A 56235-nucleotide genomic window follows, 5' to 3' on the forward strand; every position below is an offset into this window, starting at 1 on the left:
CGATCTCTCCAAGGGGCATGGTCTCGATCAAGGTCAGGTCGAAGCCCCGACCATGAGCCCACCGCAGCAAGTCTTCGAACTCGTCCTCGTTGACGTCGCGCAAGGCCACGGCGTTGATCTTGATCTTGAGCCCAGCACGGACGGCACGGTCGATGCCGCGCATGACTTGGTGAAAATCGCCCCAGCGCGTCAGGACGCGGAACTTGGCCGGATCGAGCGTGTCCAGGGAAACATTGATCCGCTCGACCCCGTGTTCAGCCAACTGGTCGGCGAAGCGGTAGAGCTGACTGCCGTTCGTGGTAAGCGTCAACTCGTCGAGTCCGCTGCCCAGATGCCGCGACAGGGATTCGATCAGGCTCATGACATTGCGCCGCACCAGCGGCTCTCCACCCGTGAGCCGCAATTTCCGCACGCCGCGCGTCACGAAGGCGCTGGCGAGCCGATCGATTTCTTCAAGCGTCAGCAAGTCCTTGCGCGGCAGGAAAGTCATGTCTTCCGCCATGCAATAGGTGCAGCGGAAGTCGCAGCGATCGGTCACCGATACGCGCAAGTAACTGATGGCGCGGCCAAACGGGTCGACCAGGTTGGACTGATAATCACTCATAAAGGCGTCTCTTCGAGCCTGTTCCTCGCAAGTCGGCACGTTGATTCGCGCCTATAATTCCATTAGGGCGCGTGCAGTGAGCCACGCAAAGCCGCGTGAGACATAGCATATCACGCGACCCCAAACTTCCGCCTCGATGGGGCAGGATCATCTAGAGTATATTGAATTTGCAGCCTTTCAATAGCGCCCAGGGCCGTCGGAGAGCGACGTGATACGGGCCAATATCAGCAAGGGAGACCCTCCATGGACGAACATCGGTTCAACATGTCGATGCGACGCTTCTTGAAGGAGGTCGGCGTCACCTCCCAACAGGCGATCGAGGCCATCGTCCGCGATTCTGATATGCAGGGGCACGGCAAGCTCAAAGTGAAAATGATTCTTACGGCGGACGGCACCCCCCTCAACCATGTAGTCGAAGGCGAAATCGATCTTGGCTGACACGAGTTGGACGACACGATGAATGCTCCGGCAGGCGGTGCGGCAACCTGGCCGACCGAGTTGAAACTCGACAAAGACAAGCGCGTCCTGACCGTTTCCTTTGACGATGGCGCGCGGTTCGCATTGCCGGCAGAACTCCTGCGGGTGCTCAGTCCGAGCGCCGAGGTCCAAGGCCATAGTCCGGAGCAGCGGGTGACGGTGCCGGGCAAGCAAAATGTCCGCATCGTGCAGTTGGAGCCGGTCGGAACATACGCCGTGCGCATCACCTTCGACGATGGCCACAATACAGGACTCTATATGTGGGACTATCTGCGCGACCTCGGCGAGAACCAGGAGGCGCGGTTCAGGGAATACTTGAACGAGCTCTCTGAGAAAGGGCTCTCGCGCTGAGTCCCGATCGCCGCTTCGGCAGTTGATGCCGCCTCAGCCTCTCTCCTTGTCGAGCAGGGCCCGCTTACGCGCCGGCCCCCAGCGATAGCCTGACAAGGAGCCATCGCGGCGCAAAACGCGATGGCACGGGATCGCCACGGCGAGCTTGTTGGCCGCGCAGGCGCCCGCCACGGCGCGGACCGCGCCGGGAGCTTCGATCGCGGCCGCGAGTTCGCTGTAGGACCGCGTTTCGCCGGCCGGGATCTTGCGCAGCGCCTCCCACACGCGCCGCTGGAATGCGGTGCCGCGAATATCGAGCGCGATGGCGTTTTGGCTTGCCGGCTGATCGACCAGGGCGACGACCGAGGCCGCCGTCTCGGCGAATGCCGCGTCCGCTTCGCTCAAGATCGCCTGAGGGAAGAGCGCGCGAAGGTCACGGGCAAGGCCATCGGCACTGTTGCCCAGCAATATAGCGCACACGCCCTTTGTGCTGGCCGCGACGAGGACATTGCCGAGGGAGCAGGGCATCGTGGCGAATATCAGTTGCTCGGATGCGCCGCCTTTACGGAACGATGTCGGCGCCATGCCGAGGGCATCCGAGGCGCCGGAGTAGAAGCGCCCCGACGAGCTGAACCCGGCCTCATAGAGTGCCTCCGTTACGCTCGCGCCGCGGGACAGGGCGCCGCGCACGCGGTCGTTCTGCAGCGCGGCTGCATACGCCTTCGGTGTGATGCCGAGCGCGGCTTTGAACCGACGATGGAAATGGTGGGCGCTCGAGTCCACGGCGCGGGCGAGATCTGCAAGCGAGATCGGGACGTCGGTTTCCTCCATGAGGCGGCAGGCCTTTTCGATCCGTCGAGCCCAGGCAGGTGTCGCGGCCGCTTCGGCCGGCTTGCAGCGCCTGCAGGCGCGGTAGCCGGCGCGCTCCGCAGCAGAGGGGCTCCCGAAAAAGACGACATTGGCCCGGTCCGGCTTCCGGGCCGGGCACGACGGTCGACAGTAGATCCCCGTAGTCTTGACCGCATAGTAGACGGCGCCGTCGAACTGGCGGTCACGCGTTTGGACGGCCTGCCACGCGCTGTCGTCGTCGAGGCGGCGTGATCGGGTGGCTTGGCTGGCAGAGCTAAGAGACATTGTTCCGAGGGTCGGTGTATCCGGGGCCAACGGCCGCGATTGGAGGATGTGCTATCGCGGGGATTGTGCCACTCGGACTGTGCGTGTGCACTCCGATCCTTGCCCCCGAATTCCACAAGTTGGCGCAAAGCCAAATTTGGACGCGGCGAGCGGTAAGCCGAGTGTCGTGCTGGCAATCCCGTTGAGTGCGACCAATATAGAATGGGAAGGGATCGATAGCGGCGCCGTAACGCTCCTCGCGGGTGACGATGGGTACAGCGCGGGTTTTCTTGGGGTTGGAGCGGCAGAATGTCGCGAAAAAGTGATAATTCGGGCGCACACAGGCGAATCATGATGCGGCGTGGCCCGCCAGCATCAAAAGTAGCGCGTGCGACCAGGAGAGCGCATTGACCGACCAAGCCGAACATGACGTGCGGGTGACGCAGCAGCGCCGCGCTTGGCGTGCGCGTCAGGTCGCCAAGCGTGGGCTTCACGCTCTGACGGCGAAGCTATGGTCGTCCTTCTGGCTGATCGTCATTGTCGCCGTGATAATGGCGAGCCTCGTGGCGCTGGGAGATCTGTCCGTCGGGTTGGCTCTGGCGTCCTTTGGCGGGTTCGTCGCGGCGGTGCTGCTGCTGCCTCTTCAGGATACGGACCAGGAGGAAGAAGCCGGCTTTGCCCCGTCGCCCACCGTCGACCGCAACCGCTCGCCCATGTCGGCGGTGATCGATGCTCTCCCAGACCCCGGCATCCTTCTGAGCCCAACAGGCCAAGTCGTCTTCTTCAATGCGCCGGCGAAGGGCCTCTTTTCATCCTTGCGCGAAGGCAACCATATTTCCTCGTTGATCCGCGCGCCCGAGTTTCTCGACGCCGTAAGCGCGGCGCCGCGGAGTGGCCGGGCGGTGTCGGTGGTGTACGCCGAACGCGTGCCGGTCGGCCGCCGTGTAGAAGCCACCGTGGCGCCGCTGGGCCGGAAGGGCGAGCCGGATAGGGATATTCTGGTCTTGTTGCGCGATTTCACCGAAGGCGACCGCATTAATCAGATGCGGACGGACTTTATCGCCAACGCCAGCCATGAAATGCGCACGCCGCTTGCCTCGCTGCGCGGGTTTATCGAGACTCTGCAGAGTACGGCCAAGGAAGACGAGGCGGCTCGCGAACGGTTTCTGCCCATCATGGCGGAGCAGGCCGCCCGCATGACCCGACTGATCGACGCTCTCCTGTCGTTGAGCCGGCTCGAAATGAACGCGCATGTCCCGCCGAGCGACCTTGTCGATCTGAACGACGTTTTGGGCCATGCCCGCGACACGCTGGAGCCGATCGCGGCGGACAGCAACATGAGCTTGGAGGTCGAGCGCTTCGCCAAGCCCGCGATCGTGCGGGGGGATCGCGACGAACTTCTGCAGGTGCTTCAGAACCTCGTGCAGAACGCGCTCAAATACGGCCGTCCAAACGGCAGTGTACGGATCGAGGCCAAACACATTCCATCGCTCAACCAGCACACGAGAGGACGCTTCGCGATCTCGGTGATCGACGATGGGCCCGGCATTTCGGCCGAACATCTGCCGCGCCTGACGGAGCGGTTCTACCGGGTCGATGTCGATTCGAGCCGTGAGAAGGGCGGAACGGGCCTGGGCCTTGCTATCGTGAAGCACATTCTCAATAGGCATCGCGGTGAATTGGCGATCGCCTCAAAGCCGGAGCAGGGCTCGACATTCACGGTCATGCTTAACGAGTCGCAGCCGGCCGGCGACATAGCGTCGTTGTCCACAGCCTCCAAATAGAAAATCTATTATAGAACAGCAACTTGAGCTGTCATAATAGAGAATCATCAGCGTCATAAAACAATGGTCGAGGGCAACTAGCGTGCCCATGAGCTGGCGGCGTAGGGCACGCTAGCGCAGGCGCTTATCCAAGCGCCGACATCCAAGCCAAGGGAGTTCTATTGTGAACAGGTTTGCTATCGCAGCGTCGACGCTCGCCGTCGCCGCTCTCTGCACGGGCGGCCCCGCGCTGGCCCGTGATCAGGTTCAGATCGCAGGATCCTCGACGGTTCTGCCGTACGCGCAGATCGTTGCCGAGGATTTCGGTAAGACCTACTCCAAGTTTAAGGCGCCGGTCGTCGAGTCCGGTGGTTCGTCCGCTGGCCTGAAGCAGTTCTGCAAGGGCGTCGGCGAGGCCACGATCGACATCGCCAATTCCTCGCGTCCGATCAAGGACAAGGAAATCGCGGCCTGTGCTGAAGCTGGCGTGAAGAACATCATGCCGGTCCGCTTCGGCTATGACGGCATCGTGTTCGCGACCGACGCCAAGTCGGACGCTTGGGCTCTCGAGCCGAAGGACGTTTACCTCGCTCTCGCCGAGGAAATCCCGGTCGACGGCAAGATGACGGCGAACCCGAACAAGACCTGGAAGGACGTGAACGACAAGCTTCCGGATTGGAAGATCGTTGCGTACATCCCGGGCGAGAAGCACGGCACCCGTGAAGTCTTCGAAGAGAAGGTTCTCGCGGTTGGTTGCGAAGCCGTTGGCGGCATGAAGGCGCATGAAGAAGCCGGCATGGACGAGAAGGCCGCTGAGAAAGCTTGCGTGAAGGTCCGCAAGGACGGCGGCGCGGTCGACATCGACGGTGACTACACCGAGACGCTGGCCCGCATTCAGTCCAATCCGGAAGGCGTCGGCGTCTTCGGTCTGTCGTTCTACGAGAACAACACCGACAAGCTGAATGTCGCCACCATGAGCGGCATTGCGCCGTCCGTGGAGACGATCTCCTCCGGTGAGTACCCGGTCTCCCGCCCGCTGTTCTTCTACGTCAAGAAGGACCACATCGGCGTGATCCCCGGTCTGAAGGAGTATGTCGAGTTCTTCACCAGCGAGAAGATGATCGGCCCAGACGGTCCGCTGGCCGACTACGGTCTCGTCCCGCTGCCTGAGAACGAGCTCGAGGCTCTTCAGGAAGAAATCGAGGAGGGCAAGGTCCTCAGCATGTAGTGCTGACGATCTCGCCTGACTAAAGCCAAGTCGGGGGAGCGGCGCGCAAGCGGTGCCGCTCCCCCGGCCGGCCCTTGAGACAGGGCTGCCTAGATCGAGAATTGCCGACCGAGGGGGGTCGCCGGGTGTCTACTCTTACGATACTTGCCATACTCATTGGTTTAGGCATCTTTGCCTATTTCATCGGCCGCATGCGCAGCATCCAGGTCTGTGGCGGTGAGCAGCGCACGCTCCACTCGCGTCCAACCTACCACGGGTACTACCTCGCCAGTCTGACCGTCCTGCCGGCAATTATCCTGCTTGCCGCCTGGGGCGTCGCGGAACGGCCCGCAACCCGGTACATCGCCATGCAGGAGCTCGGGCCGCAGGTGCTGAAGGGCACGGATGCCGAGAAGGCGCTGGCCATGAGCGTGGTCGATTCAATCGCCGACGGCCTGCCCGAGCTTACCCCCGAAGAAGATGAGGTCCTGCGCAAGGCCCGGCTCGGATTCGTCACCACCTCGGATGCGCGCGACGTTTTGGGCCGGCACGGCGTCGTTCTCGGGTCCGATCCCGGGCGGAACGTAATCGCGGCCGCCGACGAACTGGCTTCGGCGCGCGCGACCAGCCGCATCATGCTGCCTATCGCCTGTTTTGCTATCGCGGCGCTCGGTTTCGCCTGGGGCTACTCACGCATCCGTCCGGGGCTACGCGCCCGCAACATCACCGAGTCGGTGATGCGCTCGGGGCTATTCCTGGCATCGACCGTTGCGGTGCTCACGACCGTCGGCATCGTCCTGTCGGTGCTTTTCGAGACCATCCACTTCTTCCAATTCGTGTCGCCGTTCGACTACTTTTTCGGGACGGTTTGGGATCCCCGCTTCGCGACGGTCGGCAAGGCGGAAGGCCAGTTTGGCCTCCTCCCGCTCCTGTGGGGCACCCTGTTCATCTCGGCGGTCGCGCTCTTGGTCGCCGTGCCGGTCGGCCTCTTCGCCGCGATCTACATGTCCGAATATGCCGGATCGAAGGTGCGCGCCTTCGCCAAGCCCTTGCTTGAGATTCTCGCGGGTATCCCGACCATCGTGTACGGCTTCTTCGCCCTGACTGTCTTCGGTCCGCTGCTTCGCGACCTCGGGTTCAATATCGGGCTCGATATCTCAGCCTCCAGCGTGCTGACCGCCGGCATCGTCATGGGCGTCATGATCATCCCCTTTGTGTCCTCGCTGTCCGACGACATCATCAACGCGGTGCCGCAATCGCTCCGCGAGGGGTCCTACGGCCTCGGGGCGACTCAGTCGGAGACGATCAAGAAGGTCATCTTGCCGGCGGCGTTGCCCGGCATCGTCGGCGCCGTGCTCCTAGCGGCGTCACGCGCCATCGGCGAGACCATGATCGTCGTGCTGGCGGCCGGCATCGCCGCCAACCTGACGCTCAACCCACTCGAGCCGGTCACAACGATCACCGTGAAGATCGTCAGCCAGCTCACCGGCGACCTTGAGTTCAACAGCCCACAGACCCTGGTGGCCTTCGCCCTGGGCCTCACGCTGTTCGTCATCACCTTGGCGCTCAACGTCTACGCCCTCTACATCGTGCGCAAATATCGGGAGCAGTACGAATAATGACCGACCAGACCGCCTCCCTCGCGTCCTTCACGGGCGAAGAAGCTCAGAAGAAGCTGCGCAAGCGGCATCGGGCCGAACGCCGGTTTCGCGCCTACGGGATTGCCGCGATCCTGTTCGCCCTTGCCTTCTTGTGCTTCCTGTTCGGGTCGATCTTCAGCCAAGGCTGGTCCGCCTTCCTGCAGACCTCCATCAAGCTGCCGGTCCAGTTCAGCCAGGAGGTGATTAATCCCTCCGGCAATCCGGACGCAGAAGATGAGATCTTCCGCGCCAACTACGTCAAGCTGGCGCGTGTAGCGCTCTATAAGGAACTCGGCGTCGACGCCGACAATCGCAAGGAGCGCCGGGCCGCCAACGATCTCTTGTCCCGCGGCGTCGACGTCCAGCTTCGTGACATGGTCTTGCGCGACCCGTCGATCATCGGCAAGACCGAGGATGTCTGGCTCCTTGCAAGCGACAACGCCGACGCGCTGCTAAAGGGGTCAATCGACCGCGAGACGCCGAGCGATCGCCGCGCGATGAGCGATCAGCAGGTCGCATGGATCGACCAACTCGTCGACAACGGCGACATGAAGAAGCGCTTCAACACTGGCCTGTTCCTGAACGGCGCCTCGAGCAGCCCGGAGACCGCCGGTCTCGGCGTCGCGCTCATCGGCTCCTTCTTCATGATGCTCACGGTGGTTTTGCTGGCGGTGCCTTTGGGCGTGTGCGCGGCGCTCTACCTCGAGGAGTACGCCCCCAAGGGCAAGATCGCGGACACGATCGAGGTGAACATCAACAACCTCGCGGCCGTCCCGTCCATTGTGTTCGGTCTTCTCGGCCTCGCGGTGTTCATCAATTTCTTCGGACTACCGCGATCGGCGTCTCTTGTCGGCGGTCTCGTGCTGACGCTCATGACGCTGCCGACCATCATCATCACGACGCGCGCCGCCATTCGCGCGGTGCCCCCGTCGATCCGCGAGGCGGCGCTTGGCGTCGGCGCGTCCAAGATGCAGTTGATCGGACACCACGTCCTACCATTGTCCTTGCCAGGCATTCTGACCGGGACGATTATCGGACTCGTGCAAGCGTTGGGTGAAACCGCCCCGCTCCTGATGATCGGTATGGTCGCCTTCGTGGTGGAATACCCGACGACTCCCCTCGAACCCGCGACGGGCCTGCCGGTGCAGATCTACATGTGGGCATCGTCGGCGGAGCGCGGTTTCGTGGAGCGCACCGCCGGTGCGACCATGGTTTTGCTGGCCTTCCTGATCGTCATGAACAGTTTGGCTGTGTATCTACGCAACAGGTTCGAACGCAAATGGTAAAGGGGACCGAAGCTATGGAGGCGAAGGTGGAAGACAGGCCTGCTACGACGGTCGAGCAGCCCGCCGAGCCGAAGGAGATGGGCGACGCCGCTCCTTCCGCACTTGGTGAGCTGAAGATGAAGGCGACGGACGTCAACCTCTGGTACGGCGAGAAGCAGGCACTGTTCGACGTCAACCTCGAGATCTTCGGTCAGTCGGTGACGGCCCTGATCGGTCCCTCCGGTTGCGGCAAATCCACATTCCTGCGGTGCCTCAACCGCATGAACGATGTGATCGATATCTGTAAGGTGAAGGGCGACATTCGCCTCGACGGCGAAGACATCTATGCACCGGAGGTCGACCCGGTGCAGCTTCGCGCACGCGTCGGCATGGTGTTTCAAAAGCCGAACCCCTTCCCGAAGTCGATCTATGAGAACGTCGCCTACGCGCCGCGCCTGCACGGCCTTTGCGCCACCAAGGCTCAAATGGACGAGGTCGTCGAGACCAGCCTCATCAAGGCGGGTCTTTGGGAAGAAGTGAAGGATCGGCTGGACGCGCCGGGCACCGGCCTTTCGGGTGGTCAGCAGCAGCGTCTTTGCATCGCTCGGGCCATCTCCGTGAACCCGGAAGTCCTTCTGATGGACGAGCCTTGTTCCGCTCTCGACCCCATTGCGACGGCGACAATCGAAACGCTCATGGATGAGCTTAAGGAAAATCTCTGCATCGCGATCGTGACCCACTCGATGCAGCAGGCCGCACGTGTATCCCAGCGTACGGCATTCTTCCATCTCGGCAAGCTCGTCGAGGTGAATGATACGTCTACGATCTTCACCAATCCGTCCGATCAGCGCACCCAAGACTACGTCACTGGTCGCTTCGGTTGATATCGGCGCTCAGGAGTCCGCCCCCCATGGAACAACAGAACGAACATACCGTCCGGTCCTACGAGGAGGAACTGTCTCTCCTCAACAACAAGATCGCCAAGATGGGCGGGCTTGCGGAGAAAGTCCTCGGACAGTCCTTTGAAGCGTTGGACCGCCGCGATCCGGATCTCGCCGCCAATACGATCGGCGAGGACGAGGAGATCGATCAGCTACAGCGCGAGATCGAAGAGCAGGCGGTGATCATGATCGCCCGCCGGCAGCCGATGGCTTACGACCTCCGGCAGATCATGGCCGCCTTGCGGATCTCGACCGATCTGGAACGGATCGGCGACCTCGGCAAGAACATTGCCAAACGCGCGGTCGCGGTCGTGACCGAGCAGCAGCCCAAGCAGCTGATGCTGGGTTTGAAGCATATGGGTGAGCTCTCGCTGAGCCAGCTCAAGGACGTTCTGGACGCCTTCATCGAGCGCGACGCCGAACGCGCGCTGAACGTCTGGTACAAGGATGAAGAGATCGATTCGATGTACAACTCGCTGTTCCGCGAACTCCTCACCTACATGATGGAGGATCCGCGGAACATCGGACTTTGCACGCATCTGCTTTTCGGCGCGAAGAACATCGAACGGGTCGGCGACCATGCGACCAATATTGCGGAGACCGTGTACTATCTTGTGCATGGACGGCCGATCACGGATCAGCGTCCGAAAGGCGATACGACAAGTTCGACGGCGTACACGTCGTTGCGAAGCTCGACCTTCTAACTGGGGGTGTGCGTCATGAACGCGGGAGCAAAGGTGCTGGTTGTCGAGGATGAAGAGCCTCTTGCTCTTTTGCTTCGCTACAATTTGGAGGCCGAAGGCTTTTCCGTCGATGTCGTGCATCGCGGCGACGAGGCCGAAGTGGCGATTGCGGAAAATTCACCAGACCTCATTGTCCTCGATTGGATGCTGCCGGGCCTGTCCGGGCTCGAGCTTTGCAGGCGGCTGCGAACGGGCAAGGAGTCCCGAACGATACCGATCATTTTGTTGACGGCGCGCAGCGAAGAGAATGACCGTATCCGCGGCCTAACGACCGGCGCGGACGACTATGTGGTCAAGCCGTTCTCGCTGCCCGAATTGATGGCGCGCGTGCGGGCCATCCTCCGCCGGACCAACCCGGAGCGGATTGCCTCCGTGCTTTCCGTCGGCGATATCGAGCTCGATCGCGACTCTCACCGTGTCACGCGAAACGGCCGCCAGGTCCATCTGGGTCCGACGGAGTTCCGCCTCTTGGAGTTTCTCATGCAGAGCCCCGGCCGCGTCTTCAGCCGCGCGCAACTCCTGGATGGCGTTTGGGGGCGGAATGTCTATGTCGACGAACGCACGGTGGATGTGCATATCGGCCGCCTGCGCAAGGCCATGATGCGCGGAAGCGAGCGCGATCCGGTTCGCACCGTGCGGGGCGCGGGCTACGCATTTTCGGACAAGCTGGAAGAGACGGTTTAGGCCCGCACCGGTGTGCCGGGCGCTCCCGGAGCAATTGATAGCCGTGGCCGCCAAGAAGAAAGGCGCCGGTCGTCCCGGCGCCTTCTATCGAATCTCGAACAGAGATTGTTCTTGGAAGAGAGGCTCAGCCAGTGGCTGAGCGCTTCTCCCGCCGCCGCGATTGAACCGGCTGAAACGCCATGCGGGCATGATGCTCACAGTAAGGCGATAGGCCGGTCTTCTTGCGCCCGCAAAAGTGGAACCCTTCCTCGGTCGGGTCGCCGATTGGCCATTTGCACATCGACTCCTTCAGCGTGAGGATGGTGGCGCGCTCATGCAGCGGGATCACCAGTTCCTCGACAGGAGCCGGCGCAGGAGCCGCCTCGTATTCTTCTTCGTAGGTCGGCTTCAGCGCGACGTTGCCGCGCGTGCCGAAAGTGATGGAAGGCGCCCTGTTTTGCCGGGGTGCCTGCGTGCGTCTCGGGCGCGGAACGCTGGACCGCGAGCTGGTCGCGCGTCCCGACAATCCGAGCCGATGCACTTTGCCGATAACCGCATTCCGGGTCACTCCGCCTAAGCGCCCCGCAATCTGGCTCGCGCTCAGTCCTTCGGACCAGAGCTTCTTCAGCAGTTCAACTCTTTCGTCAGTCCAAGCCATAATTTCGGCCTCCTCAGTTTGGACTCAGATTCCACCCGTCGTTAGCGACGGCATTTTTTTTGCAATACTCGGATTTACTGCTGAGAAATGACCGCTCGGGAGTCCACCGTGCCTACGACATCTGGTAGCCGAACGATTATTACCCTACTAAGGCCGGTAGGAACCGACAAGCGTCCGCCACGCTTGTGTGCCTCGTTTTCCACCGGAACGATTGGATTCTGCCATCACTCCGCGCGAAGCACAAACCCGAGGCTGAATAGAAGCGTGGAGAACCGTTGGATAAGCGGGTCATAAGGACAGATTGACTCAAGTGTGGTGCAGACCTAACACTCTGACACTGCTTGCTGCCGCCCGTTGGCGGCACTTTTGTTTCAAGAACACGGAAGTTTCATGTCGGCTCTCCTTCCGACCTATGCCCGCAGCGGATTGACCTTCGCGCGGGGCGAAGGCGCCTTTCTCTTTGACGAGACCGGCGCGCGCTATCTCGACTTCTCGAGCGGGATCGCGGTGACCGCGCTCGGGCATGCGCATCCGCATCTGGTTGCCGCTTTGAACGAGCAGGCGCAGAAGGTCTGGCACGTCTCAAACTTGTACGGCATTCCCGATCAGGAGCGGCTTGGCCAGCGGCTGTGCGACGCGACATTTGCCGACCGCGTGTTCTTTGCCAACTCCGGCGCCGAGGCCGTGGAGGCCTCGATCAAGTGCGCTCGGCGCTACCACTTCGCCAACGGCGCGCCGGAGCGCTTCAGGCTCATCACCTTCGAGGGCGCCTTTCATGGGCGTACGCTGGCGACCATCGCCGCCGGCGGCCAGGCCAAGCATTTGGAGGGCTTCGGGCCGCCCGTGGGCGGGTTCGATCAGGTGGCGGGCTTCGACATCGACGCCATCGAGGAGGTGATCTCGGATGAGACAGCCGGCGTGCTGCTCGAGCCGATCATGGGCGAGGGCGGCATGCGCGAAGTGCCGTATCGCTTCCTGCAGGACTTAAGGGCGCTGTGCGATGAGAAGGGCCTGCTGCTGATCCTCGACGAGGTGCAGTCGGGCGTCGGCCGCACCGGCCGCTTCTACGCGCACGAATGGGCTGAGATCACACCGGACATCATGGCCTCGGCGAAAGGTCTCGGCGGCGGATTCCCCGTCGGCGCCTGCCTCACCACGGAAGCCGTTGGCCAGGCCATGGTGCCCGGCACGCATGGATCCACGTTCGGCGGCAATCCGCTTGCCATGGCGGTCGGCAATGCCGTGCTCGACGTCGTTCTGGAGCCCGGCTTTCTCGAACATGTCGCGCAAATGGGCTTAAGATTGAAGCAGCAACTCGCCGGGATTGCCGACGAGCACAGCGAAATCATCGCCGAGGTGCGGGGCCAGGGGCTCATGATGGGACTGCAATGCAAACCGGAAAACACCAAGCTTGTCGCGGCGCTGCGCGAGCGGGGCATGCTGACTGTGCCCGCCGGTGACAACGTCGTGCGGCTGCTTCCGCCCCTGATCGTCGACGAAGAGGAAATCGACCTCGCCAGCCGCACCATCGATGCCGCTTGCATCGCCCTGAAAGCGGGTGATGCCGGTTAGGGCCCCTTCGTTTCAGCCTCCCCAATTTCAAGACAATCCATTCATGCCTTCGACGCCTTCCCATTTTCTCGATATTGACGCGCTGGATACTCGGACGCTGCGTGCCATCCTCGATGCCGCCGCCGCACTGAAGAAGGCGCGCAAGGTCCCGAAAGGCCTTGCCGTTCCGAAAGGCGCGGTCCTGGCCATGATCTTCGAAAAGCCATCTACGCGGACGCGCGTCTCGTTCGAGATGGCCATGCACCAGCTCGGCGGTGCGGCCATCGTGCTGAATGCTCAGGACATGCAGCTCGGCCGTGGCGAAACCATCGGCGACACGGCGCGGGTGCTTTCGCGCTATGTGGATGCGATCATGCTGCGCACCGGTCCGCACCAGGGCCTACTGGACTTCGCCGCGTATGCCGACATCCCGGTCATCAATGCGCTCACGGCGCGGTCCCATCCCTGCCAGATCATGGCCGACGTCCTCACGTTCGAAGAGCATAAGGGCCCAATCAAGGGCCGCGTGGTCGCCTGGATTGGCGACGCGAACAACGTCGCGACCTCCTGGGTGCACGCCGCGGCGCGTTTCGGCTTCACCGTGCGCATTGCGTCGCCGGCAGATTTCGGCCCGGACCAGGACCTCTTGGCTTGGGCCCGTGCCGAGGGCGCGCAGATCGAGGTCATGGAGGACGCGCGCGCGGCCGCTAAGGACGCCGATTGCATCGTGACCGACACGTGGGTCTCCATGGGCGACAAGGATGTCGCTGCGCGCAAGAGCGCGCTCGAGCCGTTCCGGGTGGACGAGGCGCTGATGGCGCTCGCCAAGCCCGACGCGATCTTCATGCATTGCCTGCCGGCCCATCGCGGCGACGAGGTCACCGACGCGGTGATGGACGGCCCGCAGTCGGTCGTGTGGGACGAAGCTGAAAACAGGCTGCACGCGCAGAAGGCCATTCTGGTTTGGTGCTTGAACAAGGGCCGCTTGCCGGCGCGCGCAGCGGCAAAGAAGAAGCCGTCGCGCAAGGCCGCATCGGCCAAACGGAAGCTCCCCGCCAAGAAGGCTACTGCAAAAAAGAAGGCTGCTGCTAGCAAGAACGTGGCCCCCAAGAAAACACGCACGGCTAAGAAAAGTACTGCAAAGAAGCCAGCCAAGAAGCGGGCGGGTAAGCGCGGAGGCAAGCGGTGAGCGAAACCGCCGCCACCGAGGCGATCGACTTTGCGGTGCCCGCGGATGACGTCGTGCTGCCGTTCCAGGCCGAGCAAGCGGATGTTCTAGGCCGTCTCGTCAAACTCGGATCCACCGTCGACACGATCCTGTCCCGGCACGACTATCCGGAGCCCGTCTCACGCTTGCTGGCCGAAGCCGTGGCGCTGACGGCGATGCTGGGGGCTTCGCTCAAGTCCGATGGCAAGCTGATCCTGCAGGCCTCTACAGACGGCGCTGTCGATTTGCTCGTGGTCGACTTCGTGGTCCCCGGCTCGATGCGAGCTTATGCCCGGTTCGATGCTGAGAAGCTCGCGGCCCTCGATCACAGCGACGACGCGGCGCTGCTGGGCAAGGGCCACCTCGCAATGACCATCGATCGAGGTGTGGACGCCGAGCGCTATCAGGGCGTCGTGCCCCTGGAAGGCAGCAGCCTCGCCGAGGCCGCGGACACCTATTTCAAGCAGTCCGAGCAATTGCCGAGCTTCCTGCGGCTCGCCGTGGCGCGGCATTTCCAAGCCGCAGACAACGGCGAGGGGACGTGGACCTGGCGGGCCGGCGGGCTGCTCGTCCAGAAGCTGACCCGCGAAGGCGGCATCGTCAGTCCCAAACGGTTCGAGGAAGATTGGACCCGGGCCAAAAGCCTCGCGGAAACCGTCGAGGATCATGAGCTCCTCGATCCGACGCTGCCGCCCGAACGGCTCCTGTTCCGACTCTTCCACGAAGAACAGGTACGCGTCTATCACGCCATCGAGTTGACGACCTATTGCAGCTGTTCGCGCGAGCGCGTCGGCGAAATGCTGCAGCGGTTTTCCGGCGAAGAACTCTCGGACATGGTGGTCGACGGCCGGCTCTGGGTGAACTGCGAGTTCTGCAACGCCCGCTACGACTTCGACCCGAAAGATTTCGGCGCCGCGTAGGCGCCTTGGCCTGCCTCTCTACGCGCTCATCCGGTCTATCAGCTTCGCAAGGAACGTGAGGCAATCCTCCATCTGTGAGATCGCGACGAACTCATCCGCCGCGTGCGCCTGCGCGATGTCGCCGGGCCCACATACGACCGCGGGACAACCGGCGTCCTGGAAGAGCCCGGCCTCCGTGGCATAGGACACGCCGGAGGCCCGGTTGGCGCCGGTCAGCGTCATCGCCAACGATACGGCTTCGGAGTCAGGACCGGCCGAGAACGCGGGCACGGACGTTTCGGTTTTCGTATCGATTGACGCATCCGGCGCGACAGCGCGCATGCCGGGCAGCAGCGTTCTTTCCGCGAAAGCCTCGAGCCGTTCGGGCGAGTCCTTGGCCTTGCTGCCGGGCAACCCGCGAAGCTGCCACAGCACGTCGCAATTGCGCGGCACGATGTTCGGCGCCGTGCCGCCGTCGACCATAGCCACCATCACCGTGGAATAGGGCGGATCGAAATGCGGATCGCTCTCGGACGCAGCGACCTCGGCAGCCATGCGGTCGATTTCTTCGACGAGCTTGGAAGCGGCGGAGATCGCATTCACGCCGATCACGGGCATGCTCGAATGCGCTTCCTTGCCGGTCACGGTGGTGCGGAACACATCGATGCACTTGTGGCCGTCGATGACCTGCATGCCGGTGGGCTCCCCGACAATTACGACCCGGGGCCGCGGCAAGTCCTCGCCAAGCCGGGCGATCATCGGCCGGACGCCGACACAGCCCACCTCCTCGTCATAGGAAATGAGGATATGGATAGGCTCAGATAGCGGCGCGGACTTGAACAGGGGCACGGCGGCGAGCACGCAGGCGATGAACCCCTTCATGTCGCATGTGCCCCGGCCATAGAGCTTGCCGTCGCGCTCGGTGAGCGTGAACGGATCGGACGTCCAGGACTGCCCAATCACTGGCACGCAGTCACTATGGCCCGAAAGCCCGACGCCGCCTTCGCCTTCACCAATGGTGGCAAAAAGGCAAGCCTTCTTGCCGTCGCCGTCCGGCACCAAGGTCGAGGCGATCCCGTACCCATCCAGGTACTCCCGCACGAAGGCGATCAGATCGAGGTTCGATTTCGCACTCGTCGTATCGAAAGCGATGAGCTTTGCGAGAAGCCCGATTGCGTCCTGAGTGCTTGTCGGTGTCGGCATGCTGCTATGTCAATGTTGCGAGGGCTTGCTCGAGATCGGCTTCGAGGTCGCCGGCGTCCTCGAGCCCGATGGAAATCCGGATCGTGTTGTCGAAGATGCCGAGTTCCGCGCGGGCCTCGGGGCTGAGGCGCTGATGCGTGGTGGTGGCCGGATGCGTGGCCAGGCTCTTGGCGTCGCCGAGATTGTTGCTGATCCTGACGATCTCGAGCGCGTTCAGAACGGCGAAAGCGTCTTCCTTTCGCGATCCGACCTCGAGGGCGACGAGCGGCCCGCCGAACGCCATCTGCTTCTTGGCGATGTCGTGCTGCGGATGATCCGCGCGGCCCGGATAGTGGACCCGTGTGACAGCAGGGTTGTCCGCGAGAAAGTCAGCGATGCGGGCCGCGGACTCGCAATGACGCGCCACGCGCAAGGGCAAAGTCTCCAGCCCCTTGAGCAGGACCCACGCGTTGAACGGGCTCAGCGAAGGGCCGGTGTGCTTCAGGAACGTGTGCAAGGTCTCGTCGATGAATTCCTGGGGGCCCAAGACCACGCCGCCGAGGCACCGTCCTTGGCCGTCGATGTGCTTCGTCGCCGAGTAGACGACGATATCGGCGCCGAGCGCCAGGGGCTTCTGGCCGAGCGGCGTCGCGAACACATTGTCGACAATAGTGAGCGCGCCGCAGCCTTTGGCGATCTTGGCCACAGCCCCGATGTCGACCAGATCCAGAACCGGATTGGTCGGCGTCTCGAAGAAGAAGGCCTTTGTGTTCGGCGTGACGGCCGCCTCCCAGCCGCCGAGGTTGCCGCCGTCCACGAGGGTCGAGGTGATGCCGTAGCGCGGCAGCAGATCCTCGACGATATAGAGGCAGCTGCCGAACAGCGCCCGGCTGGCCACGACGTGGTCGCCCGCCTTGAGTTGGCATAGGAGCGAGGCCGCGACCGCAGCCATGCCGCTTGCCGTGCCGCGGGCGGCTTCGGCGCCTTCCAGGGCGCACATGCGTTGCTCGAACATGGAGACGGTCGGGTTCGCGTAGCGGCTGTAGACATAGCCGTCCGTCTCGCCCTTGAACCGTGCCTCGGCTTCCTCGGCGTTCTCGTAGACATAGCCCGAGTTGAGGAAGACCGCTTCCGAAGTCTCGCCAAACTGGCTGCGCAGCGTTCCCTCGTGCACCAGCTGCGTGGCGGGACGCCAACGATCGCGGCTCTTGTTCTTCCCGGCCATGACCAACACTCCTCGTACGTTCTTACTGGACGCGATTCTGGCCGGCGGCATAAAAAAACCCGGATCTGGCAAGCGCCAAAAGCCGGGAAGTGTCTCGTCCGCGGCCTTTTAGCGACTTGTTTTACGTGGCTGCAAGCCGGCCGGCCAAATCACCACAGGCGAATTAATGTCGCGTGGGGGAAGGGGCGTCAAGCAAAAGGGCGCCTTTACCCGTCCGTCGGCACGGATACGCCGAGCCGGCGGGCCACGTCCCGCGCCGTCTGTTCCCGCCGCGCGGTCAGTCCGGCGGTCGCATTTCGAACGGCCGAAACGGCGGCTTCCGGCGCAGTATCGGGACTGCCGGCGTCGAACGGCGGATCCGGCGCATACTGCATGGCGAGCTGGATTGTCTTCGCGGCCTCATCTCCCCGCAGTATCGCGGCGACGCGCAACGCCCCGTCGATCCCAGACGTGACGCCGCCCGCGCAGACCAGATTGCCGTCCACGACCACACGGGCATCCACCGGCGTCGCGCCGAACAAAGGCAGCAGATGCTGGACTGTCCAATAGGTCGTGGCCTTGCGCCCTTTCAAGAGACCCGCAGCCCCGCAGATCAGCGCGCCCGTGCAAACCGAGAACAGGATTTTCGCCCCTTCCGCCTGGCGGCGGATCCAATGGAGCAGGGCCTCATCCCGCATGAGGGCTTCCTGGCCCCCGCCGCCCGGAATGTGCAGCACGTCCAGCTGGGGCGCATCCAGGACCGATCCGTCAGGCGTGAGCCGCAAGCCGCCCACGTCCGTTACCGGCGCGTCCGTCAGGCCATAGAGGCGGGTGGTGGTGTTGGGCAGACGGGCAAACACCTCGAAAGGGCCCGTGAGGTCGATCTGGTCCAGCCCCTCGAACAGCAACGAGCCGATCTCGAGGGGCTGATCGTCTGGAATCCGGCCTTCCGGGATCATGGGATGCCCTCTGGTGTTCCTTGTGAATCCGGGGGAGAATCGCATTCCCAGGATGACCCGCCACGCGGCAAATGCAATGAAGATCGGTTATGAGCCAGCCCGACCCAGTTTTTGACGCGCCCTCCGGGGAGGCGGCCCCCACAGGCGCCGCAGACGGAGCGAGCCGTGCCCTGTCCCGGACCGGCGTCCTTCCGAGTCAGGCGCTCCGCGCTCTCATCGCCGCAGGTGAAGTCGGCGGGTCGACCCCAATTGAAGAAGCCCAGATTCAGCCCGCCAGTCTCGATCTTCGATTGGGCGAGGTGGCCTATCGCATCCGGGCGAGCTTTCTGCCCGGCACCAAGGCGACGGTTCGCGACAAGCTCGAAGGTCTCACCTTCCACGAGATCGATCTGACCAAGGGGGCCGTGCTCGAAGCAGGCTGCGTCTATCTCGTTCCCCTCCAAGAGCACCTCGCGCTGCGTCCGACCATCGCGGCATTTGCGAACCCTAAGAGTTCCACGGGCAGGCTCGACGTGTTCACCCGGCTGATCGCCGACTATCAAGAAAGCTTCGACTACGTGGGAGAGGGCTATCGGGGTCCGCTCTTCGCGGAGATCTGCCCCCGGACCTTCTCCGTCAAAGTGCGCACGGGCACGCGCCTCAATCAGATCCGTTTCCGCCGCCGAGTCAGTCAGCAGGCGGACGAAGCGCCCGGCAGGATCGGCGACAAGCACTTGCGGGCCATCCACTCCGATGTGGGGCTTGTCGAGGGCGAGGCCGCCATCCGCGATGGACTCAATCTCCGCATCAGCCTCGCGCCGGTCGAGCCGGGCGGTATCGTAGGCTATCGCGCCCGGCGCTATGCGGGCGTGATCGATATGGACAATGTCGGCGGCTACGACGTCGGGCAATACTGGGAGGCAGTTTATCTCGGCAGCGACCAGCGCCTCGTTCTGGACCCGCAGGAATTCTACATCCTTGCGTCCAAGGAAAGCGTGTCGGTGCCGCCGGAATATGTGGCGGAGATGGCCCCGTTCGACCCGATGATCGGCGAGTATCGGGTGCATTACGCCGGCTTCTTCGATCCGGGTTTCGGCTACGCGGCCGGCAAGGTGCCGGGTGCCAAGGCGGTGCTCGAAGTCCGCAGTCTCGATATCCCGTTCATCGTGGAGGACGGTCAGATCGTGGGCCGGCTCGTCTATGACCGGCTCACTGAAATCCCCGAGACCCTTTACGGCCAGGGCATCGGCTCGCATTATCAGGCGCAAGGGTTGAAGCTGTCGAAGCATTTTCGTCAGCCTTAGGCCTATGGGACATCTGGGGTAGGGCCCGCATCAGCAACGCGGCGGCCCGCAATGGGGATCGGGGGGAATATCGCCATGGAGACGCTGACGGCAGCCATCACGTGGCTGAGCGGGATCGTTTGGGGCGTGCCGATGCTGGTGCTCCTGCTGGGCGTCGGCCTCTATCTGACCTTTGGCCTGAATCTCCGCACGATCAGGAATATGCCGCTCGCCTTTTGGATGCTGTGGCGTGGCCGCGTGGCCGAAGGCAAGGGCGATATCACGCCGTTCAATGCCTTGATGACCGCTCTTGCGGCGACCATCGGCACAGGCAACATCGCCGGCGTCGCCGCGGCGATTTTCATCGGTGGACCGGGCGCGGTGTTCTGGATGTGGATGACGGCCCTTGTCGGGATGGCCACCAAGTTCGCCGAGGCCGTGCTGGCCGTGCGCTACCGCGAGGTCGACGAGGACGGCAACTATGTCGGCGGTCCCATGTATTACATCAAGAACGGCATGGGCGCTCGCTGGGCTTGGCTCGGCACCTGCTTTGCCTTGTTTGCGGGCTTTGCCGGGTTTGGCATCGGCAACATGGTCCAGGCCAACTCCGTGGCGGACGCGCTCGAAGCGGCGTTCGGCATGCCCTTTTGGGCGACGGGCGTGTTGCTCGCTCTTCTCACGGGCCTCGTCCTGGTAGGCGGCATTCACCGCATCGGTGCCGTCGCCGGAAAGCTCGTGCCGTTCATGGCTATCAGCTATATCGTCGCCGGCACCGCCGTGTTGATCCTCCATGCCGACGCGATTCCCGGAGCCTTCGGCCTCATACTGACCCACGCCTTCTCGCCGATCGCCGCGACCGGCGGTTTCGCCGGCGCTGCTGTATGGGCGGCGATCCGCTTCGGCGTGGCACGGGGCGTGTTCTCCAACGAGGCCGGGCTCGGTTCCGCGCCGATCGCGCACGCCGCGGCCGAGTGCAAGGGGCCTGTCAGTCAGGGCCTTGTCGCTATGCTCGGCACCTTCATCGATACGCTTATCGTCTGCACGTTCACCGCGCTGGTGATCCTGAGCACCGGCGCTTGGACCAGCGGCGAGACCGGAGCGGAGTTGACCTCGCTTGCCTTCGAGACCGGGCTGCCCGGAATCGGCAGTCTGATCACGTCGCTCGCTCTTGCCGTCTTCGCCTTCACCACTTTGGTCGGCTGGAGCTACTACAGCGAGCGCGCTTGGCAATATCTGCTTGGCGTGAAATCCATCGTGCCCTTCCGGGTTATCTGGTCGTTGGCTCCCATCGTAGGCGCCACGATGAAGCTGAGCTTCATTTGGCTGCTTGCTGACGTGCTGAACGCCATGATGGCGATCCCGAATTTGATCGCGTTGGCCGTGCTCAGCCCCGTGGTGTTTGCCGCGGCGCGGGAGTTCTTCGCCACGCGCGGCAAGTCCGAAGACAATCCCTTTTAGCCTTCGTGCCTAACCGCCAGCACTCTTGACCGTTTCGGCCCACATCAGGAAGCCGAGGGCGCCCGCGTTGACGACCATCCACAGCAGCGTAAGCAGCCCGACCCGAATGAGCATGGGCCGGTCGACGGTGCCTGCCTTGTCGCGCTGGCGGTACCACAGCCAGATCAGGACGAGCGGGAGGATCAGTAGGAGCAGCGAGAACGCCAGGTAGGCGCCTCGCAGGGCGGGATCGGAAAGCGCTTGGGCGAATGCATGCATGGCTGGACCCTAGATGGGAGTGCCCCAGTGGGCAATCCTGCCGTGGTGACGCAGCCTTGCAGTGGCGTAAGGCCTGTCCATATGCGATTGTCACGTATTCCAGCGGCAAACGACATTTCAGGGGTTCGGGGGAAGATGAGACACGTTGCGAGCGCATTCCTGGTGGCTGTCGTCATGAGCGTCAGCGCCGGACAGACCGGTCACGCCCAGAGCGTTCAGGAACTTGCGAAGAGTGCCGCGAGCGAGGCGAAGAAAGGCAACGATCTCGAGGCCTACAATACGATCCGCAAGGCAGCGCTGAGTATCTGGGAGCAAGGCCCGCTCATGTTCCGAGAGGCCCTCTTCGTGAAGTCTGCGCCGACCGGCTACGGCATCTACGATCCCCGTCCCAACGCCGTCTTTAAGCCGGGCGAAAAGCTGATCATCTATGTGGAGCCCGTGGGCTTCACCTGGAAGAAGCAGGGCGGCTTGAACCACGCGGAGCTCGTCTCCGACCTCATCCTGAAGGACAGCGAGGGAAAGGTGCTGGGCGAGCAGGAGGGCTTCGGGACCTTCACCTTCGACAGCCGCGACAACAATATGGAAGTAATGACGGCCCTCACGATCGATTTCACCGAGGCGCCGACCGGCAAGTACGTGGCGGAACTGAAATTCACCGACAAGCTTGGAAAGAAGTCCGCCTCCTTCGAACTTCCCTTTGAAATCAAGGCCGAGGACAGCGAGCCCGACAAGACCGATGACGGCAAGCCCGACAAGGCCGAGGACGGCGAGTCCGGCACGGATCAGTAGCCCGGCAGGCGGCGTCCGCGACGTGAGGTTCTCAGTGACTTCCGTTTTGGCCGAAAACGGGAGTGTTTTGTTGACTTGCAATTATTAGATGCAACAATTGCGCATCGCACTTATTTGTACGGGGCTCGCGCATTGGAGACGTCCGCTTCGCCATACGCCCATCGGCCGCTCGACTTTGTCGAGAAGATCGAGGGCCTAAAAGACTATGACGCCATTTGTGCTGCGATCTCCGAGGAGCTGGCCTGGTACGGCTTCACGTGCGTCACCAGCTTCATCATGCCCGGACCTGGTGAGCCCTTTAAGAAGGGCGTGCATCTCAATACCCGGCCCCAGGACTACGTCGATCACTACGAAGAAAAGAACTACATCCTGCGCGACCCCGTGGTCACGGAGTTGCGCGATTCGGTGCGGCCGTTCTCATGGAGCGATGTGGTGGAGCGCCGGGACCTGAGCCGGGCAGACAAGCGGATTATCGAGGAGGCGCGGGAGTTCGACGTCAATGACGGGCTGATCATCCCGATCGTGACCCTGTCCGGCGGGCTGTCCGTGTTCAGCCCGTGCGGCCGGAACCCGGATCTCTCCCAAGAAGCACGCCGCGCCGTTGAACTGATATCGCTGTACAGCCATCAAGCGCTCAAGCGTGTCCTTCTGGAGCAGGTTCGCGGCAGCGAAGCGCATACGCCGCTGACGCCCCGCGAGAAGGAGGTGATGCGCTGGATCGCCGCCGGGAAATCCGACCAGGAAATCGCCGGCATTCTGTCTATCTCGCCAGCCACCGTGACCGTGCATGTGGAGCGCGCCAAGCGCAAACTCGATGCATTCCGGCGCACTTTCGCCGTCGTAAAAGCCATCCGCTTTGGCGAAATCACGCTGTAATGCGCTGATTTATCTGAAAAATTTAGGCAATACAAAGAAACTAGGATAGTCCTGGCCCTCTTCTTTACGGCCTGATTGCCCCCGCGATTCAACTCGGGGGGCTTGACGATGGTCCAGGTCATTGAGGGTAAGGACAGGGCGCGCCACGCTAATCTGTTCGAGACGATTTTCCGCGCACGGTACGAGACATTCGTCGTCAATCGCTGCTGGTCTCTGCCCGCCCGAAATGGGCTTGAGATCGATCAGTACGACACCGAGCAAGCTGTTTACTTCGTCGACATCGACGAGACCGGGCATTTGCAGGGGGCTGTACGCCTGACGCCCACGACCGTCGCGTCGCTCACCGCCGACTACTATCCGCACCTGTCCGATGGCGGCACCGCCTTGCGCGATCCATTCGTGTATGAGGGGACCCGCTACATCGCATCGCCGCGGGAGAAGACGGCCGAGAGCAACCGGGTCGTGAAGGCCCGCATCCTCGGCGCCATGACCGAGTGGGCTTGGAGCTTCGGCATCCGGCATATCCAGACGGTCATCGATGCGCCGCTCCTAAGAAGCTTCAAAAAGGTCAATTCGCAGACCTTCGCACTCGGGTCCGCGCACCCTTACGGCGGCGGCAAGGGAGTGCCCGGCGGCGGCACCTGCATGGCCATCCGGCTTCCCGTGACCGAGCGCGCCATTACCGAGATTCGAAGCTACGGCGCGCTGGACTCATCGCCGGCGCCGGAACCCTTCGCTTATCCGAATACTGCTCCGCAGTTCAGAGACGTTGCCTAGCGCTGTTCATCAGAGGGAGTTGATCAGATGTCACACCACATCACACGAGCGGTGACGCAAGACGAAATTGCAGCCTACAAGCAGGCCGGGGTGGTTCTTCTAAAGGGCATTCTCAGCCTCGCGTCGGTCAATAGCTTGAGACGTTCCATCGATCTCACGGTGAACAAGCTCGACGATAGCCCGAGCGGATACGACTTCACCAAAATCCTGAAGGCCACGGCCGACAACGACTTCGATCAGCTCCGCGCCATGAGCGACGGTCAGTACGACCTCGAGGCGATCATGGATTACGTCAAATCGACCGGGAAGCCGCTTCTGGCCGATGAGGGTTCCGAAGCGCGCCAGGGGGCGTACTTCATCGATACTGGCGTCGCCGCGCGGCTCGACAGCTATCGCCAGCTTTGTACGCACGGCGCGCTGCCGGAGATCGCGGGACAGTTGCTGCAATCGGGCACGGTCCGGTTCTTCGGCGATCAGGTCTTTGTCAAGGAGCCCAACACGCCTGGCAAGACCGCCTTTCATCAGGATGCGACCTATTTCGAGATCGAAGGCGAGCAATGTTGCGTCATGTGGGTTCCCGCCGATCCGGTCACCTTGGAGACAGGCGCGATGATGTATGTGCGCGGCTCGCACCGCGACGGCACGCTCTACAAACCCAATGTCTTTATCTCGCAGGCGCCGCTGCCGGGATCGGAAGGCGCGGATCTGCCAGACATCGAGAACAATTTGGACGACTACGACATCGTCCACTTCGACGTGGAACCGGGCGATGTCCTTGTCCATCATTACCGGACCATCCACGGCACGGGCGGAAACCAAAGCCGCTACCAGGTCCGCCGGGCCGCGTCGATCCGCTACTGCGGTGACGACATTCGTTTCAAGGAACGTCCCTGGGCGCCGGCTCAGCTGCATCACACCAGCCGGCTGAAGACGGGCGATCCGCTAAGCGGTCCGGACTTCCCGATCGTCTGGGAGAGCAGCCCCGGCGATCCGATGGTTATGGACGCGGGAGCCGGAACGGCTGCGGATCAACTAGCCGGGACCCACGCGGCGTGAGGCGCCGCCCTACCAGTGCCGGCTGGCCGCCGCTGGAGAACGAGTCCATTGAGGCGAACGACGGTGGGATCGACGAAATTGCCGATCCCGATCCCACCGTGAATTTCCCACAATGGTCTCGGACCCTGCTGCTATTGCTCGACTACGCCATTATCGAGGGACTGCAGCACCGGCAGCACAATTTCGTGCACTACTTGAAGCTCGCGGAAGCTGAATTGAGCAAGGTCCTCGCCGACAGCGTGGAGTGCGAGGACTCCGACGTCGGAGAAGAAGCGCCTTCGCCGTCGAAGGCGCATTGAGTTGGCTCGACCTACTTGGCGCCGTTCTCTTCAGGCTGGCTGCCCGCGATACCTTCCACGAGGTTCACGACCGAGCGTCGCAGCGCTGCGTCGTCGATATCGGCGAAAGCGCGGACAAGGCGTAGAGCCTGTTGATCGCCGACGAACTTGATGGGCGACTCTGTTTCATCCGTCTGTGGGCCTGCTCCGTCAAAGAAGGCGTGGATCGGCACATCGAGAGCTGTGGCGATCTGCATGAGCCGGCTCGCACCTACGCGATTTGCACCGTTTTCGTACTTCTGAATTTGCTGGAAGGTCAGACCAAGAAGGTTGGCAAGATCGGTCTGTGACATCTTCCGCTCTAACCGCCAAAAACGGATGTTGTGTCCAACTACCACATCTGTCTGTTGCGGCGATTTCTTTCCCATATTCGCTCCTGTGATGCGCTGAGTGTCGATAACCAATTACAGTTGTTGGCCCCGGTTGCAATAGGGCTTAAGACAGAGCAGGCGCATAATTTAGAGTCATTATAGACTAGGGCGTAAGTCTCTGAAGTTGCGTGATAGGTTGGGTCTATCCAACCGGCCCTGCTGAGCATGATGCCCCGCCCAGCACGCAAAACCGCGCACAGTGCGGGTGGCAAAGTTTGACCGTACCCTGATCAAATAAGCCACCATCGGCCGCGGCCGCCTGCGCCAGCGTGGCGCCCATACCAAAACGTGGAACGTCCGTGAGCAGAGTGCAGGGCAGTACGACAGGGACTGTGTCGCCCCGCCTCTTCGCAACCATGCGGCTCGACGCGCACATCATTTTGCTGGGCGAAAGATTCAAGATGTCCCAGCACCCCTCGGTGATCTCAGGCACATCTTCTTGCGCATCCATTTCGGGAAACAGCACAAGCGCATCCGGCCGTTCAGCAGGAATGGGCCACGAGCGGGCTGCGATCAGCGCGGCATAACCGGCCCGCGCGGCTCGTTCTGATTCGCCCCAGCATGTCCGCCCGGCGAGCGCGATCGAAAAGCCCTCCGCCGCGAGCCAGTCGATCCCTTCCAGTGTCTTGTCGAATGTGCCGGCGCCGCGCTCTTCGTCGTGCAGCGCAGCCGTGTAGTGATCGAGACTTACGCGTAGAGTCAGCCGGTCGCCGTGCGCCTCCCGGAGCGCGAGCAGCCCGTCGCGCACATGCCGCCGCATCATCGGCTGCATGGCGTTCGTTAGGACGAGGGCGGAGAAATGCCGATCGAGCGCGTCCTCGAGCATCCCGAGCATGTCGGGGTTCATGAAAGGCTCACCGCCCGTGAACCCGATCTCCCTCACCGGCCAGCCGTCGTTCTCGATCTCGTCGAGGAACGCGGCTGCTTCCGCCCGGCTGATATAGACGAAGGCGTCGTTCGTCGGACTCGATTCGATGTAGCAGTTGCGGCAGGCGATGTTGCAAAGCGTGCCCGTATTGATCCACAGCGTACGCAGCTGCGCGAGCGGGACACGGGCGCGGCGTTTGCCGTCGGCGGTCAGGTCCGGATCGGAGAACTTTTGTGTCGGCGTAACGAGAGTAGCGTCAGTCATCGGCGCGGCGGCTCGATCCTCAGTGCTTTTGCGCGCATTAACCGATGCGGCCTGGCGAACCGCAAGCCCTACGATATTCACCCTTGCGTGAGGGCTGCTTGCTTTTCTGCCTTTCCAAGTCATTCTGCTCGGGCTACCCATGGTGGCCACGGGCGGGTGTAGCTCAGTGGTAGAGCAGTAGCTTCCCAAGCTACGTGTCGCGGGTTCGATTCCCGCTACCCGCTCCAATAAATCAATGACTTAGCAGACTTGGTACGCTGGCCGGTCTGGTACATCGTACATTATAGGTTACAAGTCAGGCACCGTAGCCTCCCCAGCTATTGCCCGTCGCGCTCTAATGCCCTGTCTAAGCGTGGTCCTGCGCGGTCAACCTTGAGTATCCTAGTCGCTAACTTGTGGAGCGATTCGGGCTGCTTAGGGACCAACGGGACGATGCTCAAGTTTTACCGGCGCTGGATTCACACTGCGGTTTTCCATTCGCTAGGACCCGTCGACCTGTGGACTGGCCTGATCGCGTCTGCCCTCGGCGTTCTGGATCACTTTCTGCCAGAGCTTGGCCTAATGACGACCTATGGCTGGCAGATACCAGTCTGGGCATTCGCAGCCGTGATCACGGTCCGGCTGCTCCTAGCTCCCTATTGGATGTGGCAAGAGAGCCAGAAGACTCTCCTAGTTTTGAGAGCAGCAGTCGATTCAAACCAGAACCGTGCTGAAGCGGCTGCCGCCAAGGCGGAGGGCTTCAAAACTCTAATAGCGCGCGGGAAGGAGTTGGCGCGTGAGGGTGTTCACTCGACTGAGGAGTACGCGGCATGGGACGCCAAATACGATTCTTGGGCGGAGGAAGCCAAGGAGTACATCAAGAACAATGAAGGGCATCGGGCGGCAGGTATTTTCCGGCGCGGCTCGATGATGGTTGTTCAGCGCATGCAGAACGCGTTTAACGATGACCACAACGCGCGTCTCAACATCCTTTGGGAGAAGATTTCCGATCTTACGACCCACTACGAAAATGCAATGGACGAGAAGCGTATATGGGCGGCGGACAAGTGAAGCTCGATAGAGATGCGTTCTAGGCGGCTTTTGGCTGTGGCTTGTTTTTGGGCTCTCGCCCGTCGTCGATTTCGGAAGACTCTTGCCCATCCTTCACAGCTATCGATGCGGCTATGCGATCGTCTGTGTAGTACATGAGCACCTCGGGTCGAACGTCAAAGGCCACGGCATATACGCGCACGATAATTGGAAGCGCACTGGCCTCAGAGTAGCAGTACAAATGAAGCCGATTCCCTCGCCGAAGTCTCACGCTGCCGCGCAGCGCAGGACGCCATAGCAGGAGCACAGGAGCGACGGGGTGCAGGTAGAACCTGCCAACGAGCATGCACCGGATCAGGTGGGCAGGACCTTCGACTTCCATGACATAGTCAACGAGAGAATCTTTCGGGATGCCACGAATTCTGTAGGCTTGGCCCGTTCCATTGTCGCTTGCTGACCATTCGTAAGTGAACAGGTGCTGTCGCTGGTGGTAGATGAACCGCGAGCCCTTCCAACATCCCTCGGCTCTCTCAGCGTAGTGGTTCCGAAAGGGTGCCAAGCAAATACTGATCAGTGCCCAGACGGGCAGTGTTGCCAGCAAGGCGAGGCCGCCAGCGCTAATCATGATCGATTGATCGATGACTCCTTCCCAGCCTGCAAAGAGGAAAACAAAGAACAGGAAAAAGGGCACGCAACACAGCTGGAACAATGAGCCAGAACTCAATAGGGGGCTGGAAAACCCCCGCCAAAATTCCCTGCCAATCCCGCGTGCGCGCGACAGCCATTTGATGACCGTGGGGTTCCTAATCCAGCGATCACGGCCACCCTTCTCCTGGTGAACAGCTGTTCCTGGTGGGACCCCTAGTTCGGCTTTGCGATTTTTGCGTGCAACCATCGCAGTACTCTAAACCGAGTCGCACATCCTGCTTGGTAGTAAAGAGGAAGATTAAGTCGAGTGGTACGACGTACCAGGAACCCGTGAACATCAGGGCAACACAGACGCGAAATGATACTTCGGGGAAACTTAAAAAGTAAATTTCTCAATGATTTAAGGGAAGCGCCGCACCTTCCCAAGCTACGTGTCGAGGGTTCGATTCCCTCTACCCGCTCCATTATTTCAATAACTTAGCGGAATTCGCCGCAAAGTGTTCCGACTTTGCGTTCCGACTTTTGGATCTGTCGGGTTCTGGGCCTGTCCGCCCGCCCCTTTTGGGGTGACCAGGAAGTCCTAACGCGCGCGCATTGAACCGCTGACTGCGAGCGTGGCATAATTTACGGGAATACGGTTGGGTCGCCGAACTGATTAAGGGCGCCTGCTCTGCCGTTACGGCATGGTTCGTTCCGCTCGGGGCCTACATCTTGGGTTTTTCCCTTACGATGGAGGTGACGTTGGAAGCACATGTCGATTTGTGTGTGGTTATGCTCGCGGCGGCGTGGGTCCCGAGTGGGTAAAGGCAGAACCATGCAGGTAACGGAGCAACGGGCGCTGCGATCAGATTAGTGACCTAGGCTCGCCGCGTAGGGGGGTGCAATTCCCCCCACCCACACCCCTTCGGGTCCACTGTAGCGCATTCTCCAAAAGCGATGGCTTCACTCTAGCGCCAAGCGAGAGACGCAGTAGTTGTGGCTTGTGCAAGGGCAGCTCTTTGGTACACCTATAGGGGGATAATCAGACTTCGGGCAATATGAAATGGCGAAGGATCAGGACCTGGATGCCGCGGCGGCGGATCCGTTTCTACTCGAGAAGCTCTATCCTGATGCCACGACGCTGTTCAGCACACATGTCGTTGGATCCGTCTCCGATGGGTCGATTTTGGTTGCGTTCGACACCAACTCGCTGCTGCTTCCCTACCAACTAAAGGGTGGCGACCTCGAAGAAATAACTAAGGTGCTGACCAAACTATCCGACGAGAAGCGCCTGTTTGTGCCGGACCGTGTCGTACGGGAGTTCGCAAAGCACCGCGACAGCGACCTCGCCAAAGTCATTCACGCTCTTAACCTGAGAAAAGCTGTCCCCTCCGGCGAGATGCCTCCCATGATTAGAGAAATGGGCGGCCACGAAGAGGCTCAAAGTGCATACGATGACTTGCTAGAAGCACACAAAAAATACGCAAAGAAGTTGGACGGGCTAATTCAAAAAATCAAGAAATGGCGGGGTGATGACCCAGTCTCGAATTTATATGAGCAAGTCTTCGATGCGGAGAGCATCATAAAGCTCCCGAACGACGAGGCCGACAAGGAGAAATATTTGGAGGAGTTGAGGTGGCGTTTCGATAACAAGGTGCCGCCCGGCTACAAGGACGCGAGCAAGGACGACCTAGGTATTGGGGACTTTTTGATCTGGAAAGCGCTATTGCAGTTGGGATCCTCGGAGAAGAAGGACCTTGCGTTTGTAACCGGTGAGCAGAAGGCCGATTGGTTCGTTCGGGGTGACAAGGAGGCGCCGTATCTCCGGTATGAACTCATTGATGAATATCGCCGCGCGTCTGGTGGTAAGGCGGTTCGGCTACTTACCTTCAACCAACTTCTGAAAGAGATGGAGGCGCCAGACGCCGTAGTTAAGAAGGTCAGAAAGGCCGAAGAAGAAGCCAACACAGCTCTCTTGAAAGCCCGGATGGACCGAGTTGCGGGCTTGAGCACGTCGTTGGCCAAGACACTAAGAGAGCAAGGCGATCTTAGTCCCTCGGAATTTGACAAATGGATCGTCCACGCCAGTAAGCTAAGCCTGTCCCGTGAACTCGTGCGCAAGTGGGCTGATTACATTAAGGAGACCCCCACCGTTCTTCCGAGCGCTGAGGATCTGCCTGAGGAAGACGGCGACCAATAATAGTCCATGATCACCACACGGTGCGAATGCGCGTACCGAGTTAGATCGTCCTCACTAGCCAAAACCGGTCTTCCGGACGCGACGGTTGAACGTCGGGATTGAGGCATCCGCAAAAAGCCACTCGACGTCCACACGACACGCGAGACAAAATCTCGGGATCAGGTGGTGGGGCATCAATGTGGGAGGTTGTCGAGCGCCTTCGTATTTCGAGTATGCGCTTTGTTTGATCCCTAGCAGCGTTGCGATCTCAGCTTGGGAGTAGCCAGATCGTTCGCGCGCCAACCTTACTCGAGCCGCAAACTGATCCCGGAATGCTTTTGGCGTAGCCACGGCGCCGTATTCCCCCAACCACACGGTCCCGAATGCTAGGGACACAATGTCCCCCACACAAGCCGAATAGCGTTCCGACTTTTTGCCAAATGACGACACGTTAGGGGAGCCAGAAAGTTGGAACACTGCTTGATTTTGTAGGGAAAACCTTACGCTTCCCAAGCTACGTGTCGGGCGTTCGATCCGCCTCACCCGCTCCAATCTTTCCTCCCCTCCGTTTTTCCGGCAGGCACGCTACGACTCACTGCGAGGCCCGCGCTTTCGCTCGGCTTCCGTGGTCCGTTTTCTCCCATTTGAAGGGGGCGACGACGAACTGCCACACAGCCCTGTAGGCAGCGATGGAGATCAGCAGCCAGTAGAGCGGCATGAGTGGGACCTGCCACAGCAGCCGGTCGAGCCCCCGTTGACGCAGGGCCAGCGCGCCAAGGCCCATGGCCGTCGCATAGCCGGCAACAAGGCTGAAAAGAGAAACCGTCCAGAACGGAAGGCCGAGCACGGTCTGTGGCAGGGCCAGCAATCGGCCGCCGGCGAGCTCCATCGCCAGGAGACCGTAGAACCACGGATGCGCAAGCGCCGACAGGATGGTACCGCCGATCATGATCTGAAAGGCCAGGAAGCCGCGGAGGCCCAGCTCGCGGAGAAGCGTGCGCGGCGCGCGCATATGCACAAGCCAGGTCTGGATGAAGCCCTTCAGCCAGCGGGTGCGTTGCCGGACCCATCCGCCGAGCCGCACGGGAGCCTCCTCATACGTCGTGGATCCGATCACCGCGCACCGATAGCCGGAGCGGGACAGGCGCACGCCGAGGTCGGCGTCTTCCGTCACGTTGTAAGGGTCCCAGGCCTGGAGCCATTTGAGAGCCTCGACCCGGAAGTGATTGGAAGTCCCGCCCAGCGGAATCGGCAGGTTCATCGCATCGAGCAGGGGCAGGAGCCCATCGAACAGGGCTGAATACTCGACGGTGAACTGACGCGTCAGCCAGTTTGCCTCCGGATTGTAGATGTTTAGGCGCGCCTGCACCGTCGCGAGGTTCGGTGGGCCTGACCGGAAGGCCTGATAGGCGCGCCGAAGCTGGTCGGGTTCGGGCCGGTCCTCCGCGTCATAGACGACAAGATGGTCTCCGCGCGCCAGCGGCAGCGCGAAGTTCAGCGCCTTCGGTTTCGTCCGCGGGGCAGTATCGGGCACGACGACGAGTTCGACATTGGCGGGCAAGCGCAAAGCCTGGGCGGCAGTGATCGTTTCGGTGTCCGCTGCCTCGAGGATCAGCTTGACGTCGAGTTTTGCGGCCGGCCAATCGAGCCGTGACAGCGCGTGCAGGAGCGGGCGCAGCATATGCGCCTCGCGATAAAGGGGCGCGAGGATCGTGTAGGTCGGTAGCTCCCGGTCGGCTTCGCGGACAGCATCCTTGCGCGCCTCGGGAGGGCGTGGGCGGGCGAGCGCGAAAGCGGCAAGCAGCCGGAAGACGATCACAGGCACGAAGACGAAAGCGAGGCCGATCGACATGGCATAAACGGTCGCGAGCGGTGCAGTCAGAACGCCCACCACGAGGGCAACGGCACCGAGCACGAGCGCCCATACCAACCAAGCGCCCGCCGGACGGTATGCGCTCAAGAGCGGGCGACGCGACGTCAACGCCGAAACGGCCCCCTGCGCGAGGCTCGAAGCGAAGCACTCAGCGGTCGCCCGCCGGAGTTCGCGCGGGGGCACAAGTGCAACGGGAAGCGGCGCGAGACGGGCGATGAGCGCCCGCATGGCGAAAGGGCGCAAGCACGTAAATCCGAGGAGCAGACGCCCCGCCGGTCCTGCTTCCTGCAGGATCCCGGTGGTCAGGCATTGCCGCAGGCTCGCCTTGCCGGGCACAGCCGCACTGCCCTCGGGAAGGCAAGGCAAGAAAGCGACGCCGGCCGAAGTCGCGAGCGCCCTCACATAGGCCTCCTCGGTGAGGTGGCCGGTCGCGATCAGCACCTCGTGGGGTTGAACGCCCCACCGGGCGGCAAGGCGGCAGGCATGAGCGAGGGCCGCTGGGGCAAGCTGTGTACCAGCCAGGAAGCTATATTCGACCGACGCCGACAGCGGCGCATCAGCCGGAACGGACGCCTCCGGCCGATCCGCCGCCGGAGTCTCGTAAACAAGCGACACGGGTATTTCCCCCACAACGCACCCAACGGTATTTTTCCGCATTTTCGTTGTGAGGCAACGATTGAATACAGGTGGGGCAGCGTATTCCGCCGGTTTACACGTTTTGAGTGTGGTTCGGCGTTCTGCAGCCGAAGGCGTCCGCCGCTCTGGCGATGGCCATCAAGGCGCGCTAAGACGGAGACGACTTAAGAGGCGTGGTGATCTTCAATGATGAGATTTCTTGCGGGGCCGGTTGGCGCCGTCCTTGTGGCTCTCGCGGCGGTGGGTGCTGTGGCAGTTGCCGCGCACGCGCAGTCTCCGGGCACCGAGATCAAGCCGATCGTGCCGGACGCTTGGCAGGGCGACGCCTATCGGCCGAAGCCCGACTTAGCCGGCCTCAAGAAGATCCGCTTCATCACCGATTCCGACTACCCGCCGTTTCACTATTACGACGAGGTCGGAGCGTTGACCGGCTTCAATATCGATCTCGCCCAGGCGATTTGCGACGTTCTCGCCGTCGAATGCGAAATCACCGCGACGAACTGGAGCAGCCTGATGCCGGCGCTCGAAACCGGCGAAGCGGACGCGGCGATCGCTTCGATCCGGATTACCGCCGAGGCGCTGAAATCGGCGGACTTCACCTTGCGCTACTACGCGACGCCGGCGCGATTCGCAGCGCGCAAGGACAGCGACATCGCCCAGATCAGCCCTGAGACGGTAGAGGGTCTTAAGATCGGCGTCGCCAAGGACAGCGGGCACGAGGCGTATCTCAAGACCTTCTTCCCGGGAGCGGCGGTTGCAGCGTTCGAGTCGAGTGAAGCGGCGCAGAAAGCGCTGAAGGAGGGAGCCATCGATCTCGTGTTCGCCGACGGGATCACGCTCGCCTTTTGGTTCAACGGTGTCGAGAGTGCGAATTGTTGCGAATTTCGCGGCGGACCGTATCTGGACTCGCGCTTCTTCGGTGAGGGGGTCGGCATTGCCGTGAAGAAGGGCAATCGTACGCTGGTGCAGGCGCTGAACTATGCGCTCGAGCAGGTTCATGCGCGCGGCACTTACGAAGAGCTCTTCCTGCGCTACTTTCCGATGAACTTCTTCTAGCAGCTTGGTCTAGCGGCGCGTGTCGGAGGCTCCGGCTGCATCGTCGGCCGGCCCTCTCGGCGCGCGGCTCTCCTCTGCCGGGTAGCCCAAAACGGGAAGCCAAAGACTCCAGCCGAGCCGTGTGGGCGAGGATGTCTGGTATGGGGCGAGCCCGATGCGCATGCCGACGTGGCCGTCCTTCGGTTGGGCGACATACGTGCGGAACAACCGGTCCCAGATCGAAAGATTGAAACCGTAATTGGAGTCATGTTCCGCCCTATACACCGAGTGATGCACCCGATGCATGTCCGGCGTGACGATTGCGAGACGCAAGAGCCGGTCGAGCGGCCGCGGCAGGTCCATATTGGCGTGATTGAACATCGCGCAGCCATTCAGAATGACTTCGAATAAGAAGACGGCCAGCGGCGAGGCGCCGAGCCCGATCACCACGACCATCTTCCACAACATCGACAGCCCGATCTCGATGGGGTGGAAGCGGATTGCCGTCGTCACGTCGATGTCGCGGTCGGCATGATGGACCTGATGGAGCCGCCACAGGATAGGGATCTTGTGCGAGGCTAGGTGTTGGGCCCAGATCGCAAGATCCAGCACCAAGAGCGCAATGACGATTTTGAGCCAGTCCGGCCAATCCACGGCATTCAGCAGCCCGAACCCTTTTTGTTGTGCGTAAAGTGCCGCGGCAATGGCCGTCAGCGGCACGGCAAGCGCCGCCATCAGCCGCAACAACAGGCTGGCGGTGACGCTGATGCCGAGATTGGTGAACCAGCGGCGTCCTTTCGAGACGACGAGCCGGCGGCGCGGCCACACATACTCGATCGCGGCGAACAGGATGAAGAGCCCGGCGAAAACACCGAAGCGCACCAGCGTATCGTCGAAGTAGAACGGCGTTTGCATGGCCGGGAGTGTGCCGCGCTTCGCCGTCCAAACCAATGGCGCCGCGATCAAAAGGCCGCGAGGCGACCGTGCAAAATACGCGCACAAAAAAAGGGGCGGCGCGCGATGCGCCGCCCCTCGAACCTAGACGGCCAACTGGCCCGAACGGGCTAGGCCTTCGTGGTGGCATCCGCGGCCGGTGGGACCTTCCCGGCGTTCTCGTCCTTCTTGCCCTTGAGCTTGAAGCCGAGGATCAGCAACAGGATGCCGAAGGCGACGGCGTAGGCGCCGATCCACCATGTCAGCACCACCGCGCCGAGAACGGGCGCGATGAACAACAGAATGCCGAAGATGACAGAGGAGATACCGGCCAGCGCTAGCCACCAGCGGCCATGGTCCAATTTCAGGCTGAAGGCCGCGTAGACCAGGAGTGCGCCGGAAATGACAGCCCAGATGCCGATGATGAGCACGAAAACGACGGCGGCCATGCCCGGCCACATGAAGGCAATGACACCGGCGGCGATGTCGACGATGCCTTCGAGGATCAACAGCCCCCAGCGCTTGCCGTTGCGCGCGGCCTTGACGCCGGAGATGATGGCGAGAACGCCGTCCACGAGCATGTAGGCCGAAAAGAACAGGACGGCGGCGAGAATCGCGGCCGGGGTGAAGAAGAAACAGATCAGACCGAACAGGATGGCGACCACGCCGCGCAGCAGCACGACCCACCATTGATCGGCTAGAACTTCGCTGAGAGCCTCCTGATGCTCCGTGAGTTCTTTCGCGTTTTTCATTTCCGCCATAGTTGCCCCCTTCGGCAGTGGATCGAGTTCAGATTGGTGCGCCGCTCCGCGTATCCGTCGGTGGTACCGGCTGGATCATGCGGCGCGAATATAACGCGCTTGTTGCGGCTTGGGGAGTTGCGTCGAGCTGCAAGCTCAAAGTTCGAGACTGTCTTCCGAAACCAGTGAGGCGATGGTCTGGCGCAGCCAGGTATGGCTCAGGTCCCGATTGAAACTGCCGTGCCAGAGCAGAGATATCGTGAAACGCGGCAGGTCGATTGGGACAGGGCTCGTCGCGAGCGAGAAGGCATCGGCGAAGTAGTGTGCGAGCCGCGACGGCATGGTGGTCAGGAGCGGCGCGCGGCGCACCACGAAGGGAACGGCCAAGAAGCCGGACGTCGTCAGAACAACTCTCCGCCGGAGCTTCCGTTTGGCGAGCGCCTCATCGACGACGCCGCGCGTGTCGTCCGCGAGGCTCGTCAGTATGTGCGGGCAGCGTAGGTAATCTTCGAGCGACAACGGCGCCGACACGCCGAGCTGTTCCGGGCTGAACAGGCAGAGAAAGTGGTCGGTGTAGAGCTGGCGGCGAAAATGGTGGACGTGCCCCTGTTCGAACACCCCGATACCGAGATCCAGCTGGCCGGTGTCGAGCTCTTCGACCACGTCGATGCGGTTGGCGGGCCGCAGCCGGATGGAAACGCCGGGGGCCAGCGACAGGATGCGCTCGATGATGGCCGGCATGATCGCGACTTCAATCGAGTCCGCCAGCCCGATCCGGAACACGCGCTCGGCCGTGGCCGGGTTGAACGTGCCGCTTTCCAGGACGGCGGACTGAACCGTCCGGAGTGCGTTGCGGACCGGATCGGCGAGCGCCAGCGCCCGCGGGGTCGGCCGCATCCCGTCCGCGCTGCGGGTCAGGAGCTCATCGTCGAAGAGGCGGCGGAGCCGGGCGAGATTGTGACTCATGGCCGATTGGCCGAGTCCGATGCGGCTGGCCGCCCGTGTCACACTCCGTTCGGACAGGAGCGCATCGAACGCAACGAGAAGATTGAGGTCCAATCTGCTAAGATTAGTGTGATCGATATCCATCATCGACCCTATCGATTGGATTAATTCTACGAGAAGACGCATGCTAGTCGCAACAGGATCATCTAAAGAGCCTGCTCAGGCGCAGGCTTTCGAGATGTCCTCGCGCGAACGAGATTGCTCCCTAGCGGCGTGAAGTGCGAGGCCCCGGCCGTCCTTCTGCTGAGCCAGCGGTGAGGGCGGCCGGACTTTCAGGCCCAGAGGAGCGGTAACCTTTTGTTATGGTTAACGCGCGGGCCTTCAAATCGCCACGAACCGCTTGAAAATTCACGGTTTCCGGAACGTGGAACGTCGTTGGGGCGTTAACCATAGAGTTCGGTTCGTCAGCACTCTGGGGCGTGGGGGAGGAAGCTGATGGAATGCGTATCGCTTGTGTCATCGCGCTTGGCGCCTTGAGCCTGTTCGGCTTTGCCCAGTCTAATGCTGGGTATGCCGCCGACGCGGCCGTGGCCACGCCGAACAGCAGCGCGTTCTCCAAAACGCCGGCGCCTCAGCCTTCGCGCCTTGCCCCGCCGCAACCGGGGCGCGCACCGGTGCAGGCTCCGGCCGCCCAAGCCGCACAGCCCTTGAGCACACCTCAGCCGACCGCAGCTGCCCAAAGCGCACCCGAGTCACGCGAGGTTGACCAAGGCGCCCCCGAAGTGACGGCACGCGGCGACGACGCCGATGTCCCTTACCAGGGCACCCCCGAAACGTCCTACGACCGGCCGTCTCTGCAGCTGCAAGGTCCGGCTCATCTGCAAGGACCGGCGACGCCGAGCTACGGGGCGCCGTCCGCACCGCCGGCGGGCCCGGCGGACTTCGCGTCCGCAGAGCGCCTGCTCGATTGGGTCTCGAACTACCGGGACAAGCCGCAATATTGGAAAGTCCCCGCCGCCGTCCATGCCATGCGCGACCACCGCCTCTTCACGGATGAGGAGCAGCGCTGGTTCTGTATCGGCTTCATCGCTGGCGTGCTCGGCACCAATCCGAATGACGGCCCCGGTTTGATCCCTCAGATGTTCCCCATGCCGCCGAAGGAGCAGGAGGTTATCATCCGCGCGATCGCCTACTCGGGGCGGCCGGACTGGCAGGATCTGCTCGTGAAGAATGCGGACCGCATGCCGCTGCGCAAACCGTTGATCGATGATCTGCTCAACGGACGGCGTCCAACCCTTCAAGCAATGGAACTCGACACGGGCGGCACGACGGCGGTCTACGCTCTTTGGGGCTACTACGTGGCCTCGGGGCAGTACGAGCCCGTCATGCGGATCATGCAGGCGCTGAAATGGTCGAAGGGCGCCCAGGAGGCGGGCTTCTTCGAAAAGCTGGCCTCCGGCTGGGGCAAGGACGCCAACAATGTCGAGAAGGTCACGACCGGCGGGACCGCCAAATGGACGCTTGCCTCCTACGCTGAGCGCGACCGCGACTTGATCGACCTCTACCGGGCCGAAATCGTCAGTCAACCGGAAGAGATCGCCGGACCTCTCAAGGACGTCATCGAGGCGGCGTCCTTGTTCGAGGCCGAGAAGATCAGAAAAGAGCAATACGGCGCGATCGAGGACGCGGAGCGCCAACAGCTCACGGCCGACGCCGGCATGTCGAAGGGATGGACCGCAGGGTCGATCGCTATCGCCACGGGCTGCATGGCCGCCACGGCTCTCGGCCAAGCGCAGATCGCCGTGCCGTGCGTGATTGGTGGTGCACTCTACTCAGGCGCAGGGAAACTCGCCCGCTAGCATTCGCGTGCTTGCGGTTGGTCTAGAGCACCTGGTTGCGGGCCCGGATGCCGCGCTCGATCGCCGATTTTGTCAGCATGTCGATCTCTAGCGCCTCGGCCAGCAGTTCCAAGAACCGGGTTTCTTCCGGGCGCACATCGAGATCGGCCGCTGCGATCTCGAGCGCGAGCGCATATGCCGTCTCGCGCAGCCGCATGGGCAGGCTGCTTCGGACGAGGTCCAGGACGATATCGAGTCCGGACTCGCTGCCCAGCAATTCCCCACAGGCTTGAGATGCATCGACCAGACCGTTGGCGTCGTAGTCCGCGAAGATCGGCAAATGCGAAACGATCTCTCCAATGCGGGCAAGCTCCGCGCCGGACATGGTTCGGTCGACCGCCGAGGTCGTGACCATCGTGTAGATCAGCGCTTCGTGATGGTCCAAGGACTTCGTCATCGGCTTTCAACCCTCTCTGGCCGTGGTTCTCCAAACGGGCGCGACGGTATGAAATTGAAGCGGGACGGGCAAGCGCCCGTGTGAGAAGAAAGTTAGGGAAACACTGGCGCCGCAGGGGAATCTGTGAAATTTGTTGCCGTCAGAAGGCGCCTTTCGTCTTTGGTGCCCATGATCGCTTCTTCAGCACACCTATTTCAGTCATGTCCGAGACCACGAGCGCTGGCCGCGACGCGGCCCCAATCGAGATCAATTCCGAACTCCTCGCCCACGCCCATGTGAGCAAGGCCTGGCCGTTCGAGGAGGCGCGCAAGGTCGTGAGCCGGCTGAAGCGGATCCCTCAGCCGACCGGTTCGATCATTTTCGAAACGGGCTACGGGCCCTCGGGGCTGCCGCATATCGGAACGTTCGGCGAGGTCGCGCGCACCACCATGGTGCGCCACGCCTTCCGGATCCTGACCGAGGACAAGATCCCGACGCGGCTGATCTGTTTTTCCGACGACATGGATGGCTTGCGGAAAGTTCCGGACAATATCCCGAACAAGGAGATGGTCGCCGCGCATCTGGAAAAGCCGCTGACCCAAGTGCCGGACCCGTTCAACCAGTATCCCAGTTTCGGCCAGCACAACAATGCGCGCCTGCGGACCTTTCTGGATACGTTCGGCTTCTCATACGAGTTCCTGTCGGCGACTCAGTGCTACACGTCGGGCCGGTTTGACGCGACCTTGCTCAGGGTGCTCGAGCACTACGAGGAGATCCGGGACGTGATCCTGCCGACGCTGGGGCCGGAGCGGCGCGCCACCTATAGTCCGTTCCTCCCGATCTCGCCGGCGACGGGCAAGGTGTTGCAGGTGCCGATCATCGATCGCGACCTCGCCGCCGGCTCAATTCTCTATAAGGACCCCGATACGGGGAAGCTGACGCAGGTGTCCGTGACGGGCGGCCACTGCAAGCTGCAATGGAAGGCGGACTGGGCCATGCGCTGGGCTGCGCTAGGCGTCGACTACGAGATGGCGGGCAAGGACCTGATCGACTCGGTGCGTCTGTCGGGCCGCATTTGCCGTATCCTCGGCCGCCAGCAGCCCGAAGGCTTCAACTACGAACTCTTCCTCGACGAGAACGGGGAGAAGATCTCGAAGTCCCGCGGCAACGGTCTGACCATCGAGGAATGGCTGTCCTACGCCTCGCCCGAGAGTCTCGCGCTGTACATGTATCAGAGCCCAAAGAAGGCGAAGCGGCTCTACTTCGATGTCATCCCGCGCGCCGTCGACGAATATGCCGGGCACCTCGCGGCCTTCCCGAAGGAGGACCAGGCGGCGAAGCTGACCAATCCCGTCTGGCACATTCACGAGGGATCGCCGCCCGAGGCCGATCTGCCGATCAGCTTTGCCCTTCTGCTCAATCTCGCCTCGGCCTCGAACTCCGAGGACCGCTCGGTGCTATGGGGCTTCATCCAGCGCTACGCGCCGGAAGCGACCCCCGAGACCGAGCCCTTGCTGGACGAACTCGTGGGCTACGCGATCCGTTATTTCCACGACTTCGTGAAGCCGTCGAAGCAGTACCGCGCGCCGACGGATCAAGAGCGCGCGGCGTTCGCCGATCTCGACCAGCGGCTCGTCGCGCTGCCGGACGACGTGATGGCTGAGGAGATTCAGAACGAGGTTTATGCGGTGGGCAAGGAGCACGGGTTCGAGCCGTTGCGGGACTGGTTTCAGGCGCTCTATCAGGTGCTGCTGGGCCAGTCGCAAGGCCCGCGCTTCGGATCCTTTGTGCAGCTATACGGGATCGACAACACACGCTCCCTGATCGCACGGGCCCTTGCGGGCGAGCTTCTTGGCGCAAATGTTTCAAATAATTGATTTGCGCCAGGATAGTAAAACTGCACAGCCTATGCCATAGAAGAACAAAATCTGGATAAAACGTGGCGAAAATTGCGTAAAACGCTAAAGAAGTGCGGATTTTATTGCCGCCAAATTGTCACATAATATTTCGGAACATTGCCTGCACCTTATGTGTTCTTCACGTAACGGGGCCTGCGAAAGCGTGTCTTTCGCGGGTCTTGTTTTGAGTGACTAAGAAAAACGCAAAGGAGGTATGTGATGAAACTCACGACCCTTACGACTGCGATCCTGATGTCGACGGCGGGCGTTGCGCTTGCCGGTGGTGGTGCTCCGGTGCCCGAGGGCGCCATGAAAGACGACCCGTCGGGGCGCCCGGGCAAGGTCCTGAGCGAGGCCGAGTGCACCAAGGCCTGGGAGATGGCGGGGCCTGACGGCGATACGCTGTCGAAGGATAAGGCCACGCCGTTCATTCTGAACTTCCAGATGGTCGACACGTCCGACGACGCGGAGATTTCGGCCGAGGAGTGGAAAGAGGGCTGTGCCAAGGGCTGGGTGAGCGCGGATGCGTCTACGGCCGATGACATGGGCGACACACCGTCCGAGCCTGAGTCCGACAAGATGTAGTCTGACGACCGCAGTCGTCTAAGACGCCCAAGGCGCGCGGCTCCGTTTTTCGGAGCCGCGCTTTTTTTGAGCCAGGTCCGCGGCCCACAAACCGCCTAGCGCCAGATTCCGACCCGCCGTTCTCGCGCGGCGTCCGCGGCCTCGTTGAAGGCCGGTTGCGCCGGCTGCTTCGGCTTCGCCCACCCTTGGGCGACCATCCAGAAAGACAAGTCGTTGCCGCCGACAGAGCAGCGCGCCACGAGGGATTTGTGCTCGCCCTTCACGGGCACGTGGCACATTACGGCGCGGCCCCGGATCAGCCGTGTTAGCGCGGACCTGGCTGCCCGCCCGCACGGCCACTCCCGGCCGCGCGAATCCTTGCACTGGCCGGTGAGGCCCGCGACCTCGATTTCCGCGAGCGTGATGGTCGTGCCTCCGGTCTTTAGGGAGCCGCCGTCCTGCACCACGACCCTGTAGAAGCGCTTCGGTCGTAGTTGGGGCTGGGGCCGAGGCTTTTCGCTTGCAGCTTGGTCCGGCGAAGCGGCACCCGGGGGCACGGCCGTGTCCTTGGACAGTGGCTTGGTGAAAAGCTGGTCTTGGCCGGGTTCGGTTTGCGGCGGCGCGACCGAAACCGTGTCCTCATACTTGCCGAACGGCCAGAAGAACCAAACGGCCGCGAGGGCGACGAGCGCGAGGATGATGCGTGAGACGCGGAACATGGAAACGGCTTTCGTGCGGCGTCTACTGGCTCGCCCAGATGATGCGTGCGATCCACTCGACCCGATCCAGCGGAAAAACGAAATTCGGGTGGTCGGGGTTCATGGAGGCGAGTTCGATTGTTTTGGCGCTCCGGCGGACGAGGAGCTTGGCCATGACCTCGCCGTCGGTCGTACGAATGATTACGCGGTCGCCGTTACGGGTCGGCGCGTTGGGCGACACGATCAGGATGTCGCCTTGCCGGTAAAGCGGCTCCATGCTTTCGCCAGTGACCTCCAACGCGTAGGCGTTTTCGTCCTCGACGCGCGGAAAGGGCACCTGCTCCCAACCGCCGCCCACGGGATAGCCGCCATCGTCGAAAAATCCTCCGGCGCCGGCCTGGGTCATGCCGATCAGCGGAATCGGCAGGTTTCGGTTGGATTGTCCGGGGTCAGACGAGGCGAGCATGGTGAAATCCTCGAGCGTCGCTCCCGTCGCCTCCAGAACCTTGGCGATGCTTTCGGTGGTGGGCCAGCGCGGACGCCCATCGCCCGTGGCCCGCTTCGACCTGTTGAAGGCTGTGGGGTCCAAGCCCGACCGCTTGGCAAGACCCGATACGGAAAGTCCGTAGCGATGCGCCAGGGCGTCTATGGCAGACCAGATTCGGTCGTGTGTGAGCCTTCTCAAAGAAACGGCTCCGGTCCTACGAATTGAGCAAGGAAATAATACCTATCCCCCTCTTTATGACGCAACTGCGCCCGCCGGTCCACCGTACCGGAATTGAAGTGGGGAACCCGGCTCACCTGCCACGTGTGAACCTTGTTGGTGGGAACCAGGGCCGCTAGTGTGGCACCGCACCATGGACGAACCCATCTACAAGATTCTCGCCGACGCCGCCTACGAGGCAGCCAAGAGCGAAGGGCGTTTCCTCGGGACGTCCGACGATCTGCGTGACGGGTTCATCCATTTCTCCGCTGGCCATCAGGTCGCCGAGACGCTGGCCAAACACTATGCAGGGCAAGAGGATCTGGTGCTGCTTGCCATCGATCCTAACCGGCTGGGCGAGGCCCTGAAGTGGGAGGAATCCCGTGGGGGAGATCTGTTTCCCCACCTCTATGCGCCGCTCGATCTCGACGCGATCGTCGCGGAGGCGCCGCTCGACCTCGACGACGACAACCGCCACATCCTGCCCGAGGGCATCGCGTGAACCCGCTGTTCGGCCTCGGCCAGGCCCTGATGCTGGCGCTCGACCCGGAGCGCGCCCACACCCTGACGATCAAGAGTCTCGAGATGGGGGTCTACCCCCGCTGCGTCGCCCCCGACGATGCGCGGCTGCGCCAGACCCTGTGCGGACTGGACTTCCCCAATCCTATCGGCATTGCGCCGGGTTTCGACAAGAATGCGCGCGTCGTGACGGCGCTGTTCAACATGGGCTTCGGCTTCGTCGAGGTCGGCACGCTCACCCCGCGCCCGCAAAGCGGAAATCCGTGCCCGCGCGTGTTCCGCTCGGTGGAGGACCACGCCGTGGTCAACCGGCTCGGCTTCAACAACGAAGGGCAGGCGGCAGCTTTGGAGCGATTGCAGCAGAGTGCCCCCGGGATTATCGGCATCAATTTGGGCGCGAACCGCAATAGCGACGACAAGATTGCCGACTACGTGACGGGTGTGACGCGAATGGCGCCGGTCGCATCCTATCTCACGGTGAATATCTCATCGCCCAACACGCCGGGCTTGCGAGACCTTCAAGCGCCGAAGGAACTGGCGACACTCCTGACCAAGGTCGAAAAGGCGCGCGCGACGCTGCCCGGTCACAAACCACCATTGTTCGTAAAGCTCGCCCCGGACCTCGCGGATGCGGACTTGCCGGAGATTGTCGGGATCATCCAGGGCAGCGGCGCCGACGGCATTATTGTCTCGAACACGACGCTCGCACGCGACGGCCTCACGGACGAGTCGCTGATCGCCGAGCAGGGCGGTCTGTCGGGACGGCCTCTGTTCGATCGCTCGACCCGCATGCTGGCGCGGGTCTACAAGCTAACGGCCGGCACCATGCCGCTGATCGGCGTCGGCGGTATCGACTCCGCCGCAACGGCCCTCGCCAAGATCGAGGCCGGCGCGTCACTCATTCAGATGTACACAGGGCTGATATTCGAAGGGCCTGACCTGATCGGCCGCATTAAGCGCCGCCTGGTTCAGGCTGTATCTGACGCCCATGCCAACACGCTGTCGCCCCTCATCGGGCGGCGCGCCGAAGAATGGGCGCAAAAGTCGCTCTAGGAGCAAGATCCTTCGGGAGAAAACGAATGACCGTCACGATCTACCACAACCCGCGCTGCTCGAAGTCGCGCCAGACCCTGGCCTTGGTCGAGGAACAGGGCATTGCCCCGGTCATCGTGGAGTATCTGAAAACCCCGCCGAGCGCCGGCGACCTCAAGGCGATCTTGAAGAAGCTCGGACTCAAGCCGCAGGATATCGTGCGGACGAAGGAAGCGCGCTACGCGGAACTCGGCCTGAAAGAGCGCAACGTCGCGGACGACGAACTGATCGCGCTCCTGGCCGACAATCCCATCCTGATCGAACGGCCCATCGTAGTGGCCGGCAACAAGGCCGCTATTGGCCGCCCACCGGAGAAGGTTTTGGCGATTCTTTAGCGGACGCAGCCACACGCGGCTCCCGCTCCGGCGGCACCAATTCCTCGGACGAGGCATCGCCACCGCCGAACACTTTGAACACCCGCATCAGGAACCAGATCGGGAAGACGATCACCGCGCCGAGCAGGAAGTAGCGGAAGCCCTTCTCCACGGCGGCAAAGCCCATGTCGTAAAGGCGCTGAATAAGGTCCCGCACGGTCTGGACGAGGTCATAGGGGCTGAAGCCCAAGGCCGCCAGGACGACGCCGACGATCAGCGATATGATCGCGAGTCGTGCGAGGACGAGAGCCGGATTGCCGCCAAAAAACCGTTCCATAAACACGCGTAGCCTCCGCATCGTGGGCGTTGCTTCAAGTCTGTAGCAAAAGGTGGGGGGCAAACGCCCGAAGATCAAGGCGAGTGGGACCGAGAGGCGGACGCGGCCTAGGGGTGGGCAAACGAGGGATTCACGTCAGTGAGTGTGCGAACGACCAGACAGACAGCAGAGGAGGCATCGTATTCCTCGCCCGTGCTGTTGCCCAAACCGTTCGCCGACTGGTTTACCTCGCGGGGCTGGCATCCGCGCGTCCATCAGCTCGATCTGCTGGAAACGGTCCAGCGGGGGTCCGATGCGTTGCTTATCGCGCCGACGGGCGGCGGTAAGACGCTGGCGGGTTTTCTGCCGAGCCTGATCGATATCGCAGGCCGGCCGCTCACGAAACAGAGCCACGGCGTGCATACGCTCTATGTCTCGCCACTCAAAGCATTAGCAACCGATATTGCCCGCAATCTCGCAACGCCAATCGCCGAGATGGAGCTGCCCATCCAAATCGAGACCCGGACAGGCGACACGCCGCAGTCACGCCGCGCGCGCCAGCGCGTGTTGCCGCCGGATATTCTCCTTACGACGCCGGAACAGATCGCGCTGATGCTGTCCCATACAAGCGCGGCGCAGATATTCGGCAACCTCAAATATCTCGTCCTCGACGAGTTGCATGCTTTGAGCGCCTCCAAGCGGGGCGATCTCCTGGCGCTCGATCTGGCGCGGCTCCGGTCGTTGTCGCCGGACTTGCGGGCCATCGGACTCTCGGCCACCGTTGCGCGTCCTTACGAGCTTTCCGCCTATCTCGTGCCTCAGCAGGACGGCGGGGCGCCCGCGACCCATTTCGCCGAGATCGTCACCGCCGAAGGCGGCGTGCAGGCGGACATCAGGATCCTCAAATCCGATGCAGATTTGCCCTGGGCCGGTCATTCCGCGCGCTATGCGCTGCCGGAAATCTACGCGGCCATCAAGGCGCACAAGATGTCCCTCATGTTCGTCAACACGCGCTCGCAAGCCGAGATGCTCTTCAACGAGCTGTGGCGCTACAACGACGACAATCTGCCGATCGCGCTCCATCACGGCTCGCTCGACGTGGGCCAGCGGCGCAAAGTCGAGGCGGCCATGGTGGCGGGAAAACTCCGCGCGGTCGTGTGCACTTCGACGCTCGATCTCGGCATCGACTGGGGCGATGTCGACCTTGTCGTCAATGTCGGCGCGCCGAAAGGATCGAGCCGGTTGGCCCAGCGCATCGGCCGCGCCAATCATCGCCTCGATGAACCGAGCAAGGCGCTGCTGGTGCCGGCCAACCGCTTCGAAGTCATGGAGTGCCAGGCCGCGCTCGAAGCCGCGGGCGAGGGTCAGCAGGACACGCCAGCCACGCGCCCAGGCGCGCTCGATGTGCTGGCGCAGCACATTCTCGGCACGGCCTGCGCGGAACCTTTTGACTCCAACTTGCTTTTTAAAGAGGTCACGAGCGCGGCGCCTTATCGCGACCTCTCCCGCGAGAGTTTCGAGTCGGTGCTCGCGTTCGTGGCCACGGGTGGCTACGCGCTCGCGAACTACGACCGTTACGCCAAACTGAAACGCACGAAAGAGGGCGCCTACCGCGTGGCTCATCCGCGTATCGCGCAGCAATACCGCTTGAACGTGGGCACCATCGTAGAGGCGCCCATGCTGCGTGTGCGGCTCGCGCGACTCAAGGGCGGCGCGCTCAAGCCGACAGGCGCGCTCGCGGGCGGACGCATCCTCGGAGAGGTCGAGGAGCACTTCATCGAGCAACTCGCTCCGGGTGATACGTTCGTCTTCGCCGGCGAGGTGCTGCGCTTCCAGGGCTTGCGCGAGATGGACGCTATCGTGACCCGGGCGCACGCAACGGACGCCAAGGTGCCCGCCTATCAAGGCGGGAAGTTCCCGCTGTCCACCTATCTCGCCGAACGCGTGCGCCTCATGCTGGCAGACCGCCGCCACTGGGCGAAACTCCCGGAACAGGTGTCCTATTGGCTGAAACTGCAATCGGTCTTCTCGGTCGTCCCCAATGCGCAGGAAATGCTGATCGAGACCTTCCCGCGCGGGCAGCGCTACTATCTCGTCTGCTATCCCTTCGAGGGCAGGCTGGCGCATCAGACGCTCGGCATGCTGCTCACGCGGCGTCTTGAGCGGGCGGGTGCCGCGCCGCTCGGTTTCGTCGCCAATGAATATGCGCTGGCCGTCTGGGGCCTCAACAACATGAGTGCGATGATCCGCTCCGGGCGGCTCAACCTGAGAGACCTGTTCGACGAGGACATGCTCGGCGATGACCTAGATGCATGGCTCGCCGAGTCCAACCTGATGAAGCGCTCCTTCAAGGTCTGCGCCATCATCTCCGGCCTGATCGAGCGGCGCCATCCCGGCCAGGAAAAGTCCGGTCGTCAGATGACCGCCTCGGCGGACCTCATCTACGACGTGCTGCGTCAGCACGAGCCCGATCATGTGCTGTTGAAGGCGGCCTTCGCCGACGCCGCCACGGGCCTGATCGATTTGCGCCGGCTAGGCGAATTCTTGAAGCGTATCGGCGGACGAATCAGGCATAGTGAGGTGAGTCGCGTATCGCCGCTTGCTGTTCCTGTGATGCTCGAGATCGGGCGAGAAAGCGTTCCTGGCGATGCGGGCGACACCCTGTTGCGTGAGACCGCCGAAGAACTCGTTGCCGAAGCCCTAGGAGAGGAGGCTTTGAGCAGCGGGACGCAGAGCCCTGGGGGGGAGCATGCTGCACGCTAGACTTGATCTCATGCCAGAGACCGCGCCGACATTGCGCTCGCATCTCACCATCGGAAAGCATTCGTTTCGGCCGCTTGTGGCGGGGGCCCTCTACTGGCCGTCGCAGGACGCGCTCCTCGTCGCCGATCTTCACTTGGAGAAAGGCGCCGCCTTCGCCGCGCGCGGCATGCTGCTGCCGCCTTACGATACGCGGGCGACCCTGTCGCGGCTCGGCAAGCTCATCGAGGCGCTCGACCCGCAGCGTATCGTCGCCCTTGGCGATAGCTTTCATCGCAGTGAATGCGCGGACAGGCTCGTTGACGACGACTTCGCGTTGCTGCGGTCGCTGCAGAAGGGCCGCGACTGGTTCTGGATCTGCGGCAACCACGATCCGCATCTGCCCGAGAGCGTCGGTGGGACGGTTTGCGGGTCGCTGACCATTGAAGGCGTCGTGCTGCGCCACGAGCCGTCCGAGGAGGCGACAGGACCCGAGATCGTCGGCCACCTACATCCCATCGCCCGTATTTCCCGGCGTGGCGCCGTCGTGCGCCGCCGGTGCTTCGCGAGCGACGGCAACCGCCTCGTCATGCCGGCGTTCGGCGCTTATACGGGCGGGCTCAACGTCATGAACGATGTCTTCAAGCCGCTATTCTTCTGGCACCAGCTTGAGGCCTGGATGATGGGGCGGCACGCGGTCTATCCGGTGCTCGGCAGCCTGCTTCTTCCCGACTAGACGTTCTTCAGTGTTGGACGCTCTTAGTCCTTGCGGAAGGCGAACCAGCCCATGAGGCCAGCAAGCACCGCGATGGCGATCCCGAGAAGGCCGTAAAGAAACGGCTGGTGAAAGGCGAGGTTGTAGATCGTCGCCTCCATGCCGGCCTTGTTGACCTCCAGCGAGCCTTTCGTCTTGCTCGCGAGGGTGCCGTCCCGAAAGAGATAGACCTCCACCCGGTAGCGGCCCGTCGGGACATTCGTCGGCAGGGCCACTGTCGAGCGGAACAGGCTGCGGCCGATAAACACCACACCGGAATCGTCTTCCGTATACAGACCCCTCTCTTCCATCAGCCGGATCAGGGCGGATTCGAAGCTTTGTTCCTGCGGGCTGCCGGCGGTCTCACGGCCGAAATTGAGCTCCGACAGGCCGATGTCAAGCTCCTTGAGGGTGTCGTTAGACGCGATCGCGCGGACCGGTCGCGATGAGAGGACGGCATAGAAGCTCGGCGCATCCGGATAGGTCGCACTCGGGCCATTCACCCAGATCCCGCCCACGCGTGTCTTCCGCCGGATTGTGATGGGTTCCGTGGGGCCGCGCACCAGGGCGATAACGTCGTACTTGCCACGGGTCGGCATGCGGGCGTCGCTGAAATCGATGCTGCCGAAGATGATAATTTCGATGCCGCTGAAGTTCGACTGGATCGCGACCTCGCGCGTAGAAATATCCGCCAGTACCCTTTCGTGGCTTGTGCCGGGCTTCAGCACAGGTGCAGGCGGCGCAGTGCTCTGGCCGTAAGAGGGAGCGGCGAGAAACGCCAGTGTTAGAAGAGTGGGAATGAGCAGAGCCGCTCGCATCTCAGCTCCCCACCATCGGAACGATGCTGTAGAGGTCCGCCGGACGCACCACCAGGTCGATCAGGATTCGCGCCGCAACGCCGAGCACCATGAGCGCCAGCAGCGCGCGGAGTTGTTCGCCGCGGAGCTTCTGTCCGGCGCGCACACCGAACTGACCGCCAATCACGCCCCCCACGATCAACAGAAAGGCGAGCAGAATATCCAGCGTGTGATTAAGCGTGGCGTGGAGCAGTGTGACGAGAGCGGTCACGAAGATGATTTGGAAAATCGAGGTGCCGACAACGACATTTGTCGGCATGCGCAGGATGTAAATCATGGCCGGTACCATGATGAAGCCGCCGCCCACACCCAGGAATGCCGCGAGCAGACCGACGAGGGCGCCGATCACCAGCGGCGGGATCGCGCTGATATAAAGTCGCGAGCGCGGAAAGCGCATCTTGAACGGGAGGCCGTGAATCCAATTGTGCTGGCCCGACTTCCGTGCAGAGACGGTCTTCCCGGCCCGATGACGCCGCATCACGTTGACGCTCTCCCACAACATCAACGCGCCGATGGAACCGAGGAAGACGACATAGGTGAGGGAGATGATGAGGCCAGCCTGACCGACGCCGCGCAGATAGCGCAAGAGAAGCACGCCGATGAGCGCGCCCGCGACACCACCGGCGATGAGGATGGCTCCCATATGCAAATCGACATTGCCGCGCCGCCATTGCGCGAGCGTGCCGGATACCGAGGTGCCGACGATTTGGTTGGCGCCCGTGGCCACGGCGATGGCCGGAGGAATGCCCGAAAGCATTAAGAACGGGGTGAGAAGAAATCCGCCGCCGACGCCGAACATGCCCGACAGGAATCCCACCGCCGCACCCAGACCCAGCATCACCAAGAGGTTCACTGAAATCTCGGCAATAGGCAGATAAATCTGGAACATTGGCTGATCGGTCAGAAGGCGGGCGCCTGTGCACCGTGTTCGCCGCAGGTCGGTGAGTCAATGCGCGAAGCGGTAAAAGCGCATTTCTCACCGAATTTCAGGCGGAAGTGTGGACAGGCCCTTCTGCGGCCGAGGGAACGACCCCTAGCTTGCGAGCGCCTCGAGCTGGCTGACGAGCGGAATGGTGATCTCGCCGGTCTGAGCGAGACCGTTCCGCTCTTGGAAGCGCTTGACGCCGGCGCGGGTCTTCTCGCCGGCCAAGCCGTCGGGGACACCTACATCGTAACCCAGCTTGTTGAGGAGGGTCTGGGCCCGGTTCACCAGCGTGGCTCCCTGCGGCGTCTTGGTTTCGGCGGAAGAGGTCGCGCCGCTACCCCACGAGTCCGGCTCGGTTACGGAATTGGCTTCGGGCGACATCGCCTTCGGCTTCCAGGACGCAATCCTGCCGTCGATGGTAAGGATCGTTTTTGGGGAAAGCTGAGCACTGACGATATCGCGGCGCTTCTGAGCCTCCATATCGCCCTGATTGCCCGCAAGGACGTACCATTTGTAGGCTTCGGCGAGATTCTTGGTTTGGCCCAGGCCGTGCTCGGCCAGGATGCCGAGATTGAACTGGCTGTCGGCGAGGCCGCGCAGCGCCGCTTGCCCATACCATTTGGCCGCAAGAGCGTAGTTCGGTGTTGCCCCCCCGCCGCCGCTAACGCTGACAGCTAGATTGTGCATGGCTTTGACGTTGCCGCGTTCAGCGGCTGCGAGATACCAGCTGCGAGCAGTATTGATATCGGCGCTTACGCCGATGCCGCGCTCATACATTGTGCCAAGCCGGTATTGCGCCGGGGCGAGTCCGCTCCGCGCCGCGCGCTCCATCCACTCGGCTCCGGTCTTCGGATTGGCTGTCACACCCGTTCCGTCGATGTAGCGGGAGCCGATGACGTATTGCGCGATCGGGTTGCCGCTCGCCGCGGCCTCGCGGAGCGCCTTGGAGCCAAGGTCTTCCGGCGGCAGCGGTCCTTTCACGGACGTCGTGGCCAGCTGCTCGGCCAGAGCGATTTCTGTCGCGGACGCAGGCTCTTCAACCGAGAAGACCACGTCGCTCGGGAGCGAACCCGTATCGTCGGAGCGGAGCGACGCGAGTTGGGGTGCCGGTGTCACGCTGCTTGCGGGAGCGGCCTGGCTCGGCGATTTGGGAATATCCGTCACGCCGGGTTCTGCTTTGCCGACCCGATCCTCTAGGGGCAAGAGCCCGGGCACGGACGTGGTCTCAGGGACGGGCGCAAAACCGAACATTCCCGATTGCTGATCGGCGGGCGTTTCCACGGGCGCTGCTGGGGCCGTTTGGTTCGACGCTTCGGGGGAGGCCGCCTCCTCGCCCGGCAGAACCGCTCCGCTTTGCGGCAGTGCGGGCGTTTCGTCGGCGGACTTGGATCCCAGCCGTCCGTACAAGAGGAACGCGCTGATGGTGAGAAGTACCGCCGCGGAAATGATGAGATAGGGGCGTTTGCGGCTGCGAGTCTGGTCGTCTGTTGCGAGATCGACACGCGGCTGCCGGCGCACCGGACGCTCCTCGCGGCTTTCGGCGAGGGCGGCAGCCTGAGCGGCCGCGGCCTGGGCCGCACGCCGAGCCGCCGCAACCATGTCCTCCGAAGCCCCACTCTCACGGGGATCGTCCGCGCCAAGATCCTGGGCGGCTGCTTCCACATGCGGGGCGCGGGCGCGTTCGAAGGCGGCCAGAAGATTGCGCGGTTTCGCATTGGGCGCCGTCGCATCGAGGCGGTTCCGCAGCGTCTCCTTGACGCGCATTTCGGCCTCGTCGGCACTCGCGCGCGGCGGGCGCGCCGCCGCAGGCTGCGGATTGGCGCTCGCACTGGGCTCACGCGGTTGCTGCGGCGCCGGTTGCGACTTGGGTTCGGGGGCAGGGGCAGAAGCCGGTTCCTGCGCAGGGGCAGCCGGCTGCGCAGCTTTGGCAACAGGCTCGGACTGAGCGGAACCATCTGATCCGCCAGGGATGGACCGCTTGCGTTCGGTTTTCGCAACGAATGGATTCGTCTGAGGCGAACGTGCGACGGGCCGTTCGACTTGCTGCACGAGCTGTCGCAGCGACTCGTGAACCGATTGAAGCGTACTGTTCAGCTTGTCGTCGGCCTGGCGGGTGGTGTCGCCCACGGCGTTCAGCTCGCGCTGCATGGCTTCGAGCCGGTCGGTTGTCTTCTGCGAGTCGTCAGCGACGAGGCGGGCGGCTTCGACCGCGGCCTTGGCGGCGATTTCCTGAAGCTGCGCCGCATCGATTTCGGCGGGCTTGGGAGCCGTGTCCGTGGTCTCCAGGCGCGAGAGAAGCTGAACCAAGCGCTCCTCGACACCGCCGAGGCGGCCGAGCTGTTCCTCGGCGCGGTTCAATTGCCGTCCCATGTCGGCGATTTGCTGCTCGACATGTTCCAGGGCTGCCCGGCTCGGCGCGGCCTCTAGAGATTGAGCGATCTGGTTGCCGATTTCTTCGAGGCGGGCGTTCAACGCTTCGATCGTGCTGCTCGGCATGGCCGCGCCGATCGACTGTTCCAGCCGGTTTGCCATCTCGGTCAGGCGGTTGTCGAAATCGACGGGAGCCGGGGCAGGCCTGGACTCCCAGGGCCATTCGACCGGTGGGGCAAGCTCGGGCGCCAGATGATTGGTGCTGCGGGCGTGTTGGATCGACTGGGCGAAGGGGCTGGGCGCCGGCGCCTCGTGGGTCGTCCCGTAGGGCTGCTCATCGAGGTCGCCGCGCATGCCGCCGGTGATCGCGCGGCCCAGGCGTTCGAAGTCGTCGAGGTGTGTCCTGGGCTCGCTCTCGAGCCGCTTAGCCAGGTTGCTCACCTGCTCGTGCAGCCGATCGAACGTGTCGGCGTTCTCCGGCGTGCTCGTGCTGCGTGCCGCGTTCGTCGTCTGCGACAGTTGATCGAGGCGGGAATGGAGTTCGTTGAGGGCTCGGCCGTAGCGGCGTTCGGTCTCCTCGACGCGGTCAACCAGACGCCGCAGCAGGGACTCGACGGTCCGCTGATCCATCGGTTCGGACAGAAGTGCGTCCATCGACGATTTCAGGGACGGGCTGCCCGGTGTCTCCCAGCGACGCTCGGACCACCGGTCGTCGGTTGTGTCCTCTTGCCCCCCGCTGCTTGCGGACGTTTGCCAACCTGCGTTCGAAACCATACCGTTCCCCATGAATTAGCGGCCGTTTCCGCTCCCCAAGCGGCTGTCGGCGCAACCGCGATGGCGTTTCCGCAGCGGTCCATTGAACGGTGGCAAGTCAGGGTAAATTTTCTCTTAAGGATTGACCGATATTGGGACAGGCCGGTCGCTTAGCCGGAACGAGAAAGGGGAGCGCCTGTGGCTGGTTTGGAAGAGAGGAGCCATGTCTTGACCGTGCCGACGCGCGGGAAGGGCTTTGTCAATTTCACGCGGGCGGTCGCCGGATGGCTCGAGTCGATCCGAGCTCAAGGCGGCCTGCTGACGGTCTTTGTGACCCACACGTCGGCATCCCTGACCATCCAGGAGAACGCCGATCCGAATGTACGGGTCGATCTGCTGGACGCGCTTGAGCGGATCGCGCCGGAGGACCACCCCTACGCCCATCACGAAGAGGGGCCCGACGACATGCCAAGTCACATCAAATCGATGCTCACCTCCGTGAGCCTCTCGATCCCCGTGAGCGAGGGCGCGATGACGCTCGGCATCTGGCAGGGCATCTATCTGATCGAACATCGCACCGAGCCCAATCGGCGCCAGGTCGTGCTGAGCTATATCGGCAGTGTTGGCCGCTGACGGTCAGTCGCCGGCGAACATCCGCGTTTCGGCGATCAGAGCGTGAACGATGCCGGGTTCCGTCATGGCATGTCCGGCGTCGGGGACGATGCGCAGTTCCGCCGTTGGCCATGCCCTCGATAGGTCGAACGCATTCTTCATCGGCGTGACCACGTCGTAGCGGCCATGGATGATTGCGCCGGGAATGTCGGTCAGGCGATCCGCATTCTGCAACAGCTGTTCGTCATCCTCGAAGAATCCTCCGTTCACGACGTAGTGGCATTCGATACGCGCGAGCGCGAGGGCGTAGCGGTCGGCCGTCAGGTAGCGTGTGCGGTCATGGTCTGGCAAAAGTGAAAGGGTGCGGCCCTCCCAAGATGTCCACGCACGGGCCGCTTCCAGTTGGACGGACCTGTCCGGACTGGTCAGCCGCTTGTAGTAGGCGCCGATCATGTCGGCGCGCTCGTGTTCGGGAATGGCGCTGGAAAAGTCTGCGAACGCCTCGGGGAACAACCAGCTGCAGCCGTCACGATAGAACCAATCGAGCTCGGAACGCCGCATCAGGAAAATGCCGCGTAGGATCAATTCGCTGACCCGGTCGGGATGCGTCTGCGCATAGGCGAGGGCAAGTGCCGATCCCCACGAGCCGCCAAACACCTGCCAGCTCCCGATCTCGAGATGTTCGCGCAACGCTTCGATGTCGGAGACCAGGTCCCACGTCGTGTTGTTCTCGAGCGAGGCATGGGGATGCGAGCGGCCGCAGCCGCGCTGATCGAATAGCACAATGCGGTAGAGCCGCGGATCGTGGAAACGGCGCATGACGGGCGACACACCAGCGCCCGGCCCACCGTGAAGGATGACGACGGGCTTGCCGACCGGCGAGCCACACTCCTCGAAGTGCAGTTCATGCCCCCCGGACACTTGAAGACGCCCCGTGCGGAAAGGCGCGATCGCGGGGTAAAGCTGAAAACGTTGTGGCTCGGTCAGGTTATCCAAGCTTGAACCGTTACTCTGTCTTGTTCTGCGCGGCTGAGGCTTGTGCTTCAGCCTGATCGTAGAGCGTTTCGCCGTCGGGGCGCCGCATCGCCTCGAAGAGCGCGGTGTCAGCCGCCTTGGCCGCAGGTCCGTAGAGACTGGCGCCGATGCCGCCGACGAGCGCGAGCAGTGCCGAGACGAGGCTCGCCGCCGCCGTGCCGGCCGCGGTGTCGGCGATACCGACAAGGCTGCCCGCAACGAGGCATAGAAGCATAACGCCAAACCCCGTCGCCATGCTCGCGAGTGCTCCCCACACTGTGTACCGTTGCCACCACGTCGACAAGAACAGAGCAGGGAAGAACGTCGCGCCGGCAAGAGCAAAAGCTGTCACCACGTAGCTCAAGGCGTCGACGTCGGCGATGAACAGATAGATCGTCATGATCAGCGCGGTGCCGGCGATGGCCGTCCAAGCCAGCAGCAGGCGAGGCAGAACGATGGGCTGCGGATCGATCGAGCGATACAGATCGTCCGACAGGCTCGCCCCGAGCGTGAAGAGGTGGGAGCCTGACGCGGCAAGCGCGATGGCAAGTCCGGCCGTGGCCATGAGCGCGGTGAGGATATAGGGCAGCGCCGCGAGTGTCGGCAGCGCCAGTGCGACACCGTCGCGCGCGACGAGAAGGTCGCTGAAACTGATCGACCCGTCCCCGTTCAGATCCGTTGCGCGCAGGAGCTGAAGGGCGCTCAAATCGTTGAACCAGGCCGGCAGACCTTGCGTGGGGATGAGGACGATATCTGCGAACATGAGGACTTTCGCGAAGACAACCAGAGCCGGCGCCGTCATGGCGAATAGGGCGACGAGAAGCAGCGCCCAGGCCGCGGATCGACGTTGGTCGGCGACGGAAGCGGTCACGCCGCTCCGGGCCAGAAGGCTGGGCAAAGCGGCCGTTCCGAGCGCGAAGCAGACAAACAGCGCAAAGAAGCCCGCCTCCGATATCGTGCTGAAGGCCTGCAGAAACGGCGCCACGGCGGCGACCGGTTCGTGACCGGGGAAGCCCGCAACCGGGTCCGGACCGGCCGCCCCAACGCCGGCCGCAGCTTCCGCGTTCGCCAGGGAGCCGAGCAGGCCCCCATACGTGAATTGCGGCGCCGGCA

The 56235-nt window shown here is 62.6% G+C and carries 54 protein-coding genes, 1 tRNA gene, 1 pseudogene and 1 riboswitch (2 of these 57 only partly in view); of the genes and pseudogenes, 32 read left to right on the forward strand and 24 right to left on the reverse strand.

The window, feature by feature from the left end:
• Nucleotides 1-604: the 5' portion of a GTP 3',8-cyclase MoaA gene (moaA, locus tag GL4_RS03990; protein ID WP_045364817.1), read on the reverse strand. It extends 401 nt beyond the left edge of the window; 604 of the gene's 1005 nt are visible here — the first part of the coding sequence; it begins with the start codon at nucleotides 602-604; its stop codon lies beyond the left edge, outside the window.
• Between the two features lie 243 nt (nucleotides 605-847).
• Between moaA and GL4_RS03995 the strand changes: the two genes are divergently transcribed.
• Nucleotides 848-1042, forward strand: a complete 195-nt coding sequence (locus tag GL4_RS03995) for a DUF6494 family protein (protein WP_045364820.1) — start codon at nucleotides 848-850, stop codon at nucleotides 1040-1042.
• 18 nt (nucleotides 1043-1060) lie between these two features.
• Nucleotides 1061-1432: a gamma-butyrobetaine hydroxylase family protein gene (locus GL4_RS04000; protein ID WP_045369384.1), complete on the forward strand. Its 372-nt coding sequence runs from the start codon at nucleotides 1061-1063 to the stop codon at nucleotides 1430-1432.
• A gap of 33 nt (nucleotides 1433-1465) precedes the next feature.
• Here the strand turns inward: GL4_RS04000 and ada are convergent, their stop codons facing one another.
• On the reverse strand, nucleotides 1466-2545 hold the full coding sequence (ada, locus tag GL4_RS04005; RefSeq protein WP_045364822.1) for a bifunctional DNA-binding transcriptional regulator/O6-methylguanine-DNA methyltransferase Ada: 1080 nt from the start codon (nucleotides 2543-2545) through the stop codon (nucleotides 1466-1468).
• Nucleotides 2546-2931: 386 nt separating this feature from the next.
• On the opposite strand from ada, the gene GL4_RS04010 reads away from it, so the two are divergent.
• The 7 genes from GL4_RS04010 (at nucleotide 2932) to phoB (ending at nucleotide 10767) form a co-directional block, all read left to right on the forward strand.
• Nucleotides 2932-4308 carry an ATP-binding protein gene (locus tag GL4_RS04010; RefSeq protein ID WP_052464100.1) on the forward strand — a complete coding sequence of 459 codons (1377 nt, stop codon included), beginning with the start codon at nucleotides 2932-2934 and terminating at the stop codon, nucleotides 4306-4308.
• A 163-nt stretch (nucleotides 4309-4471) separates the two neighbouring features.
• The gene (locus GL4_RS04015; protein ID WP_045364825.1) at nucleotides 4472-5515 is read left to right on the forward strand and encodes a PstS family phosphate ABC transporter substrate-binding protein; all 1044 of its coding nucleotides are present in this window, start codon (nucleotides 4472-4474) and stop codon (nucleotides 5513-5515) included.
• 125 nt (nucleotides 5516-5640) lie between these two features.
• Nucleotides 5641-7113, forward strand: a complete 1473-nt coding sequence (pstC, locus tag GL4_RS04020) for a phosphate ABC transporter permease subunit PstC (RefSeq protein WP_045364829.1) — start codon at nucleotides 5641-5643, stop codon at nucleotides 7111-7113.
• Entirely contained in the window at nucleotides 7113-8420 is a 1308-nt protein-coding gene (gene pstA, locus GL4_RS04025; RefSeq protein ID WP_045364832.1) for a phosphate ABC transporter permease PstA, read from the forward strand. The genes pstC and pstA overlap by 1 nt, the downstream gene beginning before the upstream one ends.
• A 77-nt stretch (nucleotides 8421-8497) precedes the next feature.
• Entirely contained in the window at nucleotides 8498-9283 is a 786-nt protein-coding gene (gene pstB, locus GL4_RS04030) for a phosphate ABC transporter ATP-binding protein PstB (protein ID WP_045369387.1), read from the forward strand.
• A gap of 26 nt (nucleotides 9284-9309) precedes the next feature.
• Nucleotides 9310-10044, forward strand: a complete 735-nt coding sequence (phoU, locus tag GL4_RS04035) for a phosphate signaling complex protein PhoU (protein WP_045364835.1) — start codon at nucleotides 9310-9312, stop codon at nucleotides 10042-10044.
• Between the two features lie 15 nt (nucleotides 10045-10059).
• Nucleotides 10060-10767, forward strand: coding sequence for a phosphate regulon transcriptional regulator PhoB (gene phoB / locus GL4_RS04040; RefSeq protein ID WP_045364838.1), 708 nt, complete (start codon nucleotides 10060-10062; stop codon nucleotides 10765-10767).
• Between the two features lie 124 nt (nucleotides 10768-10891).
• Here the strand turns inward: phoB and GL4_RS04045 are convergent, their stop codons facing one another.
• Nucleotides 10892-11404, reverse strand: coding sequence for a GcrA family cell cycle regulator (locus GL4_RS04045; protein WP_045364841.1), 513 nt, complete (start codon nucleotides 11402-11404; stop codon nucleotides 10892-10894).
• A gap of 390 nt (nucleotides 11405-11794) precedes the next feature.
• Here GL4_RS04045 and GL4_RS04050 point away from each other — a divergent pair, with 390 nt between their 5' ends.
• From GL4_RS04050 to GL4_RS04060, 3 genes and pseudogenes are all read left to right on the forward strand, one after another.
• Nucleotides 11795-12976 (forward strand): aspartate aminotransferase family protein, encoded by a 1182-nt coding sequence (locus GL4_RS04050; RefSeq protein ID WP_045364844.1) that lies wholly within the window; start codon nucleotides 11795-11797, stop codon nucleotides 12974-12976.
• A 43-nt stretch (nucleotides 12977-13019) separates the two neighbouring features.
• Nucleotides 13020-13931, forward strand: a pseudogene (gene argF, locus GL4_RS04055) (ornithine carbamoyltransferase); the annotation flags it as partial.
• Between the two features lie 209 nt (nucleotides 13932-14140).
• Entirely contained in the window at nucleotides 14141-15082 is a 942-nt protein-coding gene (locus tag GL4_RS04060) for an Hsp33 family molecular chaperone (RefSeq protein ID WP_045364847.1), read from the forward strand.
• 18 nt (nucleotides 15083-15100) lie between these two features.
• On the opposite strand, the gene argE is transcribed toward GL4_RS04060, so the two are convergent.
• The 3 genes from argE to GL4_RS04075 form a co-directional block, all read right to left on the reverse strand.
• The gene (gene argE, locus GL4_RS04065) at nucleotides 15101-16264 is read right to left on the reverse strand and encodes an acetylornithine deacetylase (RefSeq protein WP_045364850.1); all 1164 of its coding nucleotides are present in this window, start codon (nucleotides 16262-16264) and stop codon (nucleotides 15101-15103) included.
• Between the two features lie 4 nt (nucleotides 16265-16268).
• The gene (locus GL4_RS04070; protein WP_045364853.1) at nucleotides 16269-17468 is read right to left on the reverse strand and encodes an O-succinylhomoserine sulfhydrylase; all 1200 of its coding nucleotides are present in this window, start codon (nucleotides 17466-17468) and stop codon (nucleotides 16269-16271) included.
• Nucleotides 17469-17556: 88 nt separating this feature from the next.
• Nucleotides 17557-17634: riboswitch (SAM riboswitch) on the reverse strand.
• Nucleotides 17635-17674: 40 nt separating this feature from the next.
• Nucleotides 17675-18406: a DJ-1/PfpI family protein gene (locus GL4_RS04075; RefSeq protein ID WP_045364856.1), complete on the reverse strand. Its 732-nt coding sequence runs from the start codon at nucleotides 18404-18406 to the stop codon at nucleotides 17675-17677.
• A gap of 89 nt (nucleotides 18407-18495) precedes the next feature.
• Here GL4_RS04075 and GL4_RS04080 point away from each other — a divergent pair, with 89 nt between their 5' ends.
• Both GL4_RS04080 and GL4_RS04085 read left to right on the forward strand, forming a co-directional pair.
• On the forward strand, nucleotides 18496-19689 hold the full coding sequence (locus GL4_RS04080; protein ID WP_082025453.1) for a 2'-deoxycytidine 5'-triphosphate deaminase: 1194 nt from the start codon (nucleotides 18496-18498) through the stop codon (nucleotides 19687-19689).
• Between the two features lie 75 nt (nucleotides 19690-19764).
• A complete protein-coding gene (locus GL4_RS04085; RefSeq protein ID WP_045369393.1) occupies nucleotides 19765-21126 on the forward strand; it encodes an alanine/glycine:cation symporter family protein in 1362 nt (453 codons plus the stop codon).
• A 9-nt stretch (nucleotides 21127-21135) separates the two neighbouring features.
• On the opposite strand, the gene GL4_RS04090 is transcribed toward GL4_RS04085, so the two are convergent.
• A complete protein-coding gene (locus GL4_RS04090) occupies nucleotides 21136-21384 on the reverse strand; it encodes a hypothetical protein (RefSeq protein ID WP_045364859.1) in 249 nt (82 codons plus the stop codon).
• 135 nt (nucleotides 21385-21519) lie between these two features.
• Between GL4_RS04090 and GL4_RS04095 the strand changes: the two genes are divergently transcribed.
• The 5 genes from GL4_RS04095 (at nucleotide 21520) to GL4_RS04115 (ending at nucleotide 25181) form a co-directional block, all read left to right on the forward strand.
• A complete protein-coding gene (locus GL4_RS04095; RefSeq protein WP_045364862.1) occupies nucleotides 21520-22173 on the forward strand; it encodes a hypothetical protein in 654 nt (217 codons plus the stop codon).
• A 132-nt stretch (nucleotides 22174-22305) separates the two neighbouring features.
• Nucleotides 22306-23049 carry a LuxR family transcriptional regulator gene (locus tag GL4_RS04100; RefSeq protein WP_052464101.1) on the forward strand — a complete coding sequence of 248 codons (744 nt, stop codon included), beginning with the start codon at nucleotides 22306-22308 and terminating at the stop codon, nucleotides 23047-23049.
• A gap of 108 nt (nucleotides 23050-23157) precedes the next feature.
• Nucleotides 23158-23826 carry an acyl-homoserine-lactone synthase gene (locus tag GL4_RS16540; RefSeq protein ID WP_052464102.1) on the forward strand — a complete coding sequence of 223 codons (669 nt, stop codon included), beginning with the start codon at nucleotides 23158-23160 and terminating at the stop codon, nucleotides 23824-23826.
• A gap of 27 nt (nucleotides 23827-23853) precedes the next feature.
• Nucleotides 23854-24882 carry a phytanoyl-CoA dioxygenase family protein gene (locus tag GL4_RS16545; RefSeq protein WP_082025455.1) on the forward strand — a complete coding sequence of 343 codons (1029 nt, stop codon included), beginning with the start codon at nucleotides 23854-23856 and terminating at the stop codon, nucleotides 24880-24882.
• Nucleotides 24879-25181: a hypothetical protein gene (locus GL4_RS04115; protein ID WP_045364865.1), complete on the forward strand. Its 303-nt coding sequence runs from the start codon at nucleotides 24879-24881 to the stop codon at nucleotides 25179-25181. Before GL4_RS16545 ends, GL4_RS04115 begins: the two co-directional genes overlap by 4 nt.
• 11 nt (nucleotides 25182-25192) lie before the next feature.
• Here the strand turns inward: GL4_RS04115 and GL4_RS04120 are convergent, their stop codons facing one another.
• On the reverse strand, nucleotides 25193-25588 hold the full coding sequence (locus GL4_RS04120; protein WP_045364868.1) for a helix-turn-helix domain-containing protein: 396 nt from the start codon (nucleotides 25586-25588) through the stop codon (nucleotides 25193-25195).
• Between the two features lie 145 nt (nucleotides 25589-25733).
• Nucleotides 25734-26723, reverse strand: coding sequence for a radical SAM protein (locus tag GL4_RS04125; protein ID WP_045364871.1), 990 nt, complete (start codon nucleotides 26721-26723; stop codon nucleotides 25734-25736).
• A gap of 152 nt (nucleotides 26724-26875) precedes the next feature.
• On the opposite strand from GL4_RS04125, the gene GL4_RS04130 reads away from it, so the two are divergent.
• Together GL4_RS04130 and GL4_RS04135 are read left to right on the forward strand one after the other, a co-directional pair.
• A tRNA-Gly gene (locus GL4_RS04130) sits at nucleotides 26876-26950 on the forward strand.
• Nucleotides 26951-27155: 205 nt separating this feature from the next.
• Nucleotides 27156-27773, forward strand: a complete 618-nt coding sequence (locus GL4_RS04135; protein ID WP_045364874.1) for a hypothetical protein — start codon at nucleotides 27156-27158, stop codon at nucleotides 27771-27773.
• 19 nt (nucleotides 27774-27792) lie between these two features.
• Here the strand turns inward: GL4_RS04135 and GL4_RS04140 are convergent, their stop codons facing one another.
• Nucleotides 27793-28647: a hypothetical protein gene (locus GL4_RS04140; RefSeq protein WP_156137378.1), complete on the reverse strand. Its 855-nt coding sequence runs from the start codon at nucleotides 28645-28647 to the stop codon at nucleotides 27793-27795.
• Between the two features lie 795 nt (nucleotides 28648-29442).
• Here GL4_RS04140 and GL4_RS04145 point away from each other — a divergent pair.
• Nucleotides 29443-30579 carry a PIN-like domain-containing protein gene (locus GL4_RS04145; protein ID WP_045364880.1) on the forward strand — a complete coding sequence of 379 codons (1137 nt, stop codon included), beginning with the start codon at nucleotides 29443-29445 and terminating at the stop codon, nucleotides 30577-30579.
• 54 nt (nucleotides 30580-30633) lie between these two features.
• Here GL4_RS04145 and GL4_RS18190 read toward each other — a convergent pair whose 3' ends face one another.
• Both GL4_RS18190 and GL4_RS04150 read right to left on the reverse strand, forming a co-directional pair.
• Nucleotides 30634-31101 (reverse strand): helix-turn-helix domain-containing protein, encoded by a 468-nt coding sequence (locus tag GL4_RS18190; protein WP_425283183.1) that lies wholly within the window; start codon nucleotides 31099-31101, stop codon nucleotides 30634-30636.
• A gap of 49 nt (nucleotides 31102-31150) precedes the next feature.
• Entirely contained in the window at nucleotides 31151-33046 is a 1896-nt protein-coding gene (locus tag GL4_RS04150) for a glycosyltransferase (RefSeq protein ID WP_052464105.1), read from the reverse strand.
• A 207-nt stretch (nucleotides 33047-33253) separates the two neighbouring features.
• Here GL4_RS04150 and GL4_RS04155 point away from each other — a divergent pair, with 207 nt between their 5' ends.
• Entirely contained in the window at nucleotides 33254-34123 is an 870-nt protein-coding gene (locus GL4_RS04155) for a transporter substrate-binding domain-containing protein (protein WP_045364883.1), read from the forward strand.
• A 9-nt stretch (nucleotides 34124-34132) separates the two neighbouring features.
• Here the strand turns inward: GL4_RS04155 and GL4_RS04160 are convergent, their stop codons facing one another.
• The 3 genes from GL4_RS04160 to GL4_RS04170 all read right to left on the reverse strand — a co-directional run bounded on the left by GL4_RS04160 (nucleotide 34133) and on the right by GL4_RS04170 (nucleotide 36834).
• Nucleotides 34133-35017: a sterol desaturase family protein gene (locus GL4_RS04160; RefSeq protein ID WP_082025764.1), complete on the reverse strand. Its 885-nt coding sequence runs from the start codon at nucleotides 35015-35017 to the stop codon at nucleotides 34133-34135.
• A gap of 149 nt (nucleotides 35018-35166) precedes the next feature.
• A complete protein-coding gene (locus tag GL4_RS04165) occupies nucleotides 35167-35796 on the reverse strand; it encodes an HdeD family acid-resistance protein (RefSeq protein WP_045364886.1) in 630 nt (209 codons plus the stop codon).
• A 135-nt stretch (nucleotides 35797-35931) separates the two neighbouring features.
• Nucleotides 35932-36834: a LysR family transcriptional regulator gene (locus tag GL4_RS04170; RefSeq protein ID WP_342016319.1), complete on the reverse strand. Its 903-nt coding sequence runs from the start codon at nucleotides 36832-36834 to the stop codon at nucleotides 35932-35934.
• 386 nt (nucleotides 36835-37220) lie between these two features.
• Here GL4_RS04170 and GL4_RS04175 point away from each other — a divergent pair, with 386 nt between their 5' ends.
• Complete coding sequence (locus GL4_RS04175; RefSeq protein ID WP_052464106.1) at nucleotides 37221-38579, forward strand: hypothetical protein; 1359 nt, start codon at nucleotides 37221-37223, stop codon at nucleotides 38577-38579.
• Nucleotides 38580-38601: 22 nt separating this feature from the next.
• Here GL4_RS04175 and GL4_RS04180 read toward each other — a convergent pair whose 3' ends face one another.
• Entirely contained in the window at nucleotides 38602-39015 is a 414-nt protein-coding gene (locus GL4_RS04180) for a tellurite resistance TerB family protein (protein WP_045364888.1), read from the reverse strand.
• Between the two features lie 200 nt (nucleotides 39016-39215).
• Between GL4_RS04180 and GL4_RS04185 the strand changes: the two genes are divergently transcribed.
• Together GL4_RS04185 and GL4_RS04190 are read left to right on the forward strand one after the other, a co-directional pair.
• Nucleotides 39216-40871, forward strand: coding sequence for a lysine--tRNA ligase (locus GL4_RS04185; protein WP_082025458.1), 1656 nt, complete (start codon nucleotides 39216-39218; stop codon nucleotides 40869-40871).
• 240 nt (nucleotides 40872-41111) lie between these two features.
• The gene (locus GL4_RS04190; RefSeq protein ID WP_045364891.1) at nucleotides 41112-41477 is read left to right on the forward strand and encodes a hypothetical protein; all 366 of its coding nucleotides are present in this window, start codon (nucleotides 41112-41114) and stop codon (nucleotides 41475-41477) included.
• A 95-nt stretch (nucleotides 41478-41572) separates the two neighbouring features.
• Here GL4_RS04190 and GL4_RS16550 read toward each other — a convergent pair whose 3' ends face one another.
• The gene (locus tag GL4_RS16550) at nucleotides 41573-42175 is read right to left on the reverse strand and encodes a thermonuclease family protein (RefSeq protein WP_052464107.1); all 603 of its coding nucleotides are present in this window, start codon (nucleotides 42173-42175) and stop codon (nucleotides 41573-41575) included.
• A gap of 22 nt (nucleotides 42176-42197) precedes the next feature.
• Nucleotides 42198-42839 carry a S24 family peptidase gene (locus GL4_RS04200; RefSeq protein WP_045364894.1) on the reverse strand — a complete coding sequence of 214 codons (642 nt, stop codon included), beginning with the start codon at nucleotides 42837-42839 and terminating at the stop codon, nucleotides 42198-42200.
• Between the two features lie 172 nt (nucleotides 42840-43011).
• Between GL4_RS04200 and GL4_RS04205 the strand changes: the two genes are divergently transcribed.
• The 3 genes from GL4_RS04205 to arsC are packed head-to-tail and all read left to right on the forward strand — an operon-like array spanning nucleotide 43012 to nucleotide 44803.
• Nucleotides 43012-43359 (forward strand): DUF952 domain-containing protein, encoded by a 348-nt coding sequence (locus tag GL4_RS04205; protein ID WP_045364897.1) that lies wholly within the window; start codon nucleotides 43012-43014, stop codon nucleotides 43357-43359.
• Nucleotides 43356-44429, forward strand: coding sequence for a quinone-dependent dihydroorotate dehydrogenase (locus GL4_RS04210; protein WP_082025459.1), 1074 nt, complete (start codon nucleotides 43356-43358; stop codon nucleotides 44427-44429). Before GL4_RS04205 ends, GL4_RS04210 begins: the two co-directional genes overlap by 4 nt.
• A 26-nt stretch (nucleotides 44430-44455) precedes the next feature.
• Nucleotides 44456-44803 (forward strand): arsenate reductase (glutaredoxin), encoded by a 348-nt coding sequence (arsC, locus tag GL4_RS04215; RefSeq protein WP_045364899.1) that lies wholly within the window; start codon nucleotides 44456-44458, stop codon nucleotides 44801-44803.
• Here the strand turns inward: arsC and GL4_RS04220 are convergent.
• Nucleotides 44763-45119, reverse strand: a complete 357-nt coding sequence (locus GL4_RS04220) for a DUF6460 domain-containing protein (RefSeq protein WP_342016320.1) — start codon at nucleotides 45117-45119, stop codon at nucleotides 44763-44765. The two genes, arsC and GL4_RS04220, sit on opposite strands and share 41 nt — an antisense overlap.
• A gap of 144 nt (nucleotides 45120-45263) precedes the next feature.
• Here GL4_RS04220 and GL4_RS04225 point away from each other — a divergent pair, with 144 nt between their 5' ends.
• Nucleotides 45264-47861 carry a ligase-associated DNA damage response DEXH box helicase gene (locus GL4_RS04225; RefSeq protein ID WP_045364902.1) on the forward strand — a complete coding sequence of 866 codons (2598 nt, stop codon included), beginning with the start codon at nucleotides 45264-45266 and terminating at the stop codon, nucleotides 47859-47861.
• 10 nt (nucleotides 47862-47871) lie between these two features.
• Nucleotides 47872-48573 (forward strand): ligase-associated DNA damage response endonuclease PdeM, encoded by a 702-nt coding sequence (gene pdeM / locus GL4_RS04230; protein ID WP_045369415.1) that lies wholly within the window; start codon nucleotides 47872-47874, stop codon nucleotides 48571-48573.
• 23 nt (nucleotides 48574-48596) lie between these two features.
• On the opposite strand, the gene GL4_RS04235 is transcribed toward pdeM, so the two are convergent.
• From GL4_RS04235 to GL4_RS04245, 3 genes are all read right to left on the reverse strand, one after another.
• Nucleotides 48597-49409, reverse strand: a complete 813-nt coding sequence (locus tag GL4_RS04235; protein ID WP_052464108.1) for a TIGR02186 family protein — start codon at nucleotides 49407-49409, stop codon at nucleotides 48597-48599.
• 1 nt (nucleotide 49410) lies between these two features.
• Nucleotides 49411-50337 carry a sulfite exporter TauE/SafE family protein gene (locus tag GL4_RS04240; protein ID WP_045364905.1) on the reverse strand — a complete coding sequence of 309 codons (927 nt, stop codon included), beginning with the start codon at nucleotides 50335-50337 and terminating at the stop codon, nucleotides 49411-49413.
• Nucleotides 50338-50481: 144 nt separating this feature from the next.
• Complete coding sequence (locus GL4_RS04245) at nucleotides 50482-53397, reverse strand: SEL1-like repeat protein (protein ID WP_172653291.1); 2916 nt, start codon at nucleotides 53395-53397, stop codon at nucleotides 50482-50484.
• A gap of 333 nt (nucleotides 53398-53730) precedes the next feature.
• Here GL4_RS04245 and GL4_RS04250 point away from each other — a divergent pair, with 333 nt between their 5' ends.
• Nucleotides 53731-54129: a secondary thiamine-phosphate synthase enzyme YjbQ gene (locus GL4_RS04250; RefSeq protein ID WP_342016323.1), complete on the forward strand. Its 399-nt coding sequence runs from the start codon at nucleotides 53731-53733 to the stop codon at nucleotides 54127-54129.
• A 3-nt stretch (nucleotides 54130-54132) separates the two neighbouring features.
• Here the strand turns inward: GL4_RS04250 and pip are convergent, their stop codons facing one another.
• Both pip and GL4_RS04260 read right to left on the reverse strand, forming a co-directional pair.
• Nucleotides 54133-55095: a prolyl aminopeptidase gene (pip, locus tag GL4_RS04255; protein ID WP_045369419.1), complete on the reverse strand. Its 963-nt coding sequence runs from the start codon at nucleotides 55093-55095 to the stop codon at nucleotides 54133-54135.
• Between the two features lie 19 nt (nucleotides 55096-55114).
• Nucleotides 55115-56235, reverse strand: partial view of a solute symporter family protein gene (locus GL4_RS04260; RefSeq protein ID WP_045364914.1) — the 3' portion only. Its footprint extends 724 nt past the window's final position; the window shows 1121 of its 1845 coding nt (coding positions 725-1845); the start codon falls outside the window, past its right edge; it ends in the stop codon at nucleotides 55115-55117.

The sequence above is a fragment of the Methyloceanibacter caenitepidi genome (genome assembly GCF_000828475.1).
Lineage (GTDB): Bacteria > Pseudomonadota > Alphaproteobacteria > Rhizobiales > Methyloligellaceae > Methyloceanibacter > Methyloceanibacter caenitepidi.

Excerpts from the sequence above, each read along its gene's own strand:
- GL4_RS04000 (WP_045369384.1), top strand. The coding sequence starts at position 1,061 with ATGAATGCTCCGGCAGGCGGTGCGGCAACCTGGCCGACCGAGTTGAAA.
- GL4_RS03995 (WP_045364820.1), top strand. The coding sequence starts at position 848 with ATGGACGAACATCGGTTCAACATGTCGATGCGACGCTTCTTGAAGGAG.
- GL4_RS04090 (WP_045364859.1), bottom strand. The coding sequence starts at position 21,384 with ATGCATGCATTCGCCCAAGCGCTTTCCGATCCCGCCCTGCGAGGCGCC.
- GL4_RS04085 (WP_045369393.1), top strand. The coding sequence starts at position 19,765 with ATGGAGACGCTGACGGCAGCCATCACGTGGCTGAGCGGGATCGTTTGG.
- ada (WP_045364822.1), bottom strand. The coding sequence starts at position 2,545 with ATGTCTCTTAGCTCTGCCAGCCAAGCCACCCGATCACGCCGCCTCGAC.
- pstB (WP_045369387.1), top strand. The coding sequence starts at position 8,498 with ATGGGCGACGCCGCTCCTTCCGCACTTGGTGAGCTGAAGATGAAGGCG.
- GL4_RS04165 (WP_045364886.1), bottom strand. The coding sequence starts at position 35,796 with ATGGCGGAAATGAAAAACGCGAAAGAACTCACGGAGCATCAGGAGGCT.
- GL4_RS04245 (WP_172653291.1), bottom strand. The coding sequence starts at position 53,397 with ATGGACGCACTTCTGTCCGAACCGATGGATCAGCGGACCGTCGAGTCC.
- GL4_RS04070 (WP_045364853.1), bottom strand. The coding sequence starts at position 17,468 with ATGGCCGGGAAGAACAAGAGCCGCGATCGTTGGCGTCCCGCCACGCAG.
- GL4_RS04180 (WP_045364888.1), bottom strand. The coding sequence starts at position 39,015 with ATGACGAAGTCCTTGGACCATCACGAAGCGCTGATCTACACGATGGTC.
- GL4_RS04135 (WP_045364874.1), top strand. The coding sequence starts at position 27,156 with ATGCTCAAGTTTTACCGGCGCTGGATTCACACTGCGGTTTTCCATTCG.
- GL4_RS04145 (WP_045364880.1), top strand. The coding sequence starts at position 29,443 with ATGGCGAAGGATCAGGACCTGGATGCCGCGGCGGCGGATCCGTTTCTA.
- GL4_RS16550 (WP_052464107.1), bottom strand. The coding sequence starts at position 42,175 with ATGTTCCGCGTCTCACGCATCATCCTCGCGCTCGTCGCCCTCGCGGCC.
- GL4_RS16540 (WP_052464102.1), top strand. The coding sequence starts at position 23,158 with ATGGTCCAGGTCATTGAGGGTAAGGACAGGGCGCGCCACGCTAATCTG.
- GL4_RS04125 (WP_045364871.1), bottom strand. The coding sequence starts at position 26,723 with ATGACTGACGCTACTCTCGTTACGCCGACACAAAAGTTCTCCGATCCG.
- GL4_RS04155 (WP_045364883.1), top strand. The coding sequence starts at position 33,254 with ATGATGAGATTTCTTGCGGGGCCGGTTGGCGCCGTCCTTGTGGCTCTC.
- GL4_RS04075 (WP_045364856.1), bottom strand. The coding sequence starts at position 18,406 with ATGATCCCGGAAGGCCGGATTCCAGACGATCAGCCCCTCGAGATCGGC.
- pdeM (WP_045369415.1), top strand. The coding sequence starts at position 47,872 with ATGCCAGAGACCGCGCCGACATTGCGCTCGCATCTCACCATCGGAAAG.
- GL4_RS04220 (WP_342016320.1), bottom strand. The coding sequence starts at position 45,119 with ATGGAACGGTTTTTTGGCGGCAATCCGGCTCTCGTCCTCGCACGACTC.
- GL4_RS16545 (WP_082025455.1), top strand. The coding sequence starts at position 23,854 with ATGTCACACCACATCACACGAGCGGTGACGCAAGACGAAATTGCAGCC.
- GL4_RS04185 (WP_082025458.1), top strand. The coding sequence starts at position 39,216 with ATGTCCGAGACCACGAGCGCTGGCCGCGACGCGGCCCCAATCGAGATC.
- argE (WP_045364850.1), bottom strand. The coding sequence starts at position 16,264 with ATGCCGACACCGACAAGCACTCAGGACGCAATCGGGCTTCTCGCAAAG.
- GL4_RS04235 (WP_052464108.1), bottom strand. The coding sequence starts at position 49,409 with ATGCGAGCGGCTCTGCTCATTCCCACTCTTCTAACACTGGCGTTTCTC.
- GL4_RS04160 (WP_082025764.1), bottom strand. The coding sequence starts at position 35,017 with ATGCAAACGCCGTTCTACTTCGACGATACGCTGGTGCGCTTCGGTGTT.
- GL4_RS04080 (WP_082025453.1), top strand. The coding sequence starts at position 18,496 with ATGAGCCAGCCCGACCCAGTTTTTGACGCGCCCTCCGGGGAGGCGGCC.
- phoU (WP_045364835.1), top strand. The coding sequence starts at position 9,310 with ATGGAACAACAGAACGAACATACCGTCCGGTCCTACGAGGAGGAACTG.
- GL4_RS04045 (WP_045364841.1), bottom strand. The coding sequence starts at position 11,404 with ATGGCTTGGACTGACGAAAGAGTTGAACTGCTGAAGAAGCTCTGGTCC.
- GL4_RS04095 (WP_045364862.1), top strand. The coding sequence starts at position 21,520 with ATGAGACACGTTGCGAGCGCATTCCTGGTGGCTGTCGTCATGAGCGTC.
- arsC (WP_045364899.1), top strand. The coding sequence starts at position 44,456 with ATGACCGTCACGATCTACCACAACCCGCGCTGCTCGAAGTCGCGCCAG.
- GL4_RS04175 (WP_052464106.1), top strand. The coding sequence starts at position 37,221 with ATGCGTATCGCTTGTGTCATCGCGCTTGGCGCCTTGAGCCTGTTCGGC.
- GL4_RS04050 (WP_045364844.1), top strand. The coding sequence starts at position 11,795 with ATGTCGGCTCTCCTTCCGACCTATGCCCGCAGCGGATTGACCTTCGCG.
- GL4_RS04205 (WP_045364897.1), top strand. The coding sequence starts at position 43,012 with ATGGACGAACCCATCTACAAGATTCTCGCCGACGCCGCCTACGAGGCA.
- pstA (WP_045364832.1), top strand. The coding sequence starts at position 7,113 with ATGACCGACCAGACCGCCTCCCTCGCGTCCTTCACGGGCGAAGAAGCT.
- GL4_RS04240 (WP_045364905.1), bottom strand. The coding sequence starts at position 50,337 with ATGTTCCAGATTTATCTGCCTATTGCCGAGATTTCAGTGAACCTCTTG.
- GL4_RS04140 (WP_156137378.1), bottom strand. The coding sequence starts at position 28,647 with ATGGTTGCACGCAAAAATCGCAAAGCCGAACTAGGGGTCCCACCAGGA.
- phoB (WP_045364838.1), top strand. The coding sequence starts at position 10,060 with ATGAACGCGGGAGCAAAGGTGCTGGTTGTCGAGGATGAAGAGCCTCTT.
- GL4_RS04190 (WP_045364891.1), top strand. The coding sequence starts at position 41,112 with ATGAAACTCACGACCCTTACGACTGCGATCCTGATGTCGACGGCGGGC.
- GL4_RS04120 (WP_045364868.1), bottom strand. The coding sequence starts at position 25,588 with ATGGGAAAGAAATCGCCGCAACAGACAGATGTGGTAGTTGGACACAAC.